This is a genomic window from Streptomyces tremellae (genome assembly GCF_039540215.1).
In the GTDB taxonomy this organism is placed as follows: domain Bacteria; phylum Actinomycetota; class Actinomycetes; order Streptomycetales; family Streptomycetaceae; genus Streptomyces; species Streptomyces tremellae.
In genome coordinates this window covers 57,672-100,639 of record NZ_BAABEP010000020.1, presented here as the reverse complement: position 1 = coordinate 100,639, position 42,968 = coordinate 57,672, and the positions used below count along the sequence as shown (strand labels likewise).

Sequence of the window (42,968 nt, the reverse complement as noted above, 5' to 3'; positions counted from 1 at the left end):
GCGGCCTGGGCCTTCGGCGCGGCGGCCGGCTGGGCGGCCGGGGCCTGCGCGGGCGCCGCCGCTACCGGCTGCGCGGGCTTGTCCGCCTTGGCCGCGGTACCCGTGTTGTCCGACTTGTTGTCCGGACTCCCCGGCTTGTAGTCGGCGAAGAAGTCCCACCAGGCACGGTCGACGGAGTTCGGGTCCTGGAGGTACTGCTGGTAGATCTCGTCGACAAGCCACTCATTGGGGCCGAAGGCAGCGGCAGGGTTGGCACCCTGCCCGTCTTGGCCATCGGTCGAGATGCTCGTGTTACTGGGGGACTGAGACGACACGGCGTGAACCGCCCTCTTCCGCTTCACAAGGTGATGGACAGCGGAAATCAAGGCTACGCCTACCGAGGTCCCGGGTGCAGGCCGGATGGGCCATCGTCGCGCACGTCACATCGCTCGGAGTGTTTCAGCGCACGGTTTGGCGGGAAACTAACGCGTTTTGCCAAGCCACGGTCGCACGGCCGTCCCGTGTGTCAGGGCGCGCCCGCGAACCTGGCCGGGCAGATCGCCGGGTGTGCGGTCCTGGCGTCTTCCTACCCAGGTGGGGGCGGGGAGGAACCGCCCCCACCGGATTTTCCCGTGATGTCCGCGGCGCCGTCGGCGCGCCGCCGTGACAGGGGCCCCGCGGGCCTCGCGGCCCCGGCGGGGCGGTCCCGGTGGGCGGCCGCCGCGCTGCGGCCGCCCACCGTCACACCCGATCCTCCGGTACGCCCGGAAGAGTGACCCTTATCCGGCAGCCGCTGGCCGATTCGGCCACGCCTATCCCGCCGCCGTGCAGATCGACCGCCCAGCGCGCGATCGCGAGGCCGAGGCCCGTGCCGCCGTCGTTGCTGCCGCCGGGCTTGGCGACCCGGCCGCGGTTGAACCGCTCGAAGACCCGGCTGCGCTCCTCCTCGGGGATGCCGGGGCCCTCGTCGCGCACCTCCAGGTGGAGCGACTCGGGCTCCGGGCCGCGCCGCGCCCGCACCGTGACCCGGCCGTGCGGCGGGCTGTGCTTCACCGCGTTGTCGATCAGGTTCGCCACGACCTGGTGCAGCCGCTCCGCGTCCGCGTACGCCGTCAGCTCCGGCGGGGACACGTCCAGATGCAGGTGCACGTCGGTCCTGGTGTGCAGCCCGGAGCCGCTGCTCAGGCCGCGGTGCGCCGCCGCGAGGTTCGCCTCCTTCAGCACGCCCGACAGGTAGGGCCACACCTCGAAGCGGCTCGCCTTGAGCGGGACGACCCCGTTGTCGATCCTGGACAGGTCGAGCAGCGTCTCCACCAGCCGGCCGAGCCGCTCCGTCTGTCTCAGCGCCGTGCGCATCGTCTCGGGATCGGCCGCGGAGACGCCGTCCACGACGTTCTCCAGCACGGCGCGCAGCGCCGCGATCGGGGTGCGCAGCTCGTGCGACACGTTCGCGACCAGCTCTTTCCTGTGCCGGTCCACGGCCTCCAGGTCGTCCGCCATGCGGTTGATCGTCGACGCCAGGTCGCCCAGCTCGTCCCGCCGGTCCGCGCCGCTGACCCGGCGCGTGTACTCGCCGTGCGAGATGCCCTTGGCTACCGTGTTCATCTCGTCGAGCGGCGCGGTCAGGCCGTGCGCCACGAACTGGGTGATCAGCAGCGTCGCGATCACCGAGAACACCGTGATGAAGCGCAGCTCCGTCTTGGTGCGCAGCGCCACCATCAGCAGCCCGGTCGTGATGAAGACCGAGACGACCACCAGCGTGCCGAGCTTCGCCTTGATCGAGAAGGGCCGGACCGCCCACCGGTCGTCCCGGGTCCTGTCGTCCCGGCCCTCCGACGCGTCCGCGCGCCCGGCCCCGCGCCCGCCGCTTCCCGGCCGGCCCGCCAGGTTCATGGCGCCGGTGTCTCCAGGGCGTAGCCGACGCCGTGGACCGTACGGATGCGCTCCGCGCCGATCTTCCGGCGCAGCGCCTTGATGTGACTGTCGACCGTCCTGGTGCCCGACGCGTCCGCCCAAGTCGGATCGTAGCCATGTCGTTCTGTGAGCCAAGGAGTTGGGATCGCACGTTGTCTTCCTAAGACCGCTTGGCCTCCGACTTGTGAGGTGCACGTCGTCGCCGCGCACGCGCACCCGGCGCTGTGCGTGGTCGATCTCCAGTTCGCCCAGCCTGAGGATGCCGCTGCGCGGTGTCACGGCGGCGAGCGCCGCACGCTCGACGCGCCGCAGCAGCACGTGCACGCGGGCCGCCAGCTCGCGCATGGAGAACGGCTTGGTCATGTAGTCGTCAGCGCCGACGCCGAGTCCGACGAGCATGTCCGTCTCGTCGTCGCGCGCCGTCAGCATCAGGACCGGGACCGGGCGCTGCGCCTGTACGCGCCGGCACACCTCCAGTCCGTCGAATCCCGGCAGCATCACGTCGAGCACCATCAGGTCCGGCTGCCACGCCTCCGCCGCGTCGACCGCGGCGGGGCCGTCGACCGCGGTCTGCACGAGGAAGCCCTCGGCCCGCAGCCGGGCCGCGATGGCGTCGACGATGGTCGCGTCGTCCTCGACGACGAGGACCCGGCGCTGAGCGCCCGGCGTGGCCGCCACTCCGGTGTGGCTGGTGTGTGTCTGCTCCATCGCCCGCCCCTGGTACGCGTTTCAACGCGCTCCGTATGCCCTTGATCCGCCGGTCTACGTCGTGGAACGCCTGGGGGGTGTCGTAGATCGCCGGATCCTGTATTTCGTGGAGCAGCGTAGAGGTAGCGGCCGCCTTTCGGCTACGCAGTGCGAACAGCGAGATGGACGACGTCCGGCGCGCCCCGGGCAACCCGCACCTCTTCGTCCGCAACCCAGGTGAAACCGGCATTCCGCAACGCATCGGCAAAGGTCGCGGAGGGTTGGGCGGACCAGACGGCGAGGACCCCCGAGGGGTTCAACAGCCGTCTGCAGGCGGCGAGTCCTTCCTCTGTGTACAGACCGTCGTTGCTCTCGGTGACGGTCCAGTCCGGTCCGTTGTCGATGTCGAGGCACAGCGCGTCGTAGCGGTCGGCGTGCGTGCCGGGGGCGGCGCGCACGTACCCGACGAGGTCGGTGTGCAGGATCACAGTGCGCGGGTCCGCGAGCGCGGCCGCCGAGATCCGGGCGAGCGGCCCGGCACGGTGCCAGTCGATGATCGCCTGCTCCCGCTCCACGACGGCGATCCGGCCCCAGCGGGGGTCGGCGGCGGCGTGCGCGAGCGAGAAGCCCACGCCGAGCCCGCCGATCAGCACGGACGGCCGGGCGCTCCGCCGTTCCTCGGGCAGCGTGCGCAGCGCCGCGTCGACCAGCAGCCGCTCGGAGCGGCCGTCCGAGGTGTCCATCAGGAACGTGCCGTTGGCGATGATCTCCAGTACGTCGTCGATCTCCAGTACGTCGTCCGCGCGGTCACCACCGCTGCCGCCTTCCGCGCGGCGGCGGCGCAGCGCGACCTCCCCGTACGGCCCCTCCCGCCGGTCCAGCGTGACGGGTGTGCCGGGCGCCCGGCCCCGGGTGGTCTCCGACTCGGACACGTGCCCGCTCCTTTCTCTCGTTGCTCGTGTGCCGCCGCTGTCTCGTGTGAGACCGCTGTACGGCCCGACTCCCGCGGGTCGGGCGGCCGGCGCGCACGGGCCCAGCCCCGCGGGACCGCGCGGAATGGCGGGTCCGCGCCGGGTGTTCCGACCCTGCCGGGCCCGCGCGCCGCGCCTCGGGGGCCCGGCCGCGCACGGCTCGATGATCGCTGACGGCGAACGCGCGGCCGCACCGGGAACATCCTGGCACTCACAAGCATTGAGCCTGCATAGCTCAACTTGATTGCCGAAGGGGAGATCATGGCTGCAATTTCCACACCGCTCACGCTTCCCGTGCTGCCGCTCGACGACGAGGTCGTGCTGCCCGGCATGGTGGTGCCCCTGGACCTGTCCGACACCGAAGTCCGCGCCGCCGTCGAGGCCGCACAGGCAGCAGCACGCACGGAGGGGGCCGGTGCGGGAAAGCCGCAGGTGCTGCTGGTGCCGCGCGTCGACGGCTCGTACGCGTCGACCGGCGTGCTCGGCACCGTCGAACAGGTCGGACGGCTCTCGGACGGCGACCCTGGCGCCCTGATCCGCGGCCGTGGCCGCGTGCAGATCGGGGCCGGCACGAGTGGGCCGGGCGCCGCCCTGTGGGTGGAGGGCATCACCATCGAGGAGACCGTGCCGGACCCGCTGCCCGGCGCCGTGTCGGAGCTGGTGAAGGAGTACAAGGCACTCGCCACCGACTGGCTGAAGAAGCGCGGCGCCTGGCAGGTCGTGGACCGCGTCCAGCAGATCGACGACGTGTCCGCGCTCGCCGACAACTCGGGCTACTCGCCGTTCCTGTCCACCGCCCAGAAGGTGGAGCTGCTGGAGACCACCGACCCGGTCGCCCGGCTCAGGCTCGCCACGCGGCAGCTGCGCGAGCACCTGGCCGAGCAGAACGTGGCCGAGTCCATCGCGAAGGACGTCCAGGAGGGCGTCGACAAGCAGCAGCGCGAGTTCCTGCTGCGCCGCCAGCTGGAGGCCGTGCGCAAGGAACTGCGCGACCTGAACGGCGGCGGCGAGGACGACGAGTCCGACGACTACCGCGCCCGCGTCGAGGCGGCCGACCTGCCGGAGAAGGTCCGCGAGGCGGCCCTCAAGGAGGTCGAGAAGCTGGAGCGGGCGAGCGACCAGAGCCCGGAGGGCTCCTGGATCCGCACCTGGCTCGACACCGTCCTCGAACTCCCGTGGAACGAGCGCACCGAGGACGCGTACGACATCCGTGGCGCCAAGGAGATCCTGGACGCCGAGCACGCGGGCCTCGACGACGTGAAGGAGCGCATCACCGAGTACCTGGCGGTGCGCAAGCGCCGCGACGACCGCGGCCTCGGTGTCGTCGGCGGGCGCCGCGGCGGCGCCGTGCTCGCCCTGGTCGGGCCGCCCGGAGTCGGCAAGACCTCCCTCGGCGAGTCCGTCGCGCACGCCATGGGCCGCACGTTCGTCCGCGTCGCGCTCGGCGGCGTACGGGACGAGGCGGAGATCCGCGGCCACCGGCGCACCTACGTCGGCGCGCTGCCCGGCCGCATCGTCCGCGCCATCAAGGAGGCCGGGTCCATGAACCCGGTGGTCCTGCTCGACGAGATCGACAAGGTCGGCTCCGACTTCAGGGGCGACCCCGCGGCCGCCCTCCTCGAAGTCCTCGACCCGGCGCAGAACCACACCTTCCGCGACCACTACCTGGAGGTCGAGCTCGACCTCTCCGACGTGGTCTTCCTGGCCACGGCCAACGTCCTCGAAGCCATCCCCGAGGCACTGCTCGACCGCATGGAGCTGGTCACGCTCGACGGCTACACCGAGGACGAGAAGGTCACCATCGCCCGCGACCACCTGCTGCCCAGGCAGCTGGAGCGCGCCGGCCTCGAAGCGGGCGAGGTCGCCATCGACGACGACGCGCTGCGCAAGCTGGCGGGCGAGTACACCCGCGAGGCGGGCGTGCGGAACCTGGAGCGCGCGATCGCGCGGCTGCTGCGCAAGGTCGCGGCGGAGCACGAGCTCGGCGACCGCGAGCTGCCGGCCGCGCTCGGCGCGGAGCACCTGCGCGCCCTGATCGGCCGGCCGCACCACGTGCCCGAGTCCGCGACGGACCCGGCGGAGCGCCGCACCGCGGTGCCGGGCGTGGCGACGGGCCTCGCGGTCACCGGCGCAGGCGGCGACGTCCTCTTCGTCGAGGCGTCCCTCGCCGACCCGGAGACCGGTGGCGCGGGGCTGACCCTGACCGGCCAGCTCGGCGACGTGATGAAGGAGTCCGCGCAGATCGCCCTCTCGTACCTGCGCTCGCACGGCGCGGAGTTCGGGCTGCCGGTCGGCGACCTCAAGGACAGGGGAGTGCACATCCACTTCCCGGCAGGCGCGGTCCCGAAGGACGGCCCCAGCGCGGGCATCACGATGACCACGGCCCTCGCGTCGCTGCTCAGCGGCCGCCAGGTCCGCGAGGACGTCGCGATGACCGGCGAGGTCTCCCTGACCGGCCGGGTCCTGCCCATCGGCGGCCTCAAGCAGAAGCTGCTGGCCGCGCACCGGGCGGGCGTCACGACGGTCGTGATCCCCAAGCGCAACGAGCCCGACCTCGACGACGTCCCCGCAGAGGTCCTGGAGAAGCTGGACGTCCACCCCGTCACCGACGTCCGCCAGGTCCTCGACCTGGCCCTCACCCCGGCCGAGGTCCAGGTCGCCGCGGCGGCCTGACGCCGGTACGGCGCCGAGGGGCATGACCGCCTGCCCCGGGGTCCCTCCGGGGTGAGCGCGCGTCCGCCCGCCACCCCCGGAAGCACTGCTTCCGGGGGTGGCGGGGCGGGGTGGGTCAGCCGTTGGCCAGTGCGCGGAGGCGGTTCAGGGAGCCGTTGAACTTGTCGTGGTCGCCGACGCCGGGGCCCGAGGACGTGTACTGCCAGATCGTCTGGAAGCCCCAGCCCTTGGGCAGCGTGCCGGGCGAGGTGTTGTAGCGGGCGACCCACAGGGGGTTCGTCTTCGCGAAGCCCGCGTAGTCGCCGGTGCACTGCTTCCACCAGGTGGTGGCCGTGTAGATCACCACGTCGCGGCCCGTGCGGGCCTTGTACGTCGTGGCGAAGTCCTTGATCCAGCTGACCATCTTCGCCTTCGAGAGGCCGTAGCAGGCTGCGCCGTACGGGTTCCACTCGATGTCCAGGACGCCGGGCATCGTCTTGCCGTCCTTTGACCAGTTGCCGCCGTGCTTGACGAAGTAGTCCGCCTGGTTGGCGCCGCTTGAGGTGTCCGGGGCGGCGAAGTGGTACGAGCCGCGGATCAGGCCGGCCTTGTACGAGCCGGTGTACTGCTGGTTGAACGTGGTGCTCTGGTAGTAGTTGCCCTCGGTCGCCTTGACGTAGGCCCACTTCACGCCCGTCTTGGCGAGGGAGGACCAGTTCACGCTCCCCTGGTGGCTGGAGACGTCGACCCCCTCCGTCTGGGCGACCGCGAGGCCGCGGTCGGCGATGGGCGCCCTGCCCTCGCCGTCGTGGGCGACGACGCCCATGCCCATGTACGCGGTGCCGCGCGCGGGCGCCGCGTCGGCGAGCGGGGACGCCGCCCGTCCTGGCTCCGGGGGGAGGGGGGAGACCTCGGCGGTGGCGACGCCGGGGAGGGTGAGCGGAAGGGCGAAGGTGGCCAGGAGCGCCGCGGACGCCGCGTACAGGGTGCGGCGACTGCTGCGCGTTCCGGGTCTGCGCACGGACATTGCGTGCCTCCGAAAACCTTGGTGGGGGGATTGCTTGACGGGTCGACAATCCGTCAAAGGGGGACATGTCACCCTGAAACGCTACGGACACCGCCGCGCGGTCGCAGCCCCACCACGCTGCTGCTGATGGACTAAACCTGCGAAAATACGGAGAGCCGCGGCAATGGCCGCGGCTACGGACTCCTCGGGAGCGGGAAAGCGCGCGATGGCAGCTGACGTGCACGGCGGCGGTACGGAGAGAGGACTCGTGTCCGCGGACGGGGGCCAGGTGACCCCCGAGTTCCTCGACCTGGAACGCGAGCTGGCGGTCTTCCTCCGCCGCGCCAGGGCCAATTCGGGCGAGATGGCCCGCGAGGTCCACCCCGACCTCGAACCCTCCGCGTACGGCCTGCTCGTCCGCCTGGAGGAGAGCGGGCAGCAGCGGGCGACGGAGCTCTCCGCGTACTTCGGGGTCGGCAAGGCGACCATGAGCAGGCAGCTGAGGGCGCTCCAGGAGCTGGGGCTGATCACCCGGGAGCCCGACCCCGCGGACGGCCGCGCCTCGCTGGTGCGGATCACGGACGAGGGGCTCGACAGCTTTCGCCGGGTCAGGGACGCCCGCAGGGGCCGCTACGTGCAGAAACTCGCCGACTGGGACCGCGGCGAGATCGCTGAGCTGGCCCGCCTCCTGCACCAGCTGAACGCCCGCTTCGCGGCCTGACCAGCCCGCCGCGGACGGCCGTGCGCGCGGGCCGGTTCCCTGCCCCGGATACCGTCCCTCGAACGAGTGAGAGGGGCGCTCGCGCGGGAGGGTGAGGAGCGCCGGGCAAACATCCCTTTCGGGTGAAACCCGGCGCTCTGGTCGCCCCGGTGCCCGAGCCGCCCGACGGGGCGTCGGGCCGTCCCCGCCCGGAGCCCATCCCGCCGGCGGTCCCGCGTCCGTCCGCGCCCGTGTCCGTCCGCGCCCGCGTCCGTCCGCCCCCGTGTCCGTCCGCGCCCGTGTCCGTCCGCGCCCGTGTCCGTCCGCCCCCGTGTCCGTCCGCGCGGGCCCCGCGCGCGCCCGGCCCCGCTGCCGCCCGCGCCTCGCTCACAGCTCCGCGAACGCCGCCGTGGCGTCGTCGTGCCGCTTTCCCCGTACGTGCTCAGCCGCGCTCTCCAGGGCCCGCACCCGGGTGATCAGCTCCCGCGCGCCGTGCTCGCGCACCAGTGCGAGGCACTCCGCCCAGCCGCCCTCGCCGAACATCTCCACCCAGCGGGCCGCTCCGTCGGTGAGTGCGAGCAGGGACCGTACCTCGGCGGCCGGCGTGCTCCCGGTCACCGCGCGCACGGCGACCGAGGGGTCGGCGGCGGCGGTGAAGAAGCCGCCCTCCGCGTTGCGCAGCGCGTCCGTGGCGGCGACCGACCGCTTCACCTCCGCGGGGACGTGGTCGAGCCGGTCGTCGACGAGCGCCGTCACCCGCCCGCCCCTGTCCTCCCGCAGCAGGGTGGAGTCGGAGAGGACCAGGTGCTCGACCGTGCCCCCGGCGCTCCCCGGGCCCTCGCCCCACCGCGCGAGCACCACCGTCGCCTGAGGGGTGCGTACGTGAGAAAGGTCACAAGTGTCCCGATGTTTCGCGGCCGTCGTCGCGATAGCCGAGGCGAGGATCTCCGTCAGTGACAGGTCCCGGCGGGAACCGCACAGTTCGGCCAGTGCGCCGCCGAGGCGTGCCGTGAACCACGGGACTCCGTGTACACAACCGTCAGGGCCCGCTGGTGGCGTGACCCCGTCAAGCAGCACCAGCGCGCCGCCCTCGCCCGCCGCGGGCGTGATCGTGGAAGTCCAGTCCTCGTTGGGTCGCCCGGCCGTTCCCGGTGCAGTCGCGAGTTCGAAGCGCATGGCCACCAGTCTGCCGGAGTGGGGGAGAGGGGGAGGGGGTGTGAAGGGGGCGCGGTCCACCTGCGCCGTTCGCCCACGGAGTCCGCACGGATCCGCGCGCCCGGGGCCGCGAGGGCCCTCAGGCCGAAAAGCGATCACCGGGGCCGGGCGCCGCGGGATGCGGGCGGGCATCCTTCCAAAGCCCGCGCCGCAGGTCCATTCGCCCTGCCGGGCAGGCTCATGGCACATGCCAGGGAAAGTTGAAGGGCAACTCCTTCGTGATGTTCACTCGTTCAGGTGGCGGGTCGGCTGATGCGCGTCTTCCTCCTGAAACCACTGGAATGGTCGGAAGCCGTGCCAGGGGCTGGGGGTGGCTCGTCGTGACCCGCCGTCACCTCTGCTTCATGGGCGGACGAGTCGAGAATGCGAGCACCGGTGCAGAAGAAGCGGCCTCGGGGGAACGGCGGTGTGCGGGGCGGCACTCCGATGGGGCGCCGTAAGCGGGTACGCACGCGGCTCGTCGTCGGCGTCGTGGTCACGGGCATCGTCGTGGCCGCGGCCGGCACCCCCGGCCTTCTGTACGCGTCGGCGCGGCTCGACGACGCGCGGCGGCTCGTCACCCTCGCCCGGCTCGACCGCCAGGCCTTGTCCGTCTCCGACGCCCTCGCCGACGAGCGCGACCAGGTCGTCGTCTTCGTCGCGGCCGGCAGGCCCGCGCACGACGGCGACAGCGGGAAGGAGGGCGGCGAGGACGGCCTCCGGGCCGCGGGCGACCGCGTCGACCGGCAGATCACCGAACTCGACGCCCTCGTGGCGGACTCCTCGGGCTCCGGCGCCTTCACCCGCCCCCTGAAGGACCTCGGCACCGTCACCGCCGTCCGGCGCGCCGCCGTCAAGGGCAAGGGCTCGGCCGTCGACGCGTACACCGCCTACTCCCGCGTCATCGACGCGCTGCTGCGGCTCGACGGGCAGGTCGCCGACCTCGCGCCCGCGGGCGCGGCCCCCGGCGCGCGCGCGGGCGCCGAGCTCGACCGCGCGGCCGACGAGGCGTCGGCCACCCGCGGGCTGCTGCTCGCCGCCCTGACCGTGCCGGTCGGCGAGTCCACCATCAACCCCATGACCGGGCTGCCCATGGCGGACTCGGGCTCCGCGGAGGGCAGGGCGCGTGACGCGCTGAGCGCCGCGGCCCAGCTGGCGCGGGTGCGCGAGCGCGCCGCGCTCGACGCCTTCGCCGCCACCGCAGACGGCACGGACCGCCGCGCCTGGGCGGACACCGTCACCGGCGCCGATGTGAAGTCGGCCGAGAAGTACCTCGACCGGCTCACGGCCGCGCCCGAGCTCTCCGACACGGACCTCGACACGGACCGCGACAAGCTCAACTCCGCGCTCACCGCCAGGATCGACCAGATGCGGGGCGCGCGCTCCGGCCTCGCCGCCGACCGGCTCAAGGGCTTCGAGAAGCTCCGTGACGACGCCGTGCGCGACCTGGAGCTGCGCGCCGCGCTCGCCGCCGGGTGCCTGGTGGCCGCGGTCGCGGTGTCGGCGGCCGTGGCCCGTACGCTCACCAGGCCGCTCGCGGCCGTCCGGCGCGGCGCGGCGCGGCTCGCCGCCGCGCCCGCGACCGAGGGCCCGGTGCGCCTCACCGGGCGCAACGACGAGTTCGCCGAGGTCGTACGGTCCCTCAACACGCTGCACGCCAGGGTGCTCACGCTCACCGACCGCATCGGCGAGCGGGCGGCGGCGGACGCCGCGGGTCCCACGGGCGCCCAGCGGGCCGCCGAGGCCGCGGCCAACGCCGCGGAGGAACACGCTGTCCTCCGGGCCCAGATCGCCGCCACCACCGAGGAGCGTGCCGCGCTCCAGTCCCAGATCGCCGAGCTGAGCGCCCAGTTGAGGCAGCTGCGGCACACCGTGCGGCACACCTTCGTCAATCTCTCGCTGCGCAACCTCGGCCTCGTCGAGCGCCAGCTCGGTGTCATCGAGTCACTGGAGGAGCGCGAGCAGGACCCCGAGCGTCTCGCCACGCTCTACAAGCTCGACCACATGGCCACGGTCATGCGCAGGCACAGCGAGAACCTGCTCGTCCTCGCGGAGCACGAGCAGAGCCACGCGCACGCGGGCCCGGTCCCGCTGGTGGACGTCCTGCGCGCCGCGGTCAGCGAGATCGAGCCCTTCGAACGCGTCACCATTCAGACGCTGCCGCCGCACGCCCAGGTCGCCGGGCACGCGGCGGACGACCTCAGCCACCTCGTCGCCGAACTCCTGGAGAACGCGGCCTCGTTCTCGCCGCCCGACGCGGCGGTCGAACTGTCCGGCTGGCTCCTGGAGTCGGGCGAGGTCATGCTCTCCGTCGTCGACCAGGGCATCGGGCTCACGGACGAGCGACTCGCCGAACTCAACGCCAGGCTGACCGCCCCCGCGGGCGCACCGCCCGCCCCCGCGGGCCACGGCGCACGCACCGAGGGCCTCGGCCTGCGCGTCACGGCCCTGCTCGCGGCGCGGCACGGCGTACGGGTCGAGCTGCGCAGGCAGCAGCAGGGCGGCGGCATCACCGCCGTCGTCAACCTGCCGCAGGCGCTCCTGCCTTCGGCGCCGCCCGCGGTCGGCGAGGACGCGCCGGTGCCCGACAGCGCGTCGGCGCTGAGCCTGCCGGGTTCAGTCGCCGAGACCAACCCCCCTGTACTGCCTGCGCGTCCGGGCGCGGACGCGGCGGGCGACCCGGTGATCGCGGCGGCCGAGGCGTCCGTACGGGCGGCGGAGCGCGCCGGAACCCTCGGCGGCCCCGCGCTCTCAGGGCCGCGTGCACAGGCCCCGTCGGCGCCTCAGGGCCCGACGGCCCCGCAGGGCCCAACGGCGCACCAGGGCCCGACGGCGCACCAGGGCCCGACGGCGCACCCGCACCCGGCAGCGCCTGCCCCCCAGGCGGCCCCCGGCGCGCCCGGGGCCCGGCCCGCGCCGTCCGCGCCCGAGGGCGGCCGGGCCCGCGTCCCCGCCGCCAGGGAGCTGCGCGCCACCGCGCCCGGCCCCGACCCGTACGCCATCGGACCCGACGCCCACGAGAGGCCGGCCGGCGGCGCCGACCAGGACGCGTTCACCATGCGGCTCCCGGGCCCGCAGGGGGGCGCCCCCGGCGGGCAGCTGCCCAAGCGGGTGCCGAGGGCGGTGCGGAGCGCGGGAGCGCCGCCGGTGCGCAAGCGCGGTGTCGACCCGGAGGAATTGCGCCGTAGACTCGGCGGCTTCCACCAGGGCGCGAAGGCGGGCAGGCACGACGCGGAGGCGGAGATCCGGCAGGGCGCGCAGGAGCCGCCGCGCGCACAGCCCGCCCCGGAAGGGCACGGACAGCAGGGGCCCGCCTGGCAGTTCGAGGGGCAGGCGCAGCCCGCCACCGGGCGTGCGGTACAACAGCTTCCCGGGCAGCAGCCGGTGCGGTGGCCCGCGGGGCAGCCGCTCCCGGAACAGGTCCCCGAGCAGGAGGCCGGGCCGTACGGCGGACCCACCGGCCACCAGCAGCAGCCCCAGGGCTACCGGCAGAACCACCAGCACGACCACACGGCACAGCGCCACACCGAAGCGGCGGGGGACACAGTCGAGGAGGCACACAGTTGACTGCGACCGGCACATTCGGACTGAGTTCCGAGGCCCGGAACCTGCACTGGCTGTTGAACAACCTGGTCGAGGAGGTGCCTGGCGTACGCTCCGTCGCCGTCGTCTCGTCCGACGGCCTGATGCTGCTCTCCTCCGACCCCGGCCAGGCCGAGGCGGCGGCCGAGCCCGAGGGCGCCGACCGCCCCCGGGGGCCGCGCGGTTCGAGCGCCGACCTCGCGACCGTGGTCTCCGGCATCGGCAGTCTCACCATCGGGGCCGCCAAGCTGATGGAGGGCGGCCCGGTGAAGAACACCATGGTCGCCATGGAGGACGGCAGCCTCTTCGTCATGGCCATCAGCGACGGCTCGCTGCTCGGTGTGCACGCCGCGCCCGACTGCGACATGAGCGTCGTCGCCTACCACATGGCCCTGTTCGTGGGCCGCGCGGGACACGTCCTCACGCCCGAGCTGCGCGGCGAACTGCGCAGGACCATGGAGGGCGGCGGCGGGAACGGCGAGGACGCGGGCCACGGGAGCGGCCGGTGACCCGGTCGTCCACGCCCTGCGGGCACCCGCAGGGCGAGCGGCGGCCCGATGGCCCGTCCGCGAGCGAACAGGTGCGCGGGGAAGGGGTGTTCGATCCGGAGCGGGGTGCCGAGGCACCCCGGGACCCGGGTCCCGGCACCGGCCGCCGCAGGCGCCTGCCCGCGCCGGGGCTGCCCGTGCGCGGCGGCGGCCACCGCGCCTCGCGCGTCCGTCCCTACTCGCTCACCGGCGGCAGGACACGGGCAGAACACGTCCTCCAGGTCGAGACGTTCGTGGCGGCCATAGAGGCGCCCCAGGAACGCAGGGAGCTGCCGCGCCGCGGCTCCTCGCGGGTGATGCCGGAGATGCGCGCGATCGTCGAACTGTGCCGCAGGATGCGGACGGTGGCGGAGGTCGCAGCGCTGCTGAAGATGCCGCTCGGCGTGGTGAGGGTGCTGCTGAGCGACCTCGCAGACCAGGGAAAGATCAGGGTGTACGGGACCGGGCACGGCACCGAACAGCCGGACCGTGCACTGCTGGAAAGGGTATTGAGTGGACTCCGCCGTCTCTGACGACACCGCAGTCACCGAGGACGAGGCAGCCGCCGCAGGCGCCGCCGCGGCAGGGGCCGGGACCGTCGCCGAGGAGAGAGCCGCCACCGCCGCGGGCACCGAGCCTGACGCCCCGGAGGGGGGCGGGGCGATGGCCGTCTCCGAGCCGGAGGAGAGCCTGAAGCCGTGGCAGCTGGACCGCAGCCGCGCCCCCGTCGCCACGAAGATAGTGATCGCGGGGGGCTTCGGCGTCGGCAAGACGACGTTCGTCGGGTCGGTCTCCGAGATCCCGCCGCTGCGCACCGAGTCGCTGATGACGGCGGCGAGCGCCGCCACGGACGACCTGACGGCCGTGCCCAACAAGGTCACCACCACCGTCGCCATGGACTACGGGCGCCTCACGCTCGACAACGACCTGGTGCTCTACCTGTTCGGCACGCCGGGGCAGCAGCGCTTCTGGTTCATGTGGGACGACATCGTGCGCGGCGCGATCGGCGCGGTCGTCCTGGTGGACACGCGGCGCATCGACGACTGCTTCCCCGCGCTCGACTACTTCGAGACCTGCGGGTTGCCGTACATCGTGGCGGTCAATCACTTCGAGGGCGCCCAGGCGTTCGATCCCACGGCCGTGAGGAACGCGCTGTCCGTCGCGGACGACGTGCCCCTGCTCATCATGGACGCGCGCCAGCGGGTCTCGGCCGTCGAGTCGCTGATGACACTCGTGCGGCACGCGCTCGACTCCGGCACGGACTGACAGGACGGGGCCCGGCCCGCCCGCGGGCGCGCCGGGCGCACGCCATTCGTGGGCGTGCTCATGCCCAGTCGGTGTCACGGCCGTGTCGCTTCGCCGTACGGTGGGCGGGTCGTCGGACCGTACGGCGAGGGCGGCGCGCCGGTGCGCCGGGCAGCGCACCGGCCCCGGTGCCGTACGGGCCGCCGCCCTCGGACGGACGCACATGGGGGAGCAACAGATGCGGAAGATACTGATCGTCGGCGCCGGGCAGTCCGGGCTGCACCTGGCGCTCGGCCTGCGGGCGCACGGCTACGCGGTCACCCTCATGTCCAACAGGACGCCCGACGAGATCAGGAACGGCCGGGTGATGTCCACCCAGGTCATGTTCCACACCGCGCTCCAGCACGAGCGGGACCTCGGCCTCGGGTTCTGGGAGTCCCAGACGCCCCGGCTCGAAGGGCTCGGCATCTCGGTCGCGGACCCCGGCCACGGCCGCGCGGTCGACTGGCTCGGCCGCCTCGACCACTACGCCCAATCCGTCGACCAGCGCGTCAAGATGGCCGCCTGGATGGAGACGTTCGCCCAGCGCGGCGGCCAGTTGGTGATCCACGGCTGCGCCGTCTCTGACATCGACTACTTCGCCGACAGCTACGACCTCGTCCTCGTCGCCGCGGGCCGCGGCGAACTGGTGTCGATGTTCGGCCGCGACCCGGCGCGCTGCGCGTACGGTACGCCGCAGCGCGCCCTCGCCGTCGCCTATGTGCACGGTGCGGAGCCCCGGCCCGAGCACCCCGGTGTGGACGCCGTGCGCTGCAACCTCGTGCCCGGCGTAGGGGAGTTGTTCGTGATCCCGGCGCTGACCGTGGGGGGCAGGGCGGACATCCTCTTCTGGGAGGGCGTGCCAGGCGGGCCGCTCGACGTGTTCCACGGCGTCACGGATCCCGACGACCACCTCGCGGTGGTGCTCCAGTTGATGGAGCAGTTCACACCGTGGGAGTACGCGCGCGTCCTCAACGTCGAACTCACCGACCCTGGAGGCGTGTTGGCGGGTCGCTTCGTGCCGACCGTGCGCCGGCCCGTGGCGTCGCTGCCCGGCGGCGGCCTCGCCCTCGGTGTGGCCGACGTCGTCGTCGCCAACGACCCGGTGACCGGGCAGGGCGCCAACTCCGCCGCGAAGTGCGCCGCCGTCTACCTCGAAGCGATACTGGCGCGTGGCGAACGGCCCTTCGACGCGGAGTGGATGCACGCCACCTTCGAGGCGTACTGGGAGCAGGCGCGGCACGTCACGAAGTGGACGAACACACTGCTCGGCCCGGTGCCCGAGCACGTGGAGCGGCTGTTCGGCGCGGCCGGGCGCCTGCCCCAGGTGGCGGACCGCATCGCCAACGGCTTCGACGACCCGGCCGACTTCGAGGACTACTTCTACGACCCGGAGCGCACCGACGCGTACCTCGCGCGGGCGGCAGCGGCGAGCGCGTGGCCCGGTGTGCGGGGTGCGCGCAGGATCCGGGGCGCCTGAGCCTGGCGCGGCGGCGTGGACGGGCCCGCCGCCCGGTGGGCGGGGCGGCGGGGACCGGCCGTCCGAGCCCGGCTGTCGGTGCCCGGCGGGGAGGCGCGCCCGGCCCGGAGGCGCGCCCTACAGCGCGGGTGCCGCCGTGCCGCTCCCCGCGCCGCCTGGCAGGGCGGGCGGCCGGTAGGCGGCCGGGCTGAGCGCCGCGCCCGCCGGGTCCGGGCGCACGGCCCCGAGCAGCGGGTTGGCGGCGAGCGGCGAGACCTTGACGCGGGCACCGGGCCGCGGGGCCTGCACGACCTTGCCGTCGCCCAGGTAGAGCGCGACATGCGTGGCCTTGGGGAAGTACACCACCAGGTCGCCGGGGCGCAGCCGGCCGAGCGGCACGTGCGGCAGGGAGCGCCACTGCTCCTGGCTGGTGCGGGGCACTCGCACGCCCGCGTGCGCCCAGGCGCGCGAGGTCAGCCCCGAGCAGTCGAAGGAGTCGGGGCCCGTGGCGCCCCACGCGTAGGGCTTGCCGATCTGCCCCACGGCGTAGCGCAGCGCGGCGGCGCCGGCCGCGGTCGGCGTGGCGGACGCCGCCGCGCGCCCCTGCGGGCCGAGCGCCCCCGAGGCCACGAGGTCCTGCTGCGCCTTGTCGGTGCCGCTGCGGTCGAGCGCGTCGAGCCGGGCGAGCTGCTCGGGGGTGAGCCGGGCGAGCAGTCCCTCGACCTGCCGGAGCTTGGCCTCAGCGGTGTCGCGCTGCTGCTTCTTCAGCGCGCTGAGCCGCTGCTGCGCGGCGAGCGCGGCGCTCGCCGCCTGGGCTGCGGCGTCCGCCTGCTGCTTGCCGCGGGCCAGCTCGTTCTCGGTGGCCACGGTGGAGCGCGCGGCCTGGGAGAGCATGTGCTGCTGCTCGACGGCGCGCTCCGGGTCGTCGGCCAGCAGCAGCTGGAGATAGCCCGACAGTTCGGGTGTGCCCCGGTACTGGGCGCGGGCGATGGCGCCCGCCGCGCCCCTGCCCCGGTCGAGCGCGGCCCGCGCCGTGGCGAGGCCGCCGCCCGCCCGCGCCACCTCGGCACGCTGCTTCGCCAGCGCCTGCGAGGTGGCGTTGTACGCCTCGCCCGCCGCCTCCGCCTGCTGGTACAGGCTCTTGAGCTGGGTCAGCAGCTCGGCCACCCCGCCGGGCTGGGGCGCGGCCGAGCCGGGGACCGCGGTCAGCACGGTGGCCGCGGCGGTCGCCATGGCCGTCGCACAGGCGGATCGCAGACGTGACATGCCCTTCACCTCCGAGGCGGTGCGCCGGGGGCGAGTGGGATGCGATCGGGTCCGGCGCTCCGCGGAATGATGAACGCCACATCATGAGATGAGCTGACGAGTAGGCCGAATGGCGGCGGAATTACACCCCGGAGGGGCTCGTGACGCCCTCAGGGGGGCGGTGTCAGCGCGCGGGGGTGTCCGGTCCGCCGGCCTCGGACGCCGGGGGGCGCCGAGGGTGGGGGCGGCGGGTCCACGGCCAGTGGGGGCCCTCGGAGCCACGGCCCTCGGGGGCGTACTCGTAGCGCCAGCCGCGCTGGACGCCGAGGCGCCGGGTGAAGCCGGCGGGCACCCTGCGGTACGCGTGCACGATCGGCGGGCCGCCCGCCGCGTCCGGCACCGGGACGTCGTACCACTTCGGCGGCTGGCCGGTCAGGCCCGTCAGGACGGGCAGCACGCGACCGTCGAGCGGGCCGCCGACGAACGGGGTGTCCTCGCTTCTCACCCGCCCAGTCTCACCCGGACGCGGCGGACTCCACCAGCGGGGCCAGCCTGCGGGCGAGCGTCGCGAGCGGACCGTCCCGCGCCTCCTGCGCCGCGAGCGCGGCGGCCGCAGCCGCGGTCTCCCCGTCCCGCGCCGCCGTCGTGACAAGCAGCACGACCAGGTGGTCGACCAGCCAGTCCCGCAACTCGCCCGCGTCCGGCAGCTTCTCCTCGTCGAGCCAGGTCAGCGACGCGGACTCGACCGCGGCTATCCAGGTGCGCACCAGCATCCGCAGGCGCGGCCCCGGGCGCTCCGCCCCCAGGTGCAGCAGGATCTGCTCGGCCGCCGCGCGGCGCACCTCGTCCACGATCGCCGTCGTACGGGACGTCTCGCACACGCCCCCGCCGCGCAGCAGCGCGCTGAACCCTGCCGCGTGCTCGTCGACGAAGGCGAGATAGCGGCCGAGGACGCGCCGCAGCCGCTCGGTCGGCGGGCCCTCCTGCGGTTCGGTGAAGCAACGTTCCAGCTGGTCCGCCGAGGAGCGCACCGCCGCCTCGTACAGCTGCTGCTTGCCGCCGGGGAAGTACCGGTACACCAGCGGCCGCGACACCCCGGCCGCCGCCGCCACGTCCTCGGGCGTGACCGCCTCGGGCGCCCGCTGCGCGAACAACGTCAGGGCCGCCTGGAGCAGTTGGGACCTGCGCTGTTCCACGCTGAGTCGGCGGTACGCGGGAGGCGGGGACGTCGCAGCGGTCATACGGGAAGCGTAACCACTCGCGCCGCGCGGCACGTTCAGGCGAGGAGACCCGAGCTGCGCCACAGGGCGCGCCCCGGCCCGTTCAGCACGCCGATGTCGTCGAGGAAGTCCGTGAGCTTGCGCGCGCCGGACTGCATGACGTCGCGCCTGTGCCCGCTCGCCTTCACCTGCTCGACCGCCTCGCGCCGGTCGAGGCCGACGTTCTCGTACACCTGCGGATTGACGAAGCACACCGAGAACACCCTGGCCGAGTGCCCGCTCGTCAGCCGCGTGAAGCCGCGCTCCCAGCGCGGGGCCGTGACCATCTGGCGGCGCAACTCCTCGCGCGCGTACCGGACATGGCGCGCCTCCTCGATCACATGGATACGGGTGACACCGCGCACCAGCGTCTGCACCCGCTCGTCGGGGAAGGTGAGGCGCTGCATCCAGTCGAGGATCTCCTCGCCGAGCAGCGTCGCCGCGAACGAACCCGGCGTCGTGGATGCCGTCTTCAGTACGCGCGCCATGTTGTGGTAGACGCGCGGCACCGGGTACGCGGGCGCGCCGCCCTTCTTGATCATGCGCGCGAACATCTTGGAGTGCCGGCACTCGTCGGCTATCTCCGTGAGCGCGTACCGCACATGGTCGCTGACGACGGACTTGTCATAGATGTGCCGCACCAGCAGCTGCATCAGGATGATCTCGAACCAGATGCCGAGCGAGGCGAGCGACGCGGCCTCGTGGCGCGCCAGCTCCATCCGCTGCTCCTCGGACATGCGCCGCCACAGGGGCGTGTCGTAGAGCGAGACCAGCTCGGGGGGCCAGAACCACTTGCCCTCCTCGACCGGCGCCTCCCAGTCGAGCTCCTTGTCGGGGTCGAACGAGTGCCGTGCCGACGACTCCAGCAGGCGTTTCGCGATCTGCTCGCGGTCCTTGAGGGGGCCGAGGGCGTCCCTGAGCACGGGGTCGTTCATCACCGTGTCGCGGCTGCCACGGACGGGCGCGGTGGTCATGGTGTGAGCCTCCTCGGGGGGTGGGAGGGCGAGTTACCGGCGGTCACCCCCCTATGAGACTGCTTGTCAGCAAGGGGCGTCAATCCCCTGTGCGCCACTTGTTGACTCGCCGTCCAGCAAGCGGGACGGCCGGATCGCGCCGCGCGGGGCCTAAACCGCGCGGGTGCTTTCCCGGCCGCGCGCGTCAGGATGGGCGTATGACGGCGACCACCCCCACAGGCGGCCCCGTGGCCGCGCGCCGCAGCCTCGAAGGACTCGCCACGGGCGACGCCTTCGGCGAGCGGTGGTCCCCCCGCTTCCGCGATCCCGAGACGGCGCGCGCCCAGATCAGGGCCCGAAGAACGCCCGCGGAGCCCGAGTGGCCCTGGACCGACGACACCGCGCTCGCGCTCGCCCTCCACCGGGTGCTCGCCGAGCGCGGCACCGTCGACCAGGACCGCCTCGCCGCCTGCTTCGGCCTCGCCTACGACGCCCACCCGGGGCGCGGCTACGGCTACGGCATGCACGTGCTCCTGCCCGCCCTGCTCGCCGAGCCGGCGTCCTGGCGCAGGCTCGCCCCCGGCCTCTTCGACGGCGGCAGCCTCGGCAACGGAGCCGCGATGCGCGTCGCCCCGCTCGGCGCCTGGTTCGCCGACGACCTCGACCGCGCCGCGAAGGAGGCGGAGCTCTCCGCGGAGGTGACCCACGCCCACCCCGAGGGCGTCGCGGGCGCCGTGGCCGTCGCGGTCGCCGCCGCGCTCTCCGCGCGCGGCGCGCTCGCCCTGGACGTTGTGGCGGACGCCACCCCCGCGGGCGCCGTGCACGACGGCCTCGCCCGCGCCGCCGCGCTGCCGGGCACCACGGAGCCGGACGACGCGGCCGCGGTCCTCGGCAACGGCACAGGCGCCCGCGCCGACGACACCGTCCCCTTCGCCGTCTGGACCGCCGCACGCCACCCCGCCGACCTGCCCTCCGCCCTCTGGGCCACCGCGGAGGCCCTCGGCGACGTCGACACCACCTGCGCCATCACCGGCGGCATCGTCGCCGCCCACCCCGCCGCCACCCCCGCCCCCGGCGACTGGCACCACCGCCGCGAGCCCCTCCCGCCCCACTGACCCGCCAGGTCCCGCGCCCGGGGTCCGCCCCGGGGCCGCCATCTCAGCCGCCGCCGTGCGTCCTTCGGCGGCGCGACCACCCCGCAGGGCCCCCGGGTACGTGTTCGGCTGCCCGCGCCACGGCCAGCAGCAGCCGCTCGCCGCCGTGGGCGGCCACCAGTTGGAGCCCCACCGGGCAGCCGTCGCGGGTGTGGCCCGCGGGGATGCTCGCCGCCGGATGGCCGCTCACGTTGAACGCCCACGCCAGCGCCGTCGAGTACTGGTCGCCAGGGCCCTCGTGGCCGTGCGGCCTGTGGGGTGTGGCGGGGCTCAGCAGGAGGGGTACCCGCGCGAACAGCCCGCGCAGCCTGCGGCTGTTCTCCGCCGCCGCCCGGAGAGCGGGTCCTGCCGCACCCCCGTGCGCCGCGTCGTCGGCCTCCGGACCGCGCGGGGTGTCCCGGGCGCCCGCCCGGATCGCGAACCATGCCTCGCGCGGATCGGCCAGGGCGAAGTCACCCTGCCCCGGCAGGGGAGCGAGCCGGACGACGCCCGCCGCCCGCAGCCGCTCGACCCCGGCCCGCGCCACCGCGGCCACCTCGTCGTCCACCTCGGCAAAGCCCAGGTCCTGCGCGTACACCGCCGGTACGGCGTCCTCGGTGGGCCCGCATGCCCCCGCACCCGGGCCCAGCAGGCAGCGCAGACACGCCTCCGCCACCGGTACCCGCCGTGCCAGCACCCCCGCCGCCGCGAGCCCCGTCCTGTCGGGGGACGGCAGCAGGCCGTTCGTCGTCTTCAGGCCGAACACCCCGCACCAGGCCGCGGGGATCCGCACCGACCCCGCGCCGTCGCTGCCCGTGGCGAGCGGCACCATGCCCGTCGCGACGGCCACCGCGGCCCCTGCGGACGAACCGCCGGGGGTGCGGTCGTCGCGGTACGGGTTCACCGTGCGCCCGTAGCGCCCGAGCCCCCACGTCTGCCAGGACGTGCCGGGCCCCGGCACCGCCGTCGCGCCGACCGGTACCGCGCCCGCCTCGATCAGCCGCCCGGCCGCGTACGACCGGATCCCCGACGGCCCTTTGACCGCGAACGGCAGCCCCGCGAGCGGCAGCGCCGTGTCCACCGACCACGCGCGCGACCTCGCCTCCTCCTCCCACACCTCCGCGAACGCGCGGAACTCCGGATCGAGCCGGGCGATCCGCGCCAACGACGCCTCCACCCGCCCGACGACCGCACCACGCTGCACAGCCGATCCGGTCCCTTCCTAGTTCCGTATGAAGACCTTGAGCGCCAACGGTCAATGCGTCGAATTCGCCCGGGTCAGTGGGGCGATGGCCGTGCGGGACAGCAAGGACCCGGCGGGTTCGGCGCGCTGGTCTTCACCGGGCGAGTTCACCGCGTTCGTGTGTGGTGTCACGCGCGGCGAGTTCGACCAACCGTAGGCGCCCGCGTGTCGAGAGCGCCCGGCCTGCTCCCGGGCCGGGCGCTCTCGCGTGGGCGCTGATGCGTGCGGGGCATCCGAGGCAGGGCCTACGGCCGCGTGCCCAGGGCGCGTCGGTACCAGGTGCCGGCCCTGCCGCCAAGGTCCGCGGGGGACGCCGGGGCTGCCGGGGTGAAGCCGGACGTGGACAGGACCCGCTGCGACGCGGCGTTGTCGTGGGCGACGGCCGCGCGCAGGGTGCGCAGGCCGTGGTGTGCGGGGGACAGGCGGCACAACTCCTGTACGGCCGCGGTCGCGAGGCCGCGGCCCGTGGCGTGCTGGGCCACCCGGTAGCCGAGTTCGGCGGTGCCGGCTTCGATGTCGTACAGGTTGACCTGCCGAGGATTGAGCCGTCCTCGGCGACGAGCACGTAGAAGACGCGGACGCCGGCGTCCTGTTCGGCCGGCCGGGCGCGGTAGCGGTCCGCGAAGGGCGCGAAGAACGCGTCACCGCGGTCGGAGACCGAGGCGGCGAAGTAGGCGCGGTTCTCCGACTCGAAGGCCAGGACCGCATCGGCGTCACCGGCGCACAGCCGTCTCAACTCGGACACCGGCCGACTCTACCGAGGGCCCGCCGCCGTGGCGCGGGACTTTCCTACCTGCCCGCCGCGCCGCCGTCCCCGCCCGCCAGCGCCGCCCGCATCACCGACCCGGCGATCGGCGCCGCGACGCCGCCGCCCGTGATGTCGGCGCGGTCCGCCTCCGCGTCCTCCACGACGACGGCGACCGCCACCCCGGGCCACGCCGCGTGCTTCGCCTGCGCCCAGGCGATGAACCAGGCATACGGAAGGCCCTTGTTGGCGACGCCGTGCTGGGCCGTGCCCGTCTTGCCGCCCACGGTCGCGCCCTTGAGCGCGGCCCTGCCGCCGGTGCCCGAGCGCACCACGTCCACCATCATCCGGCGCAGCTCGGACGCGGTCGAGGGGCTCATCACGCGCTCGTACGTCCGGTCCGGCTCGTGCGTGACGAGGCGGCCGTCAGCCGTCGTCGTACGGTCCACGAGGCGCGGATGGCGCAGCACCCCGCCGTTGGCGACCGCCGCCGACACCATCGCCATCTGCAGCGGCGTCGCCGTCGTGTCGAACTGCCCGATCGACGAGAGCGCCAGCTGGTCCTCGCCCATGTGCCGGTCGAACGTCGACTTCGCCACCGCCGAGGGCACGCGCAGCGACGCGTCGTTGAAGCCGAACCGCTCCACCGTGTCCAGCATCCCCGCGAGCCCCACCTTCACCCCGAGCCCCGCCATCACCGTGTTACAGGACCAGGTGATCGCGTACTCCAGTGAGGCGTCGTCGCAGCCGTCCGCCTCGTTCGGCAGGCTCGTCCTGGTCCCCGGCAGCCGGTACGGGGAGGGGATGCCGCTCGGCGCGCCGGGATCCTTCACCACACCGGACTCCAACGCCGCGGCGGCCGTCACGATCTTGAAGGTCGACCCCGGCGGATAGGTGCCCCGCAGTGCCCTGTTGAGCATGGGCTGCGTGTCGGCGTCGTTGAGCCGCGTCCACGCGTCCCGTACCTGGTCGCCCGTGCCCGACAACTCGCCGGGATCGTACGACGGGCTGCTGACCAGCGCGAGGATCCGCCCGCTCGCCGGCTCGACGGCCACCACCGCACCCCGCCGCCCCGCGAGCCCCGCGTAGGCCGCGCGCTGCGCCGACGCGTCGAGGGTGGTCACCACACGCCCGCCGCGGCCGAGCCCGTGCGGGCTGCTTTCGCCGAGCAGCGTGCCGAGGCGCGGGTCGCTGCCCGAGAGCACGCCGTCCTCTGCGCCCTCAAGCCCCGTCGAACCGTACGTCTGCGACGCGAAGCCGGTGACCGGCGCGTACAACGGGCCCTGTGTGTACGTGCGTTCGTAGCGCAGCCGCTGCCGGGTGTCGCGCGATCCGGTGACGGGGCTGCCCCCGACCAGGATGTCGCCGCGCGGCGCCCCGAACCGCTGCACGCTCGGCCGTACGTTGCCGGGATGCCCGTCAAGCCGGCCGGCCTGCACACCCTGCACCCGTACGGCGTTCGCGAACAGGGCCACCAGGAGCAGCAGGCAGAAGACGGCGGTGTGCCGGATCTGGCGGCTCACCTGCCGCCCTCCGGCGCCGGATCGGCCTCGCCGCGGCGGCCGTGCGTGCCGCGGCCATCGTGCGCGGCGCGGCCATCGTGCGTGCCGCGTACACCGTCCCGCTCCGCGGCGCCGTCCCGCGCGGCCCCGGCTTCGGCGTCCCGCGCGTCCGCCCGTACCGCGGGAACGTCCACGCGGGTCAGGCGCAGCAGCGGGGTCCTGGGCGGCGGGTCGTCGTCGGCCGGTGCGGGCGCGCCCTCCGCCGCCGGGTACGGGCGCCGCGCCGCGTCGCTGATGCGCAGCAGCAGCGCCACGATCACCCAGTTCGTGACGACCGAGGAGCCGCCCTGCGCCAGGAACGGCATCGCCATGCCGGTCAGCGGGATCAGCCCCATCACCCCGCCCGCGATCACGAAGACCTGGAGCGCCAGCAGCGCCGCGAGCCCCATCGCGAGCAGCCGCCCGAACGGGTCGCGCAGCACGAGCGCCGTGCCGATACCCCGCGCCACGATCAGCGCGTACAGCAGGAACAGCGCGGTGAGCCCGAGCAGGCCGAGTTCCTCGCCCGCCGTGGCGAGGATGAAGTCGGACTTGGCGGCGAAGCCGATGAGCGTGGAGTGGCCGAGCCCGAGGCCCGTACCGGTGATGCCGCCCGCCGCGAACGCGAACAGCGACTGGGCCAGTTGGCCGGGCCCGATCCCGGCGTCGATCGAGGCGAACGGGTGCAGCCAGTCCTCCACCCGGCTGTGGACGTGCGGTTCGAGCGACCCCACGGCGTACGCGCCGAGCCCCGCGAGCCCCAGGCCGACCGCGATCCACCCCGTACGCCCCGTCGCGACGTACAGCAGGATCACGAAGACCCCGAAGAACAGCAGCGACGTACCGAGGTCGCGCTCAAGCACCAGCAGCACGACGCTCAGCAGCCACACCGTCACCAGGGGGCCGAGCACCCGGCCGCTCGGCAGCTGGATCCCCAGGACCCTGCGGCCGGTGGAGGCGAGCGCGCGGTGGTTCGCGGCGAGGTACGCGGCGAAGAACAGCGCGAGCAGCACCTTCGCGAACTCGCCCGGCTGGATGGACAGGCCGCCGATCCTGATCCAGATCTTGGCGCCGTTGACGGCGGGGAACAGGATCGGCACCGCCATCAGGGCCAGCGCGCCCACCACGGAGACGTAGGCGTAGCGCTGGAGCACGCGGTGGTCGCGCACCGCGAGCACGACCACCACGAACAGGGCGATGCCGAGCGCCGACCAGACCAGCTGGGTGGGCGCCGCCTGCTCGCCCGGCGTCTCCAGGTCGAGGCGGTAGATCAGCACGAGCCCGAGTCCGTTGAGCAGCACGGCGATGGGCAGCAGCAGCGGATCGCCGTGGCGGGCCCGCAGGCGCACCGCGAGATGGGCGGCCAGCGACAGCACGCCGAGCCCGAGCGCGTAGCCGCAGACGTCGGGCGGCACGGCCCCGTCCCTGCCGAGGCCGACCGCCGCGTACCCGGACACCGAGATGAGGACGGCGCAGACGAGGAGCAGCAGCTCGACGCCCCGGCCGGTGGGGGCGCGGGGCGTGGAGGGAGCGGGCTGCGTCGGTGCGGACATGGCAGGCAACGTAGCAAGCAGACATGCCTTATGTCCGTTTATGTAATGACGTGAGGCATGTCGGTGCCGGTCGCGTACCGCTGCCCGCGCCGGGTCAGCACCAGCGCGGCACGGCCCCGATGTTGTCGATGTACCGCGCCGAGCCCCAGGCCCAGGTGCCGTCCGTCAGGAGGTACCAGCGGTTGTTGCCGCCGACGTTGTCGCCGCGGGTCTTGCAGAAGATGTGCACGACGGAGCCGTACTTGGCGAGGCCGACGACGCGGCTGCCGCGGGTGGGCTTGTCGCGGAGATAGAGGCCGCCCCTGGCGACGACGCGCCCCTTGTACTGGCCCTGCGGGGGCTTGGCGCCGGGCTTCGGTGCGGCGGGCGCCTGGGCCTGCGGTCGGCCCTGCTGCTGGGCGGGCTGGTTGTGCTGCTGGGTCTGCTGGTTCGGCTGATTCTGCTGGTCCGGCTGGTTCTGAGGCGCCTGCTGGGCCTGGTCGGCCTGCTGACTCTGGGTCGCGGGGTCGGCGGGCGGCTGGTCGGCGACCGCGGGGACGGCGGCGAGGGCCGCGGCGGCGAGCGTGGCGGCGGCGAGGGTGGTGGCGCGGAGGCCGAGGGAACGCAGGGGCATTGTTACTCCTGGTGACCTGAGGGGTGGGGAGCCGGGGGAATCCGCGACCGGCTCGCCCGATTCACCCTAGTTTCGGTACGGAGAGTCCGCAAAACATCACGCAGCGCGCACGGTGGGTGGACGGGCCGCCGAGGGCCCGGGAGACTGGCCGGTGAAGCCCCCGGCCGTCCGGCGGCTTCACCCTTCTGGTTGCACGGGTGCCCCGGCTGCTGGTCCCATGGTCGGGGGGTGGTGCGCGATGGCACGTCTCCGCGTCACGCCGGCGCGGCACCAAGGCCGCGAACGGCTCTACGTCACGCTTCCCGACGGCACCGGCGTCGCCTGGTTCGACCGGGAGGCCAACAGGATCAGCCTGGTCAGGGCCGACCGCGAGGACGACGTGCTGGCCGCGCTCGCGCCCTATGTCGCGGGCGAGGTGACCGTCGGGCCGCCGCCCGTACCGACGCCCGCCGAGCTCGACCGGCTCTCCCTCCACCCCGACGACGACCTCGCGCCGAACCGCCCGGGTGAGGCGCTGTACGCCGCCCTCGACGCCGACCCCGCGTCCGCGCCCGTACGCCTGCTGCACCGCGACGCACGCCGGGACGCCCTGGCGGCGCAGCGCCTGGTCGGCGAGGCGCTGGACGCGCTGGAGGGCGCGGGCTGGCGGGTGCTGCACGCCGTGCCGCTGCCGGGCGCCGCCACCATCGACCACCTGGCGATCGGGCCCGCGGGCGTGCTGGCAGTACGGACGCTGCCGGGCCGCAGGCGGCGCGTGCGGATCGCCGACCCGATGGTCCGCGTCGGCCGCGACCGGCCCGCGCCCCACCTGCGCTGGGCGCGGCGGGCCGCGGAGCGCGCCTCGCTCGCCCTCGCCACGGCGGTCGCGCCCGCGCTGGCGGTGCCTGGCGCGTCCGGCGTCGAGGCGCTGCCGCCGGCCGCTGACGCCCTCGACGTACGGGTCTTCACGGACGACACCCTGGGCGCGCTCGCCCGGCTCGGAGGCGTACTGAAACCGGCCGATGTGGAGGCGGTGTACGCGGCGGCGCGCGACAGGGGGACCTGGGCGCGGGCGTGAGTGCGCGCTGCGCGGCGCGGCTGCTCGCGGGCCCGGTGGCGGGCGGTGCGCTCTGGGGCCCCTCGTGTGGATCACGCCGGGCTCGCGCGCCCCGGCCCCGCGTCTCGTGGCGTTGTCGTCGGTCGCCAGGGCTCCGCCACTCCCTCCTCCGCCGTGCGATCCTCCCCCAGCCTCCGGCCGGGGGCACCCCGGGCACCGGACCCCGCTCCCGGATCCGCCCTGAGCCGGACGCAAGACCCTAGCCGGGCGGCACCCGTCCGCCGTTCTCGAACAGCGGCGCCATCAGATCCCCGTACGCGTCGAGCCGATCCGGCATGTCCGAGGCCAGGAAGCGCAGCGGAGCGCGGCCCTCCGCGCATGCGGTGACCTCGTCCCAGGTGACCGGCGCCGACACCGTCGGCTCGGGGCGCGCGCGCACCGTGTAGGGCGTCGCGGTGGTCTTCGCGGCACTGTTCTGGCTGTGGTCCACGAACACCTTCCCCGGTCGCAGATCGCGCCGCATCCGATGGACGACCAGCTCGGGCAGCGCCGCTTCAGCCTCCTGCGCGAGCCGCTTCGCGTACGCGGAGACCTCGGCGGAAGGCGTCGGCGCGACCGCCACCAGCAGGTGCAGCCCCTTCGCGCCCGAGGTCTTGGCGTACGCGTCGAGCCCGTCAGCCGCGAGGCGCCCCCGCAGCCAGAGCGCGACCCGGGCGCAGTCCACGACCGTGGCGGGATCGCCCGGGTCCAGGTCGAAGACCAGCCGGTCGGCGACGGCCGGAGACCCCGCGGGCCACTGCGGCGTGTGGAACTCCACCACCAGGTTTGCCGCCCACATCAGCGCCGCAAGACCGTCCACGACGACCTGCCGCCCCCGGTCCCCGCCCCGCCGCGCCGACCTGGGCACGTCGACCACGCTCACCCAGTCCGGCGTACCCGGCGGCGGATTCTTCGTGAAGAACGCCTCGCCCTCCGCGCCGTCCGGATAGCGCAGGAAGGACACCGGCCGCCCCGCGAGATGGGCGAGGAGGGGCGCCGCGGTACGGGCGTAGTGGTGCAGCAGCTCGCCCTTGGTGGTGCCGCTGGCGGGGTACAGCACCTTGTCCAGGTTGCTGAGCGTGAGCCGCCGCCCCTCCACCTCGGTGATAGGCGTCATAACATGATGTTCCCACGCGAAAGCCGTGTGACGGTCATGCCCCATCGAAAGGGGTGAACTGTGCGCTCGATATGGAACGGCACCATCTCCTTCGGACTGGTCAGCATCCCGATCAAGCTGATGAACGCGACCGAGAACCACGCGGTCTCCTTCCGCCAGATCCACCGCGAGGACGGCGGCCGCATCCGCTACCGCAAGGTGTGCGAGCTGGACGACGAGGAGGTCACGACCGCGGAGATCGGCAAGGCGTACGAGGACGCCGACGGCAACCTCGTACCCATCACCGACGAGGACCTCGCCGCACTGCCGCTGCCGACGACGAAGACGATCGAGATCGTCGCGTTCGTCGCGGCCGACGCCATCGACCCGCTCCAGATGGAGACGGCGTACTACCTCCAGGCCAACGGCACCCCCGCCGCCAAGCCGTACACCCTGCTGCGCGAGGCCCTGAAGCGGAGCGAGAAGGCCGCCGTCGCCAAGTTCGCGCTCCGCGGCCGGGAGCGGCTCGGCATGCTGCGCGTCGTCGACGACGTGATCGCCATGCACGGCCTCCTGTGGCCCGAGGACATCCGCGCCGCCGACGCCGTCGCCCCGGGGAAGGGCGTGACGGTGCGCGACGCCGAACTCGACCTGGCCGACGCCCTGATGAACACCCTCGGCCCCATCGACCTCGACTCCCTCCACGACGACTACCGCGAGGCCGTCGAGGACCTCGTCACCGCCAAGGCGGAGGGCACGGCCCCGCCGGCCCCGGCACGCTCCGGCGACGACGGCGGCAAGGTCATCGACCTCATGGCCGCGCTGGAGAACAGCGTCCGCGCCGCCCGGGAGGCCTCCGGCTCCCAGGAGGCCTCCGGCGACCAGGACGCCGACGTCACCCACCTCAAGGACCGCCCGCCCGCCCGCAAGAGCCCCCGGAAGAAGCGCTCGGGCCGCACGTCCGCCTGACCTCGAAATGCCTGTTCACGACGACCCCCCGGAAGCTGGTAAGGTTCCTGTCGTCGCCCCGAGGGGCGGCAGCGCCCCCGTAGCTCAGGGGATAGAGCAACGGCCTCCGGAGCCGTGTGCGCAGGTTCGAATCCTGCCGGGGGCACCTTGTATGAGGTGCCCAAGACCCCGTCACCAGCGGAGACGCTGAGGCCGGGGTCTTCGTGTGTGTGCAGCCGTATGCCGCTCCGAGGCGCCGGGACTCAGGCGTCCCGACCGTCCGGCAGGAGCCGGACGCGGCGGTTGGCTACGTGCCGGCGACCGTCAGGAGACCTGGTATCGGGCCGGCAGCGCCTCGACGCTCATCGGCTGCCGTCGGCCTCTCGTGACCGTTGCGAGTCTCCTTGGCCGCATCCTGTGCGATTCCGTCAATGCAGGGGAAGCCGGTGAGGAAGCCGGTGAGGATGATGGGAAAGGTGAACCACCCATCTCCAGGTGTCACCGACCTGCAGTGAGGGGCACGTCCTCCAGTCCTGCCATCCACCCCCTTGCCGAGCGGGCGCGGGGGCGCCTCTGCGCCGCCCGGCGGGTGTTGCGGGTCCCGGCTCGCCGACCAGGACTGGCCGCTCGCCCCGGCCCCCGGTCGCACCTCGTCCACCTCGCTGCCCGCCTGCGGCCCGCGGACGGGGACGCGGCGGGACAGCGGGACGGAAGGAGGCGTTCTTGACGGGTGGGGCGGGTGGGCCAAAGATTGGCGCGGTCACGTCACCGGGAGTGAGGCGGTACGCCCCGTGTTCCCTTTCAAGGCCAAGGCCGCCGCGGCGCTGCTCGCGGCGGTGTCGGCGCTGACTCCGCTGTGGGCGGCAGGGCCGGCCGCCGCCCGGGGAGCGGCGGGCTGCGCCGCGTCCCAGGCACCGCTCTCCGTGGAGGAGAGCAGGCTCAGCTGGGTGCTGCCCGAGGACGGTGACGCGGCGGAGGCCGGGGCGGAGCCGTTCTCCCGGCAGATGATCGAGGGCGGCGGATTCCAGGCGTACGGGCCGGCGTTGACGCGGGCCCTGTGCCGCACGCGGAACCTGTCCGGGGCGCGGACGCTGGTGGAGCGCGAGGGCCGGGACCTCTGGCGTGCGGCGGTCGACCGGGCGCAGCGGCGCGGGCAGGTCAGGGGCAGCCTCCCCTACAGCGACGACCGGCCGCTCTACTGGACACGGCTCCAGTCCACGGCGACGCTGCGCCGCTGGACGCCGGGCTTCGCCCTGTCCGCGGCGCAGCGGACCGCGCTCATCACGGCCTTCGACCGGGCGTCGCGCGGGATGACCGACATCGGCTTTCCCGCGGGCAAGGGCGTCAAGCGCGTCGTCATGAGCGGCTTCGACCCGTACACGCTGGACGGCGGCACGACGGGGAGCGCGGCCGGGACGGCCGGCAACAACATCCGGCACGGCAACCCGTCAGGCGCCACCGCGCTCGCCCTCGACGGGACCTCCTACCGAACGGCCGACGGCAGGACCGCCTACCTCCAGGCGTACACACTGCCCGTCAACTACACCGAGTTCGAGGCGGGTTACCTGGAGGACACGGTCGGGCCGCTGATGCGCCCCGGCCCCCGCCGGGTCGACGCGTCCATCACGGTGAGCCAGGCGAGCGGCTCGGTGTTCGACCTGGAGCAGTGGAACGGCCGGTACCACGGGGTCTCGCCGGGCAACGACCACAGCCAGCCCTGCCCGACGCTGAACGGCGCCCCGCAGCTCGCGGCCGACCATCACGACTGCGACACCGCGGTCGTCCAACGCTGGGGCGGGCCCAAGGAGTTCATTCTCACCAACCCGCCGCAGTGGACCACCACGACCCTGCCGGTCGGGCAGATGATCAAGGCGGACACCGGGGCCTCGGTCCCGCGCCCGCCGGGCGACGAGTGGCCCGACCCGTCCGTCGCGTTCGGTGTGGTGTGGCACACCGACTACACCGAGTTCCCCGACTGCTCGTCGACCGCGCTGGTGACGCGCAACAGCCCGCCGCCGACCCAGTACCCGCCGGCGACCGCCCCGGTCCCGCCGGACTCCGGCTCGTGCTCGTACAGCGGCGGCGGTGGCAACTACCTTTCCAACGAAAGCGGTTACCGCAACACGCTGCTGAGGGACCGCATGGGCCTGAAGATCCCGGCAGGTCACATCCACACGCCGGACATGCAGCGCTTCGAGCGGCCCTTCGACGTGAGCGACGCGACCTTCGACGCCTGGCGCCTCGCCATCGTCGCGCAGGCCGGCAACCTCGTCCACGTGGTGGCCGACAACTCCTGAGCGGCACCGCCTCCGGGCTCGGCACCGGCCCGTGTCCGGTGTCCTCGCGGCGCGCCCCGCCGGGCGCGCCGCCGGTGCCGGGTCAGTGCTGCTGTGCCGCTTGGGCGGACAACAGTTCCGTGACGGTCCGCTCGATCGCCTCGAACGGGTCGTGGTCCTCGTACTCGGCGGCCAGCGCGGTGGCGGAGCCGCGGTAGGACGGGTCGGCGAGCACCGTCTCGACGGCCCTCCTGACATCGGCGGGCTCCGGGCGCTGGGTGGCGAGGTTCACCGCCGCGCCGGTCCACGCGATCCGCGCGGTGACCTCCGTCTTGTCCTCGGTGAGCCCCGCGAGCACCATCGGGACCCCGTGGCCGAGGGCCTGCTGGACGCCGCCGTAGCCGCCGTTGCTGACCAGCACGTCGGTGTGCGGCAGCAGCAGGTCGTACGGGATGAACTCGGCGACCCGCGCGTTGGCCGGCACCCGGTCCAGCTCGGCCGTGCGGCCGAGGGTCGCGACCACCAGTGCGTCGAGGTCCGCGAGCGCGTCGAGGGCCGGCTGCACCAGCTCCGTGAAGTCGGTGTTGGCGGCCGTGCCCTGGGACACCACGACCACCCGCTTCGCCCGCTTCACCTCGTCCCACCAGCCCGGCAGCGGGCCCTGCTCGCGCGCGCCGCTCGGCAGCGCGCCGACGTAGCGCACCGAGTCGGGCAGGTCGCCGCGCGGGTAGTCGACAGACGCGATGGACAGCTGCAGGAACCGGTCGGGCACCCGGGCCATGCCGTCGAGCAGGAACGGCGGCGTGTCGGTGGCGCCCGTCGACCGCAGCACCTCGACGGTGTGCTCCTGCGTGGAGCCGAACACCTGCTCCCGCACTGCCTTGTTGGCCGCGCGGTTGCGCTCCCTGCCCTCGGGAGAGGAGTCCGGCGGCAGCCCGAGGCCGAACGGCGCGGTGTCCTCACTGCTGATCGTCAGCGGCACCACGCCGACGCCTATGACGGCCGCGGGGCGCACACCGGGCGCGCCGTGCAGCACGGGCCACGCGCCCGTGAACCCGGTCTCGTGGACCACGGCCACCGGCTCGCCCCCGGCCTCGGCGATCAGGGCCTGAAGGGTGGCGTGCTGGTCGGGCATCGGGTCGACGAACAGGTGGCGCAGGCCGAAGCCGAGCGCCTCGGGGCCCGGCGGGATGTCGGCCATCTCGGGGAACAGCTCGGGCAGCGCGCCTCCGTCGAAGTCGGCGCCGCCCCGCAGCGGGACGAACCTGGCGCCCGTCGCCTCGGCCGCCTCCCGGAACACGGATCCGGTGGTCACCGTGACCCGGTGGCCGCGCCGTACGAGGTCGGCCGCTACGGCCCGCATCGGTGTGAAGTGCCCGTAGATGGGCGAAGCGGCGACGATGACGTGTGCCATGGGTGGTGCCACCTTCCATGGGGCGCCCGGAGGCGCGGTCGGAGTCCTCACCTGCTCCACGGACGGGCGCGGCCCCGCGTTCACGGGGAAGTCGGCGGTCCGGCCGGCGGTCTCCGCGACCGTGCGGGTGGTGGCGGGACAGCGGGCGCGGTGAGTGGCTCCCCGCCCGCGCCGCGAAGTGGACCTGTGGCCGGCGCCGCGGCCGGGGTGAGGGTGGCGGAGGGCGGGCGCCCGGCGCGCTCCGCGTGCCCGTTCGACACGACCCCGCGCGGCCACCCCGCCGCCCGCACACCGCACCGCGCGGGCGGAGAATGGGGGCAGTGCGGACAGGCAGTGAAGTGCCGAGGAGTGGAGGAACGAGAATGAGCGTGCTGGACGGCATCCTCGCGGGAGTGCGCGAGGACCTTGAGGAACGCAGGCGGCGCACCCCCCTGGCGGAGCTGCGCGCCCGTGTGGCGGACGTCCCGCCGGCGCTCGACCCGCTGCCCGGCTTCCGCGCGCCCGGCGTGTCGGTCATCGCCGAGGTCAAGCGCAGGAGCCCGAGCAAGGGCGACCTCGCCGACATCCCCGACCCGGCCGCGCTCGCCGAGCAGTACGCGACGGGCGGCGCCGCCGCGATCAGTGTGCTGACCGAGCAGCGCAGGTTCGGCGGGTCGCTCGCCGACCTGGACGCGGTACGCGCGCGGGTCGGTGCGCCGGTGCTGCGCAAGGACTTCGTCGTCGATCCCTACCAGGTGTGGGAGGCCCGCGCGCACGGTGCCGACCTGGTGCTGCTGATGGTGGTGTCGCTCGACGATGTGCTGCTCAAGGAACTCATCGCGCTGTGCGGCGAGTTGGGTATGACGCCGCTGGTCGAGTCGCACACCGCGGGCGAGGTGGAGCGGGCCGTCGCCACCGGCGCGCAGGTGCTCGGCGTCAACGCGCGCGACCTCACGACCCTCACCGTCGACCGGACCGTCTTCCGCGAGCTCGCCCCGCTCGTGCCCGCCGACCGGGTGCGGGTGGCGGAGTCCGGGGTCGCGGGCCCCGACGACGTGGCGGAGTACCGGAGTTGGGGCGCCGACGTGGTGCTCGTCGGCGAGGCGCTGGTGCGTTCGGGGGACCCGAGAGCGTCGGTGCGCGCCTTCGCCGACACGGCCAACGCCGCGAACGCGCGGGCCGCGGGCCCGGCCTGACCCGCGCCGAACCGGCGGGGCCGCGCGTCATGCGCGGGGCGGCAGCCGGTTCAGCACCTCGGCCACGCGGGCCAGTTCTGCGGGGGAGACGCCCGCGTGGTCGAGGAGCAGGCCGTGGGAGGTCGGCCGCCCGTGCCAGTACGCGCCGAGCCGGTCGGCGATCAGCCCCTGCCCGCGCAGGTCGTCCGCGTACGCGGCCTCCGTCGCGGCGTCCGGTGTGGGGAGCAGCACGTGCAGGCCGCTGTCGAGCCCCCGCAGCAGCCCCGGCCGGGCCGCCGCGCGCAGCGCCGCACGCCGGGCGGCCACGGCCCTGCGCGCCCTGCGCAGCTGCCGGGTGGCCTCGCCTGTCGCCAGCAGCTCGGCGACGGCCTGCTGCACCGGCAGATTGAGGTACGAGTCGGTGGCGCCGCGCAGCCCCGCCACCGCGGTGGCCAGCGGCCGGGGCGCCACCAGGCAGCCGACGCGCAGGGACGGCGCGAGCAGCCGGGACAGGGTGCCGACGTACGCGACGCAGCCGTGGCGGTCCAGGGCCGCGAGCGGCGGCAGCCCGGTCGTGTCGAACTCGCCCCCGTAGTCGTCCTCGATGAGCAGGACGCCCTTCTGCCGTGCCCACGCGAGGAGTTCACGGCGGCGCGCGGCGGAGAGCGGCACGGCCGTGGGGAACTGGTGGGCGGGCGTGAGCAGCAGGACGTTCGGCGCCGGCCTCAGCCGCCGTACGAGGTCGACGCGGAGCCCCTCGCCGTCCACCGGTACCGGCAGGACCGCGGCGCCGCGGTCGCGCGCCATGCGCAGGAACGGCGGGTAGCCCGGCTCCTCCGCGGCGACCCGGTCGCCCGCCCGCACCACCGCGCCGAGCAGCAGGCCGAGCGCCTCGGCCGCCCCGCCCGTCACGACGGTGTCGGCGGGCGAGGCGGCCACACCGCGGCAGGACATCAGGTAGTCGGTGAGCGCGGCGCGCAGCCTGCGCTCGCCCGCCGGGTCCCCGTACCCGGCCGCGAGCCGCCGGTGGGCCGCGGTCTGCCAGGCGCGGCGCCAGGGCGCGGCGGGCAGGACGGCCGCGGGCCGGGTGCGCAGCCGCAGGTCGAGGGCCGGCTCGCCGCCGCCCGTGCCGCGCGGCACGGGCGCGAGCCGTTCGAGCCAGGGCGCGCCGGCGGGCACCGGGCGCGCGTGCGCCCGCCGTTCGTCGGCGCGTACGTAACTCCCGCTGCCGTGGCGGCCGTCGACCAGGCCGCGCTCGGTGAGTACGGCGTAGGCGGCGAGGACGGAGTTGCGGGAGACCCCCGCGGCCGCGGCCAGCGCCCTGGTGGACGGAAGGCGGACGCCGGGTGCGAGCCTGCCGTTGCCGATCGCCGTGGCCAGCAGGCCCACCAGGGTGTCCGACAGGGTCTCGCCGGGCCGCGCGGGGACGGGGAGCGGCACACCCGCGGCCGCGAGCGGTTCGAGGCCCTGCTCGACGCGGGCGCGGCCCCGGCGCGCCTGGCCGCTGGGGCGGGGCGCCCGGTGGTCGGAGCGACCCGCCAGCGGGGCGCCTTCCGTCTCGGGTTCCACGGGTCCTCCGGGTGAGTGGTGTGCCGCATGCCGCGACGAGTGGCCCTGTCGCAGGCTACCCCCGCCCGACCAGACTGAGAGGCCTGCGGGCACGCGCCGCCGGGTGCGCGGAACGCGCGGCAGGGCCGGCGCACGGCCCGCGCACAGGCCGCGTACGGTGCGGACCGCACGGCCTCGGCCGCGTGGGCACAGACGCGTCCGGCGCCCGGCCGGCGGAAGGGGAGAGGCATGACGGATCAGCGGGACGCGGCGCCTGGCGGTGTGCCGTTCGCCGTGCTGGCGGACGACCTCACCAGCGCCGCCGAGGCGGCGGGCCGGCTCGCCGACAGCGGCCGCCCCGCGTCCGTGGTCCTCGACGCGGACGCCCCACCGCCTCCCGACACCGGCGCGTGGCCGTGCCTGGACCTCGACACCCGGGCCCTCGCGCCCGCCGAGGCCGCGGCCCTGCACGGGCGGGCTGCCCGGCGCCTCGCGGGCGGCGGGCGGCTCGGTGTCTACAAGACGATGGACAGCTCCCTGCGGGGCAACTGGCCCGCGGAGCTCGCGGCCGTGCTGCGGGCCTGCGACCGCCGGGTCGCCGTGGTCGCGCCCGCCTACCCGGCGTACGGCAGGCACACCCTGGACGGCCGCCAGTACGCGGACGGCGTGCCCGTGCACGAGGGGCCCGCCGGGCGCGACCCCGTGCGGCCGGTGCGGGACCCGTCCGTGGCGGCGCTGCTCGCGGCGGCGGGCCGCGCCGCGCACGGCCTCGCGCCCGGCGGGCTGCCAGGGGCGCGCGCCGCGGCCCTCGGCCCCGCCGCCGCGGGCCCGCCGCGCGCCCTGGTGGTGGACGCGGCGTCGGACGGGGACCTGGCCGAGGTGGCCGACGCGGTCCGCGAGGTGCTCGACCGCGCCGTGGTGTGCGGGAGCCCCGGCCTGTGGGAGGCGCTCATACCGGCGGCGCCGGGACACGCCGCGGTACCCGGGGAACCGGGCCGCGCGCTCGTCCTCGTCGGCAGCCTCCACCCCGTCACCCGCCGGCAGGTCGCCCGGCTGCGCGCGCACGGCGTACCGGTCGTGGAGACAGCCAGGCACGGCACGGCCGGCGCGGCCGGGGAGGGCGGCGGTGCCGCACGGGCCGTGCGGCGGCTGCTCCGCGAGCACGACACGGTCGCCCTCGTCACCCCTGAGCCCGCAGGGACCGGGGAGCCCGGAGGCTCGGACACCGGCGGCGTGCGGCACCTGCGCGCCCTCGCCGACGCGGGCGCCGCCTGCGCCCGCGCCCTGCCCGACCTCGGGCTCGTGCTCTGCGGCGGGGACACGGCGCGCGCGGTCGCGCTCGCCCTCGGCGCGCCCGCCGTCCGCGTCGCGGGCAGTATCGCGCCCGGCATCCCGATCGGCACCCTGGCGGGCCCCTGCGCCCGCCGCGTCATCACCAAGGCAGGCGGCTTCGGCGACCCGTCGAGCCTGGTCGCCGCGGTCGCCGCACTCACCGGGAGGGCCCCGTGACACCCCTGCCCCGCATCGCCGTGACCATGGGGGACCCCTGCGGCATCGGTCCCGAGATCACCGTGCGCGCCGCAGCCCACGAGCGGTGGCGCGCCGCGGACACCGTCGTCGTGGGCGACGCCGACCGGCTGCGGCAGGCCGCCGCGCTGCTCGGGCTCGACGATGTGCCCGTCGAGGCGGTGCCGTCCCCCGGCACGCCCGCACGGGCGCCGGGCGCCCTGCGGGTCGTGCAGACCGGCGCGAGCACCGCGGGCCTGCCCTACGGCCGGGTCAGCGCTGAGGCCGGAGGCGCCTCGTACGGATACGTGGAGAGGGCGGTGCGCCTCGCGCTCGACGGGCGGCTCGACGCCGTCGTCACCGCGCCCGTCCACAAGGAGGCCTGGCACGCGGCGGGCGTTCCCCACCCCGACCACACCTCGGCCCTCGCCGCGCTCACCGGGGCCCCGCGCCACGCCATGATGCTCGCCACGGACGAGCTGCGCACCGTGCTCGTCACCACGCACCTGCCGCTGGCCGAGGCGCTCACCCGGATCACCGCGGAGCGGGTGCTCGACACCGTCGAACTCGCCCACGCCCAGCTGCGCGCCGCCGGTGTCGAGCGGCCTCGCGTCGCCGTGGCGGGCGTCAACCCGCACGCGGGGGAGGGCGGCCTGTTCGGCGACGAGGAGACCCGGGCCGTGCTGCCCGCCGTCGAGGCGGCGCGCCGCGCCGGCATCGACGCCTCCGGGCCCCACCCGCCCGACACGGTCTTCATGCGGGCCAGGCGCGGGGAGTTCGACGTCGTGGTCGCCCAGTACCACGACCAGGGGCTCATCCCCGTCAAGCTCCTCGGCATCGAGGCAGGCGTCAACGCCACCCTCGGGCTGCCGTTCGTGCGCACCAGCGTCGACCACGGCACGGCCTTCGACCTCGCGGGCACCGGCCGCGCGGACCCGGGCAGTCTGCTCTACGCCCTGGGCAGCGCGCTCGCCCTCCTCGGCGACCGCGGGGGGCGGTCGTGACCGAGTTCGTCTTCATGCTCACCCGCGGCGACAGGACCGTGCAGGACGCGCACGCCGTGCTGGACGCCGTCGCCCGTGTCGGCCTGCGCCACATCGGCTTCAAGGACATCGGGCTGCCCTTCGCCGAGCTGCGCGTGCTCGCCCGGCGCATCCGCGAACTCGGCGCCCGCGCCTACCTGGAGGTCGTCAGCGAGGACGCCGCCGCCGAGCTGCGCGGCGTCGAGGCGGCGCCGGGCCTCGGTGTGGACGCCGTGCTCGGCGGCACCCGTGCCGTACGGGCCGCGGGCCTGCTGGCCGGCACCGGCGTCGAGTACTGGCCGTTCCCCGGCCGGGTCGAGGGCCACCCCAGCGTCCTGCGGGGCCCGGCCGCCGACATCGTGGCGAGCGCGCGCGACCTGGCCGCCGTCCCCGGGGTGCACGGGCTCGACCTGCTCGCCCACCGCTTCGACGGGGACGCCGCACGCCTCGCGGCCCGGGTCGTCGCCGCCGTCGACGTGCCCGTGCTCGCCGCGGGCAGCGTCGACCGCGAGGAGCGGGTCGCCGCGCTGCGCGCCGCCGGGGTCTGGGGGTTCACCGCGGGCACCGCCGTACTCGACGGCACCTTCCGCGTCCCCGCCGCGCCCCGTGGCACCGCCGCCCTGCTGACGGCGGTGCTGCGCTCCGCTGAAGGACCGGAGCGGGCGCCCGCCGGTACCTGACCGGCGCGCGGCCCGCCCCCTCGCGGAGACCCCGCTGGAAGAGGAGAGGAACGGGTCACGAGGAACGGGAAACGGGAAGCAGGGAACGAAGGACGGGGAACGGCGACATGACCGCCCCGGGACACACCGCACACCACCGGCCCCGGCCGGCCGGACCCGTTCTGAGGGCGGTGCCCGGCGGGCGGCTCAGCGGGCCGTCGCAGGGCTCGGCGCCTCCTCGAAGGAGAGGGCGTCGCCCGCGACCGTGGCGAGGACCCGGCTGCCGCGCGGGACGGTGCCGTCGAGCAGCAGCCGTGACAGCGGGGTGTCCACCTCGCGCTGGATGGTGCGGCGCAGCGGGCGCGCGCCGTACTGCGGCTCGTGGCCGCGCCTGGCCAGCCAGTCGACGGCCTCGGGCGTGAACTCGATCGTGATGTCCTGCGCGTGCAGGCGCCTTCGGGTCTCCTCAAGCAGCAGGTCCGTGATGCGCCGCAGCTGTTCGTCGGAGAGCGGCCGGAAGACGACGATCTCGTCGATGCGGTTGAGGAACTCCGGCCTGAAGTGCTCGCGCAGCGGCCGCAGCATCCGCTCGCGCCGCGCCTGCTCCTCCGCCTCGACGTCCCCCGCGCCGAAGCCGAGCGGGGTGCTGCGGCCGGAGATCCGCTCGGAGCCCAGGTTGCTCGTCATCACCACCACGGTGTTGGAGAAGTCGACCGTGCGCCCCTGCGCGTCCGTCAGGCGCCCGTCGTCGAGCACCTGGAGCAGGGTGTTGAACACGTCGGGGTGCGCCTTCTCGATCTCGTCGAACAGCAGCAGCGAGTACGGGTGGCGGCGCACCGCCTCGGTCAGCTGGCCCGCCTCGTCGTGGCCGACGTACCCGGGCGGGGAGCCCACGAGGCGGCTCACGGTGTGCTGCTCCTGGTACTCGCTCATGTCGAGCCGCACCATCCGCTCGTCGCCGCCGAACAGCGCCTCCGCGAGCGCCCGCGCCAGCTCCGTCTTGCCGACGCCGGTCGGACCGAGGAAGAGGAAGCTGCCGGTCGGGCGGTCCGGGGCGGCCAGGCCCGCGCGGGAGCGCAGCACCGCGTCCGCGACGACCCGCACCGCCTCGTCCTGCCCGATCACCCGCTCGTGCAGATGGGCTTCGAGGCCCAGCAGGCGGTCCTTCTCCTCCTCGGTGAGTGTGCTCACCGGAATGCCGGTCTGCCGGGACACGATGTCCGCGATGTCCTCCGCGGTGACCTCGACGACATGGCTCTCGCCGCCCGCCGGGTCCCCGTCCCCCGACCTGGCGGCGATCCGCTCGCCCAGCTCGCCGATGCGGTCCCGCAGCTCCATCGCGCGCTCGTACTGCTCGGCGGCTACGGCCTGGTCCTTGTCCCGGGTCAGCTGCTCCCTCTCGCGCTCCATCGCGCGCACGTCGGTGCCCTTCGTACGGCTGCGCAGCCTGACCCGGGCCCCGGCCTGGTCCATCAGGTCGATGGCCTTGTCCGGCAGGTAGCGGTCGGTGAGGTAGCGGTCGGAGAGCTCGACGGCCGCGAGCAGCGCCTCGTCCGTGTACCTGACCTGGTGGTGCGCCTCGTACGGGTCGCGCAGCCCGCGCAGGATCTGCACCGCGTCCGCCGCCGTCGGCTCCGGGACCAGCACCGGCTGGAAGCGGCGGGCGAGCGCGGCGTCCTTCTCGATGGAGCGCCGGTACTCGTCCAGCGTGGTCGCGCCGATGACGTGCAGCTCGCCGCGCGCCAGCGCCGGCTTGAGGATGTTGCCCGCGTCCATGGAGCCGCCCTCCCCGCCGCCGCCCGCGCCTCCTGCGCCGACAACGGTGTGCAGCTCGTCGATGAAGACGATCAGCTCGTCGGAGTGGTCGCGGACCTCCGCGACGATGGCGTTGAGGCGCTCCTCGAAGTCGCCGCGGTAGCGGGTGCCCGCGACGACGCCGGTGAGGTCGAGGGCGACCACGCGGCGGCCCGCGAGGATGTCCGGTACGTCGTCGTCGGCGATGCGCTGGGCCAGGCCCTCCACGATCGCGGTCTTGCCGACGCCCGCCTCGCCGATGAGGACCGGGTTGTTCTTGCCGCGGCGGGAGAGGATCTCGACGGTCTGCTCGATCTCCTGGTCCCGGCCGATCACGGGGTCGACGCGGCCCTCCACGGCGAGCGCGGTCAGGTCGCGGCCGTACCGGTCGAGCGTGGGGGTGCTCCCCTCGCCCGCCGGCCTGCCCTGGTGCTGTTCAGGACCGCCGCCCGGCCCTGCGGGCACGCCCGCCCCCGGCGGCACCTGGCCGGGCGCGAAGCGCGACGAGTGCAGGATGTGCCCCGCGGTGGAGTCCGGGTTGCCCGCGAGGGCGGCCAGGACGTGCTCGGGGCCGATGTACCCGGCGCCGCGGGTCCGCGCGAGCTCCCTGGCGTCCAGCAGGGCCCGCTTGACGGCCGGTGTCACCGCGAGCCTCTCGGGCAGGTCGTCCTCGCCGGTCTCCGAGGGCCCCACCCGCCGGTCGATCTCGTCGGCGATCCGGTCGGGGTCCACCCCGGAGCGCTCCAGCAGGCCCCGGGTGGGCTGCGTGCCGAGGGCGGCCCGCAGCAGGTGCTCCGTGTCGAGGTCGCTGCTTCCGTGCTCGGCCGCGTACGTCGCGGCCTCCGCCACCAGCCGGCGCGCGGGCTCGCTCATCAGCCTGCTGATGTCGACGGGCTGCGGCCCCCGCGGGGCGCCGCCCCCGAGGAAGCGTGAGAGGAAATCTCCGAACGGGTCAGGACCGTACGCCCCCGGACCCGAGAAACCGTTGCTCATGGCCGTCCCATCCGTCGTGCGTGCAGTACGCGCGCCGGCCGCCCCACGGGCGGCGGGCACGCCTACGCGTTCCCGAAAACCGGCCAGACATACCCCCCATAACGCCGCCCACCCGCCCGCGGCACACCCCTGCCCGCGCCGCACGGGGCCGGGAGACCCGAGGTCCGGGGGCCCCGAGGGCGGGTCTCGGGCCCCGGGACGGGGCACGGCTCGACTGCGTACGGGAGGCGGGCGGCGCGGGCGGACGCGGCGACCTGCGCGGCGATGGGGGCCCGCTTCCGCCAGGTCCTCCGACGCTGGCGGGTGTTGGCAGGGTGGGAGAAGTCCGTGTCCCCCGGCCAGAAGACCGGCCACATCGTCGGGTGTCCGCCGGGGTTGATCTGCCGCCGGCCTCCGGCGTCCTTGGCCGGCTTGGTCGCGCACCACACCCAGGTCCTGGTGCCGGGCTCCAACACCGGGTGGCTGTGCGGCACAGGGTGCACTTCTTCGCGGATCGGATGCGGTGCGCTCGCGGGGTGGTCTTGCGGGAGGCGCGGTGCGCCCCGGCGCGGTGTGCTCCGCGGGACGCGGCTCCGGGGCCGCCCCGGGCCGCTCCCGGCGCGGTGTGGGCCGCCGGGCGGGTACGGCCGCAGGGTGGGGGCGGGTGATGCCGTGCGCGGCTCGCCTACCAGCTCTGGTCCGCCGCGCGGACGAAGACCTCGTTCACGGCGACGCGCCGCGCGCTCGTCACCACGTACGCGACGGCGTCGGCGATGTCCGCGGGCTTGAGGCGCTCGATCGAGCCGGTCTGCGCCTCGACGCCCGCGCGCAGCTCCTCACGGGTGTGCGAGGTGAGTTCGGTGTCGACGTTGCCCGGCTCGACCACGCTGACGCGTACGCGCAGCGGCTGCATCTCCTGGCGGAGTGCCTCCGTGAAGCCGTTCACGCCGAACTTCGTGAGGTTGTAGACCGCCGTGCCCGGACGGGCGACCCGCCCCGCTGACGAGCTGATGTTCACCACGTCCGCGGTGCGCCTCGGCTCCCGTCCCGCCGCCTCGATCAGGTGCGGCAGCGCCGCCTTCGTCACGTACAGCAGGCCGAGGACGTTGATGTCGACCATCCGCTCCCACTCGCCCTCCGGCGCGTCCGCGAACGGCCCGACCAGCATGGCCCCTGCGTTGTTGACGACCGTGTCGAGGCGGCCGAACGCGGCCACCGCCCGGTCGACCGCGTCGGTGGCCCCTGCCCTGGTGGTGATGTCGGC

33 protein-coding genes, 1 tRNA gene and 2 pseudogenes (1 of these 36 only partly in view) are annotated in these 42,968 nt (G+C 74.7%); 17 read left to right on the top strand and 19 right to left on the bottom strand.

The annotated features are described in order from the left end of the window. From ABEA77_RS16445 to ABEA77_RS16430, 3 genes are all read right to left on the bottom strand, one after another. On the bottom strand, positions 1 to 314 hold a 314-nt coding region (locus tag ABEA77_RS16445), incomplete at its 3' end, for a 2-oxoglutarate dehydrogenase E1 subunit family protein (protein WP_345647455.1). Between the two features lie 406 nt (positions 315 to 720). After that, positions 721 to 1,872 (bottom strand): HAMP domain-containing sensor histidine kinase, encoded by a 1,152-nt coding sequence (locus tag ABEA77_RS16440; RefSeq protein WP_345647453.1) that lies wholly within the window; start codon positions 1,870 to 1,872, stop codon positions 721 to 723. Between the two features lie 869 nt (positions 1,873 to 2,741). Further along, positions 2,742 to 3,512: a spermidine synthase family protein gene (locus ABEA77_RS16430; protein ID WP_345647450.1), complete on the bottom strand. Its 771-nt coding sequence runs from the start codon at positions 3,510 to 3,512 to the stop codon at positions 2,742 to 2,744. A 300-nt stretch (positions 3,513 to 3,812) separates the two neighbouring features. Between ABEA77_RS16430 and lon the strand changes: the two genes are divergently transcribed. After that, positions 3,813 to 6,224: an endopeptidase La gene (gene lon / locus ABEA77_RS16425; protein WP_345647447.1), complete on the top strand. Its 2,412-nt coding sequence runs from the start codon at positions 3,813 to 3,815 to the stop codon at positions 6,222 to 6,224. A gap of 115 nt (positions 6,225 to 6,339) precedes the next feature. Here the strand turns inward: lon and ABEA77_RS16420 are convergent, their stop codons facing one another. Further along, positions 6,340 to 7,230, bottom strand: coding sequence for a lysozyme (locus ABEA77_RS16420; protein ID WP_345647444.1), 891 nt, complete (start codon positions 7,228 to 7,230; stop codon positions 6,340 to 6,342). 205 nt (positions 7,231 to 7,435) lie between these two features. Between ABEA77_RS16420 and ABEA77_RS16415 the strand changes: the two genes are divergently transcribed. Continuing rightward, positions 7,436 to 7,930: a MarR family winged helix-turn-helix transcriptional regulator gene (locus ABEA77_RS16415; protein WP_345647441.1), complete on the top strand. Its 495-nt coding sequence runs from the start codon at positions 7,436 to 7,438 to the stop codon at positions 7,928 to 7,930. Between the two features lie 366 nt (positions 7,931 to 8,296). Here ABEA77_RS16415 and ABEA77_RS16410 read toward each other — a convergent pair whose 3' ends face one another. Beyond that, positions 8,297 to 9,085, bottom strand: coding sequence for a hypothetical protein (locus tag ABEA77_RS16410; protein WP_345647438.1), 789 nt, complete (start codon positions 9,083 to 9,085; stop codon positions 8,297 to 8,299). Between the two features lie 465 nt (positions 9,086 to 9,550). Between ABEA77_RS16410 and ABEA77_RS16405 the strand changes: the two genes are divergently transcribed. The 5 genes from ABEA77_RS16405 (at position 9,551) to ABEA77_RS16385 (ending at position 15,976) form a co-directional block, all read left to right on the top strand. Then, positions 9,551 to 12,670, top strand: coding sequence for a sensor histidine kinase (locus ABEA77_RS16405; protein WP_345647435.1), 3,120 nt, complete (start codon positions 9,551 to 9,553; stop codon positions 12,668 to 12,670). Continuing rightward, positions 12,667 to 13,194, top strand: coding sequence for a roadblock/LC7 domain-containing protein (locus ABEA77_RS16400; RefSeq protein WP_345647432.1), 528 nt, complete (start codon positions 12,667 to 12,669; stop codon positions 13,192 to 13,194). Before ABEA77_RS16405 ends, ABEA77_RS16400 begins: the two co-directional genes overlap by 4 nt. A 155-nt stretch (positions 13,195 to 13,349) precedes the next feature. Next, a complete protein-coding gene (locus ABEA77_RS16395) occupies positions 13,350 to 13,745 on the top strand; it encodes a DUF742 domain-containing protein (protein ID WP_345647463.1) in 396 nt (131 codons plus the stop codon). A 130-nt stretch (positions 13,746 to 13,875) separates the two neighbouring features. Further along, positions 13,876 to 14,478 (top strand): GTP-binding protein, encoded by a 603-nt coding sequence (locus tag ABEA77_RS16390; RefSeq protein ID WP_345647461.1) that lies wholly within the window; start codon positions 13,876 to 13,878, stop codon positions 14,476 to 14,478. Positions 14,479 to 14,695: 217 nt separating this feature from the next. After that, positions 14,696 to 15,976: a styrene monooxygenase/indole monooxygenase family protein gene (locus ABEA77_RS16385; protein WP_345647429.1), complete on the top strand. Its 1,281-nt coding sequence runs from the start codon at positions 14,696 to 14,698 to the stop codon at positions 15,974 to 15,976. A 117-nt stretch (positions 15,977 to 16,093) separates the two neighbouring features. Here the strand turns inward: ABEA77_RS16385 and ABEA77_RS16380 are convergent, their stop codons facing one another. The 4 genes from ABEA77_RS16380 to ABEA77_RS16365 form a co-directional block, all read right to left on the bottom strand. Next, a complete protein-coding gene (locus ABEA77_RS16380) occupies positions 16,094 to 17,221 on the bottom strand; it encodes a C40 family peptidase (RefSeq protein WP_345647426.1) in 1,128 nt (375 codons plus the stop codon). Positions 17,222 to 17,384: 163 nt separating this feature from the next. Continuing rightward, on the bottom strand, positions 17,385 to 17,705 hold the full coding sequence (locus ABEA77_RS16375; RefSeq protein WP_345647423.1) for a hypothetical protein: 321 nt from the start codon (positions 17,703 to 17,705) through the stop codon (positions 17,385 to 17,387). A 10-nt stretch (positions 17,706 to 17,715) separates the two neighbouring features. Next, positions 17,716 to 18,441 carry a TetR/AcrR family transcriptional regulator gene (locus ABEA77_RS16370; protein WP_345647420.1) on the bottom strand — a complete coding sequence of 242 codons (726 nt, stop codon included), beginning with the start codon at positions 18,439 to 18,441 and terminating at the stop codon, positions 17,716 to 17,718. Positions 18,442 to 18,476: 35 nt separating this feature from the next. After that, positions 18,477 to 19,433 carry an AurF N-oxygenase family protein gene (locus ABEA77_RS16365; protein ID WP_345647417.1) on the bottom strand — a complete coding sequence of 319 codons (957 nt, stop codon included), beginning with the start codon at positions 19,431 to 19,433 and terminating at the stop codon, positions 18,477 to 18,479. Positions 19,434 to 19,630: 197 nt separating this feature from the next. On the opposite strand from ABEA77_RS16365, the gene ABEA77_RS16360 reads away from it, so the two are divergent. Beyond that, the gene (locus tag ABEA77_RS16360) at positions 19,631 to 20,527 is read left to right on the top strand and encodes an ADP-ribosylglycohydrolase family protein (protein ID WP_345647414.1); all 897 of its coding nucleotides are present in this window, start codon (positions 19,631 to 19,633) and stop codon (positions 20,525 to 20,527) included. Positions 20,528 to 20,570: 43 nt separating this feature from the next. Here ABEA77_RS16360 and ABEA77_RS16355 read toward each other — a convergent pair whose 3' ends face one another. Next, positions 20,571 to 21,749 carry an amidase family protein gene (locus ABEA77_RS16355; RefSeq protein ID WP_345647411.1) on the bottom strand — a complete coding sequence of 393 codons (1,179 nt, stop codon included), beginning with the start codon at positions 21,747 to 21,749 and terminating at the stop codon, positions 20,571 to 20,573. Positions 21,750 to 21,777: 28 nt separating this feature from the next. Here ABEA77_RS16355 and ABEA77_RS16350 point away from each other — a divergent pair, with 28 nt between their 5' ends. Next, entirely contained in the window at positions 21,778 to 21,945 is a 168-nt protein-coding gene (locus tag ABEA77_RS16350) for a DUF397 domain-containing protein (protein WP_345647409.1), read from the top strand. Between the two features lie 88 nt (positions 21,946 to 22,033). Here the strand turns inward: ABEA77_RS16350 and ABEA77_RS16345 are convergent. From ABEA77_RS16345 to ABEA77_RS16330, 4 genes and pseudogenes are all read right to left on the bottom strand, one after another. After that, positions 22,034 to 22,533 (bottom strand): annotated as a pseudogene (locus tag ABEA77_RS16345) (GNAT family N-acetyltransferase). Positions 22,534 to 22,577: 44 nt separating this feature from the next. Then, complete coding sequence (locus tag ABEA77_RS16340; protein WP_345647406.1) at positions 22,578 to 24,056, bottom strand: penicillin-binding transpeptidase domain-containing protein; 1,479 nt, start codon at positions 24,054 to 24,056, stop codon at positions 22,578 to 22,580. Then, entirely contained in the window at positions 24,053 to 25,627 is a 1,575-nt protein-coding gene (locus ABEA77_RS16335; protein ID WP_345647403.1) for an FtsW/RodA/SpoVE family cell cycle protein, read from the bottom strand. Before ABEA77_RS16335 ends, ABEA77_RS16340 begins: the two co-directional genes overlap by 4 nt. 94 nt (positions 25,628 to 25,721) lie before the next feature. Beyond that, positions 25,722 to 26,240 (bottom strand): SH3 domain-containing protein, encoded by a 519-nt coding sequence (locus ABEA77_RS16330; RefSeq protein ID WP_345647400.1) that lies wholly within the window; start codon positions 26,238 to 26,240, stop codon positions 25,722 to 25,724. A 238-nt stretch (positions 26,241 to 26,478) separates the two neighbouring features. Between ABEA77_RS16330 and ABEA77_RS16325 the strand changes: the two genes are divergently transcribed. After that, on the top strand, positions 26,479 to 27,297 hold the full coding sequence (locus tag ABEA77_RS16325; protein ID WP_345647397.1) for a nuclease-related domain-containing protein: 819 nt from the start codon (positions 26,479 to 26,481) through the stop codon (positions 27,295 to 27,297). A gap of 238 nt (positions 27,298 to 27,535) precedes the next feature. Here ABEA77_RS16325 and ligD read toward each other — a convergent pair whose 3' ends face one another. After that, positions 27,536 to 28,432 (bottom strand): non-homologous end-joining DNA ligase, encoded by an 897-nt coding sequence (gene ligD / locus ABEA77_RS16320; RefSeq protein WP_345647394.1) that lies wholly within the window; start codon positions 28,430 to 28,432, stop codon positions 27,536 to 27,538. A gap of 60 nt (positions 28,433 to 28,492) precedes the next feature. Between ligD and ku the strand changes: the two are divergent. The 3 genes and pseudogenes from ku to ABEA77_RS16305 form a co-directional block, all read left to right on the top strand. Further along, a pseudogene (gene ku / locus ABEA77_RS16315) lies at positions 28,493 to 29,374 on the top strand (non-homologous end joining protein Ku); the annotation flags it as partial. 79 nt (positions 29,375 to 29,453) lie between these two features. After that, positions 29,454 to 29,525: transfer RNA gene (locus ABEA77_RS16310), tRNA-Arg, on the top strand. A gap of 625 nt (positions 29,526 to 30,150) precedes the next feature. Next, positions 30,151 to 31,656 (top strand): hypothetical protein, encoded by a 1,506-nt coding sequence (locus tag ABEA77_RS16305; RefSeq protein ID WP_345647388.1) that lies wholly within the window; start codon positions 30,151 to 30,153, stop codon positions 31,654 to 31,656. 82 nt (positions 31,657 to 31,738) lie between these two features. Here the strand turns inward: ABEA77_RS16305 and ABEA77_RS16300 are convergent, their stop codons facing one another. Further along, positions 31,739 to 33,049 carry a nucleotide disphospho-sugar-binding domain-containing protein gene (locus ABEA77_RS16300; protein WP_345647385.1) on the bottom strand — a complete coding sequence of 437 codons (1,311 nt, stop codon included), beginning with the start codon at positions 33,047 to 33,049 and terminating at the stop codon, positions 31,739 to 31,741. A gap of 362 nt (positions 33,050 to 33,411) precedes the next feature. Between ABEA77_RS16300 and trpC the strand changes: the two genes are divergently transcribed. Further along, positions 33,412 to 34,224 (top strand): indole-3-glycerol phosphate synthase TrpC, encoded by an 813-nt coding sequence (trpC, locus tag ABEA77_RS16295; RefSeq protein ID WP_345647383.1) that lies wholly within the window; start codon positions 33,412 to 33,414, stop codon positions 34,222 to 34,224. Positions 34,225 to 34,251: 27 nt separating this feature from the next. Here the strand turns inward: trpC and pdxR are convergent, their stop codons facing one another. Continuing rightward, the gene (gene pdxR / locus ABEA77_RS16290) at positions 34,252 to 35,772 is read right to left on the bottom strand and encodes a MocR-like pyridoxine biosynthesis transcription factor PdxR (RefSeq protein WP_345647380.1); all 1,521 of its coding nucleotides are present in this window, start codon (positions 35,770 to 35,772) and stop codon (positions 34,252 to 34,254) included. A 228-nt stretch (positions 35,773 to 36,000) separates the two neighbouring features. Here pdxR and ABEA77_RS16285 point away from each other — a divergent pair, with 228 nt between their 5' ends. The 3 genes from ABEA77_RS16285 to ABEA77_RS16275 are packed head-to-tail and all read left to right on the top strand — an operon-like array spanning position 36,001 to position 38,959. Beyond that, positions 36,001 to 37,260 (top strand): four-carbon acid sugar kinase family protein, encoded by a 1,260-nt coding sequence (locus ABEA77_RS16285; RefSeq protein ID WP_345647377.1) that lies wholly within the window; start codon positions 36,001 to 36,003, stop codon positions 37,258 to 37,260. Continuing rightward, positions 37,257 to 38,261: a 4-hydroxythreonine-4-phosphate dehydrogenase PdxA gene (pdxA, locus tag ABEA77_RS16280; protein ID WP_345647374.1), complete on the top strand. Its 1,005-nt coding sequence runs from the start codon at positions 37,257 to 37,259 to the stop codon at positions 38,259 to 38,261. Before ABEA77_RS16285 ends, pdxA begins: the two co-directional genes overlap by 4 nt. Next, entirely contained in the window at positions 38,258 to 38,959 is a 702-nt protein-coding gene (locus ABEA77_RS16275; protein WP_345647371.1) for a serine/threonine-protein kinase, read from the top strand. The genes pdxA and ABEA77_RS16275 overlap by 4 nt, the downstream gene beginning before the upstream one ends. Before the next feature lie 186 nt (positions 38,960 to 39,145). On the opposite strand, the gene ABEA77_RS16270 is transcribed toward ABEA77_RS16275, so the two are convergent. Together ABEA77_RS16270 and ABEA77_RS16265 are read right to left on the bottom strand one after the other, a co-directional pair. Further along, the gene (locus ABEA77_RS16270; protein WP_345647368.1) at positions 39,146 to 41,725 is read right to left on the bottom strand and encodes an ATP-dependent Clp protease ATP-binding subunit; all 2,580 of its coding nucleotides are present in this window, start codon (positions 41,723 to 41,725) and stop codon (positions 39,146 to 39,148) included. Positions 41,726 to 42,389: 664 nt separating this feature from the next. After that, positions 42,390 to 42,968 carry the 3' portion of an SDR family NAD(P)-dependent oxidoreductase gene (locus ABEA77_RS16265; RefSeq protein ID WP_345647365.1) on the bottom strand. 186 nt of this gene lie beyond the right edge of the window, so 579 of the gene's 765 nt are visible here — the last part of the coding sequence; its start codon lies off the right edge, out of view; its stop codon occupies positions 42,390 to 42,392.

Coding starts and splice junctions, on each gene's coding strand:
- ABEA77_RS16390 (WP_345647461.1), top strand. CDS start 13,876: ATGGCCGTCTCCGAGCCGGAGGAGAGCCTGAAGCCGTGGCAGCTGGAC.
- ABEA77_RS16410 (WP_345647438.1), bottom strand. CDS start 9,085: ATGCGCTTCGAACTCGCGACTGCACCGGGAACGGCCGGGCGACCCAAC.
- ABEA77_RS16300 (WP_345647385.1), bottom strand. CDS start 33,049: ATGGCACACGTCATCGTCGCCGCTTCGCCCATCTACGGGCACTTCACA.
- ABEA77_RS16350 (WP_345647409.1), top strand. CDS start 21,778: ATGAAGACCTTGAGCGCCAACGGTCAATGCGTCGAATTCGCCCGGGTC.
- ABEA77_RS16285 (WP_345647377.1), top strand. CDS start 36,001: ATGACGGATCAGCGGGACGCGGCGCCTGGCGGTGTGCCGTTCGCCGTG.
- ABEA77_RS16365 (WP_345647417.1), bottom strand. CDS start 19,433: ATGACCACCGCGCCCGTCCGTGGCAGCCGCGACACGGTGATGAACGAC.
- ABEA77_RS16330 (WP_345647400.1), bottom strand. CDS start 26,240: ATGCCCCTGCGTTCCCTCGGCCTCCGCGCCACCACCCTCGCCGCCGCC.
- ABEA77_RS16385 (WP_345647429.1), top strand. CDS start 14,696: ATGCGGAAGATACTGATCGTCGGCGCCGGGCAGTCCGGGCTGCACCTG.
- ABEA77_RS16325 (WP_345647397.1), top strand. CDS start 26,479: ATGGCACGTCTCCGCGTCACGCCGGCGCGGCACCAAGGCCGCGAACGG.
- ABEA77_RS16380 (WP_345647426.1), bottom strand. CDS start 17,221: ATGTCACGTCTGCGATCCGCCTGTGCGACGGCCATGGCGACCGCCGCG.
- ABEA77_RS16360 (WP_345647414.1), top strand. CDS start 19,631: ATGACGGCGACCACCCCCACAGGCGGCCCCGTGGCCGCGCGCCGCAGC.
- ABEA77_RS16270 (WP_345647368.1), bottom strand. CDS start 41,725: ATGAGCAACGGTTTCTCGGGTCCGGGGGCGTACGGTCCTGACCCGTTC.
- trpC (WP_345647383.1), top strand. CDS start 33,412: ATGAGCGTGCTGGACGGCATCCTCGCGGGAGTGCGCGAGGACCTTGAG.
- ligD (WP_345647394.1), bottom strand. CDS start 28,432: ATGACGCCTATCACCGAGGTGGAGGGGCGGCGGCTCACGCTCAGCAAC.
- ABEA77_RS16405 (WP_345647435.1), top strand. CDS start 9,551: ATGGGGCGCCGTAAGCGGGTACGCACGCGGCTCGTCGTCGGCGTCGTG.
- ABEA77_RS16415 (WP_345647441.1), top strand. CDS start 7,436: ATGGCAGCTGACGTGCACGGCGGCGGTACGGAGAGAGGACTCGTGTCC.
- ABEA77_RS16420 (WP_345647444.1), bottom strand. CDS start 7,230: ATGTCCGTGCGCAGACCCGGAACGCGCAGCAGTCGCCGCACCCTGTAC.
- ABEA77_RS16440 (WP_345647453.1), bottom strand. CDS start 1,872: ATGAACCTGGCGGGCCGGCCGGGAAGCGGCGGGCGCGGGGCCGGGCGC.
- ABEA77_RS16370 (WP_345647420.1), bottom strand. CDS start 18,441: ATGACCGCTGCGACGTCCCCGCCTCCCGCGTACCGCCGACTCAGCGTG.
- ABEA77_RS16335 (WP_345647403.1), bottom strand. CDS start 25,627: ATGTCCGCACCGACGCAGCCCGCTCCCTCCACGCCCCGCGCCCCCACC.
- lon (WP_345647447.1), top strand. CDS start 3,813: ATGGCTGCAATTTCCACACCGCTCACGCTTCCCGTGCTGCCGCTCGAC.